At 51.0% G+C, this 57,671-nt stretch carries 47 protein-coding genes, 1 pseudogene and 1 riboswitch (2 of these 49 cut by a window edge); of the genes and pseudogenes, 31 read left to right on the top strand and 17 right to left on the bottom strand.

Going from position 1 to position 57,671, the window contains the following annotated elements:
• The 3 genes in view from TX85_RS19555 to TX85_RS19545 are tightly spaced (at most 42 nt apart) and all read left to right on the top strand, a layout consistent with a single transcriptional unit that may run on beyond the window.
• Positions 1 to 277: the final stretch of a glycosyltransferase family 4 protein gene (locus TX85_RS19555; protein WP_071784226.1), read on the top strand. Its footprint begins 899 nt before the window's first position; the window shows 277 of its 1,176 coding nt (coding positions 900-1,176); its start codon lies off the left edge, out of view; its stop codon occupies positions 275 to 277.
• The gene (locus TX85_RS19550; protein WP_044481431.1) at positions 274 to 1,602 is read left to right on the top strand and encodes a UDP-glucose dehydrogenase family protein; all 1,329 of its coding nucleotides are present in this window, start codon (positions 274 to 276) and stop codon (positions 1,600 to 1,602) included. The genes TX85_RS19555 and TX85_RS19550 overlap by 4 nt, the downstream gene beginning before the upstream one ends.
• 42 nt (positions 1,603 to 1,644) lie before the next feature.
• The gene (locus tag TX85_RS19545; protein ID WP_044481430.1) at positions 1,645 to 2,613 is read left to right on the top strand and encodes a metal-dependent hydrolase; all 969 of its coding nucleotides are present in this window, start codon (positions 1,645 to 1,647) and stop codon (positions 2,611 to 2,613) included.
• 1 nt (position 2,614) lies between these two features.
• Here the strand turns inward: TX85_RS19545 and TX85_RS19540 are convergent, their stop codons facing one another.
• Positions 2,615 to 3,088 carry a DinB family protein gene (locus tag TX85_RS19540; protein ID WP_044481429.1) on the bottom strand — a complete coding sequence of 158 codons (474 nt, stop codon included), beginning with the start codon at positions 3,086 to 3,088 and terminating at the stop codon, positions 2,615 to 2,617.
• A 129-nt stretch (positions 3,089 to 3,217) separates the two neighbouring features.
• Between TX85_RS19540 and TX85_RS19535 the strand changes: the two genes are divergently transcribed.
• Complete coding sequence (locus TX85_RS19535) at positions 3,218 to 3,919, top strand: aspartate/glutamate racemase family protein (RefSeq protein ID WP_044481428.1); 702 nt, start codon at positions 3,218 to 3,220, stop codon at positions 3,917 to 3,919.
• A 23-nt stretch (positions 3,920 to 3,942) separates the two neighbouring features.
• Here the strand turns inward: TX85_RS19535 and TX85_RS19530 are convergent, their stop codons facing one another.
• A complete protein-coding gene (locus tag TX85_RS19530; protein WP_044481427.1) occupies positions 3,943 to 5,295 on the bottom strand; it encodes an MATE family efflux transporter in 1,353 nt (450 codons plus the stop codon).
• Positions 5,296 to 5,429: 134 nt separating this feature from the next.
• Between TX85_RS19530 and TX85_RS19525 the strand changes: the two genes are divergently transcribed.
• The 4 genes from TX85_RS19525 to TX85_RS19510 all read left to right on the top strand — a co-directional run bounded on the left by TX85_RS19525 (position 5,430) and on the right by TX85_RS19510 (position 8,946).
• A complete protein-coding gene (locus TX85_RS19525; protein WP_044481425.1) occupies positions 5,430 to 6,125 on the top strand; it encodes a TetR/AcrR family transcriptional regulator in 696 nt (231 codons plus the stop codon).
• Between the two features lie 320 nt (positions 6,126 to 6,445).
• Positions 6,446 to 7,666 (top strand): MFS transporter, encoded by a 1,221-nt coding sequence (locus TX85_RS19520; RefSeq protein ID WP_044481424.1) that lies wholly within the window; start codon positions 6,446 to 6,448, stop codon positions 7,664 to 7,666.
• A gap of 121 nt (positions 7,667 to 7,787) precedes the next feature.
• A complete protein-coding gene (locus TX85_RS19515) occupies positions 7,788 to 8,357 on the top strand; it encodes a YdeI/OmpD-associated family protein (RefSeq protein WP_044481423.1) in 570 nt (189 codons plus the stop codon).
• 136 nt (positions 8,358 to 8,493) lie between these two features.
• The gene (locus TX85_RS19510) at positions 8,494 to 8,946 is read left to right on the top strand and encodes a helix-turn-helix domain-containing protein (RefSeq protein ID WP_044481422.1); all 453 of its coding nucleotides are present in this window, start codon (positions 8,494 to 8,496) and stop codon (positions 8,944 to 8,946) included.
• Positions 8,947 to 9,004: 58 nt separating this feature from the next.
• Here TX85_RS19510 and TX85_RS19505 read toward each other — a convergent pair whose 3' ends face one another.
• From TX85_RS19505 to TX85_RS19490, 4 genes are all read right to left on the bottom strand, one after another.
• Entirely contained in the window at positions 9,005 to 9,508 is a 504-nt protein-coding gene (locus tag TX85_RS19505) for a hypothetical protein (protein ID WP_071784225.1), read from the bottom strand.
• A gap of 96 nt (positions 9,509 to 9,604) precedes the next feature.
• Entirely contained in the window at positions 9,605 to 11,446 is a 1,842-nt protein-coding gene (locus TX85_RS19500) for an ABC transporter substrate-binding protein (RefSeq protein WP_044481421.1), read from the bottom strand.
• A gap of 111 nt (positions 11,447 to 11,557) precedes the next feature.
• Positions 11,558 to 13,066 (bottom strand): ABC transporter permease, encoded by a 1,509-nt coding sequence (locus TX85_RS19495; protein ID WP_044481419.1) that lies wholly within the window; start codon positions 13,064 to 13,066, stop codon positions 11,558 to 11,560.
• Positions 13,067 to 13,080: 14 nt separating this feature from the next.
• A complete protein-coding gene (locus tag TX85_RS19490; protein ID WP_044481418.1) occupies positions 13,081 to 14,526 on the bottom strand; it encodes an ABC transporter permease in 1,446 nt (481 codons plus the stop codon).
• A gap of 173 nt (positions 14,527 to 14,699) precedes the next feature.
• Between TX85_RS19490 and TX85_RS19485 the strand changes: the two genes are divergently transcribed.
• A complete protein-coding gene (locus TX85_RS19485) occupies positions 14,700 to 16,445 on the top strand; it encodes an ABC transporter ATP-binding protein (protein WP_044481416.1) in 1,746 nt (581 codons plus the stop codon).
• A 428-nt stretch (positions 16,446 to 16,873) separates the two neighbouring features.
• On the top strand, positions 16,874 to 17,416 hold the full coding sequence (locus TX85_RS19480) for a DinB family protein (RefSeq protein WP_233500802.1): 543 nt from the start codon (positions 16,874 to 16,876) through the stop codon (positions 17,414 to 17,416).
• A 122-nt stretch (positions 17,417 to 17,538) separates the two neighbouring features.
• Here TX85_RS19480 and TX85_RS19475 read toward each other — a convergent pair whose 3' ends face one another.
• Both TX85_RS19475 and TX85_RS19470 read right to left on the bottom strand, forming a co-directional pair.
• Positions 17,539 to 18,003 (bottom strand): hypothetical protein, encoded by a 465-nt coding sequence (locus TX85_RS19475; protein ID WP_044481414.1) that lies wholly within the window; start codon positions 18,001 to 18,003, stop codon positions 17,539 to 17,541.
• Between the two features lie 41 nt (positions 18,004 to 18,044).
• Positions 18,045 to 18,524, bottom strand: coding sequence for a GyrI-like domain-containing protein (locus TX85_RS19470; RefSeq protein ID WP_044481413.1), 480 nt, complete (start codon positions 18,522 to 18,524; stop codon positions 18,045 to 18,047).
• A gap of 113 nt (positions 18,525 to 18,637) precedes the next feature.
• Here TX85_RS19470 and TX85_RS19465 point away from each other — a divergent pair, with 113 nt between their 5' ends.
• The 6 genes from TX85_RS19465 (at position 18,638) to TX85_RS19440 (ending at position 24,645) form a co-directional block, all read left to right on the top strand.
• Positions 18,638 to 19,633 carry a helix-turn-helix transcriptional regulator gene (locus TX85_RS19465; RefSeq protein WP_044481412.1) on the top strand — a complete coding sequence of 332 codons (996 nt, stop codon included), beginning with the start codon at positions 18,638 to 18,640 and terminating at the stop codon, positions 19,631 to 19,633.
• A gap of 2 nt (positions 19,634 to 19,635) precedes the next feature.
• Entirely contained in the window at positions 19,636 to 20,838 is a 1,203-nt protein-coding gene (locus TX85_RS19460; protein WP_044481410.1) for a macrolide family glycosyltransferase, read from the top strand.
• A gap of 87 nt (positions 20,839 to 20,925) precedes the next feature.
• A complete protein-coding gene (locus TX85_RS19455; protein WP_374705694.1) occupies positions 20,926 to 22,311 on the top strand; it encodes an MATE family efflux transporter in 1,386 nt (461 codons plus the stop codon).
• A gap of 60 nt (positions 22,312 to 22,371) precedes the next feature.
• Positions 22,372 to 23,256: a methyl-accepting chemotaxis protein gene (locus TX85_RS19450; protein WP_044481407.1), complete on the top strand. Its 885-nt coding sequence runs from the start codon at positions 22,372 to 22,374 to the stop codon at positions 23,254 to 23,256.
• Between the two features lie 126 nt (positions 23,257 to 23,382).
• Positions 23,383 to 23,754 (top strand): FlxA-like family protein, encoded by a 372-nt coding sequence (locus tag TX85_RS19445; protein ID WP_044481406.1) that lies wholly within the window; start codon positions 23,383 to 23,385, stop codon positions 23,752 to 23,754.
• Between the two features lie 165 nt (positions 23,755 to 23,919).
• On the top strand, positions 23,920 to 24,645 hold the full coding sequence (locus tag TX85_RS19440; RefSeq protein ID WP_044481405.1) for a 3-ketoacyl-ACP reductase: 726 nt from the start codon (positions 23,920 to 23,922) through the stop codon (positions 24,643 to 24,645).
• Positions 24,646 to 25,087: 442 nt separating this feature from the next.
• Here TX85_RS19440 and TX85_RS19435 read toward each other — a convergent pair whose 3' ends face one another.
• Positions 25,088 to 26,173 (bottom strand): GntR family transcriptional regulator, encoded by a 1,086-nt coding sequence (locus TX85_RS19435; protein ID WP_044481404.1) that lies wholly within the window; start codon positions 26,171 to 26,173, stop codon positions 25,088 to 25,090.
• Positions 26,174 to 26,573: 400 nt separating this feature from the next.
• Between TX85_RS19435 and TX85_RS19430 the strand changes: the two genes are divergently transcribed.
• From TX85_RS19430 to TX85_RS19415, 4 genes are all read left to right on the top strand, one after another.
• Positions 26,574 to 28,193: a xylulokinase gene (locus tag TX85_RS19430; RefSeq protein ID WP_044481402.1), complete on the top strand. Its 1,620-nt coding sequence runs from the start codon at positions 26,574 to 26,576 to the stop codon at positions 28,191 to 28,193.
• A 1-nt stretch (position 28,194) separates the two neighbouring features.
• Positions 28,195 to 28,890 carry an L-ribulose-5-phosphate 4-epimerase gene (locus TX85_RS19425; RefSeq protein ID WP_044481401.1) on the top strand — a complete coding sequence of 232 codons (696 nt, stop codon included), beginning with the start codon at positions 28,195 to 28,197 and terminating at the stop codon, positions 28,888 to 28,890.
• 80 nt (positions 28,891 to 28,970) lie between these two features.
• Positions 28,971 to 30,389, top strand: coding sequence for an L-arabinose isomerase (gene araA / locus TX85_RS19420; protein ID WP_392391854.1), 1,419 nt, complete (start codon positions 28,971 to 28,973; stop codon positions 30,387 to 30,389).
• Between the two features lie 287 nt (positions 30,390 to 30,676).
• Positions 30,677 to 30,755: riboswitch (glycine riboswitch) on the top strand.
• 183 nt (positions 30,756 to 30,938) lie between these two features.
• Positions 30,939 to 32,279 carry an amino acid permease gene (locus TX85_RS19415; protein WP_044481399.1) on the top strand — a complete coding sequence of 447 codons (1,341 nt, stop codon included), beginning with the start codon at positions 30,939 to 30,941 and terminating at the stop codon, positions 32,277 to 32,279.
• 71 nt (positions 32,280 to 32,350) lie between these two features.
• Here the strand turns inward: TX85_RS19415 and TX85_RS19410 are convergent, their stop codons facing one another.
• The 4 genes from TX85_RS19410 to TX85_RS19395 are packed head-to-tail and all read right to left on the bottom strand — an operon-like array spanning position 32,351 to position 36,306.
• Positions 32,351 to 33,154 carry an ABC transporter ATP-binding protein gene (locus TX85_RS19410; RefSeq protein ID WP_044481679.1) on the bottom strand — a complete coding sequence of 268 codons (804 nt, stop codon included), beginning with the start codon at positions 33,152 to 33,154 and terminating at the stop codon, positions 32,351 to 32,353.
• Positions 33,154 to 34,185, bottom strand: coding sequence for a FecCD family ABC transporter permease (locus TX85_RS19405; protein WP_044481398.1), 1,032 nt, complete (start codon positions 34,183 to 34,185; stop codon positions 33,154 to 33,156). The genes TX85_RS19410 and TX85_RS19405 overlap by 1 nt, the downstream gene beginning before the upstream one ends.
• Positions 34,182 to 35,222 (bottom strand): FecCD family ABC transporter permease, encoded by a 1,041-nt coding sequence (locus TX85_RS19400; RefSeq protein ID WP_044481396.1) that lies wholly within the window; start codon positions 35,220 to 35,222, stop codon positions 34,182 to 34,184. Before TX85_RS19400 ends, TX85_RS19405 begins: the two co-directional genes overlap by 4 nt.
• A complete protein-coding gene (locus TX85_RS19395; RefSeq protein ID WP_081671824.1) occupies positions 35,215 to 36,306 on the bottom strand; it encodes an iron-siderophore ABC transporter substrate-binding protein in 1,092 nt (363 codons plus the stop codon). Before TX85_RS19395 ends, TX85_RS19400 begins: the two co-directional genes overlap by 8 nt.
• A 233-nt stretch (positions 36,307 to 36,539) precedes the next feature.
• On the opposite strand from TX85_RS19395, the gene TX85_RS19390 reads away from it, so the two are divergent.
• The 5 genes from TX85_RS19390 to TX85_RS19370 all read left to right on the top strand — a co-directional run bounded on the left by TX85_RS19390 (position 36,540) and on the right by TX85_RS19370 (position 43,221).
• Positions 36,540 to 37,178 (top strand): spore coat protein, encoded by a 639-nt coding sequence (locus TX85_RS19390; protein WP_044481395.1) that lies wholly within the window; start codon positions 36,540 to 36,542, stop codon positions 37,176 to 37,178.
• 180 nt (positions 37,179 to 37,358) lie between these two features.
• Positions 37,359 to 38,774: an aspartate ammonia-lyase gene (gene aspA, locus TX85_RS19385; protein ID WP_044481393.1), complete on the top strand. Its 1,416-nt coding sequence runs from the start codon at positions 37,359 to 37,361 to the stop codon at positions 38,772 to 38,774.
• Positions 38,775 to 38,915: 141 nt separating this feature from the next.
• Positions 38,916 to 39,257 (top strand): DUF1801 domain-containing protein, encoded by a 342-nt coding sequence (locus tag TX85_RS19380; RefSeq protein ID WP_044481391.1) that lies wholly within the window; start codon positions 38,916 to 38,918, stop codon positions 39,255 to 39,257.
• Between the two features lie 131 nt (positions 39,258 to 39,388).
• Positions 39,389 to 41,344 (top strand): elongation factor G, encoded by a 1,956-nt coding sequence (locus TX85_RS19375; RefSeq protein ID WP_044481390.1) that lies wholly within the window; start codon positions 39,389 to 39,391, stop codon positions 41,342 to 41,344.
• 173 nt (positions 41,345 to 41,517) lie between these two features.
• A complete protein-coding gene (locus TX85_RS19370; protein ID WP_044481389.1) occupies positions 41,518 to 43,221 on the top strand; it encodes a histidine kinase N-terminal 7TM domain-containing diguanylate cyclase in 1,704 nt (567 codons plus the stop codon).
• A 327-nt stretch (positions 43,222 to 43,548) separates the two neighbouring features.
• Here TX85_RS19370 and TX85_RS19365 read toward each other — a convergent pair whose 3' ends face one another.
• Together TX85_RS19365 and TX85_RS19360 are read right to left on the bottom strand one after the other, a co-directional pair.
• Positions 43,549 to 44,769, bottom strand: coding sequence for an IS256 family transposase (locus TX85_RS19365; protein WP_044481388.1), 1,221 nt, complete (start codon positions 44,767 to 44,769; stop codon positions 43,549 to 43,551).
• Positions 44,770 to 45,155: 386 nt separating this feature from the next.
• On the bottom strand, positions 45,156 to 45,902 hold the full coding sequence (locus TX85_RS19360) for a glycoside hydrolase family 16 protein (RefSeq protein ID WP_049895085.1): 747 nt from the start codon (positions 45,900 to 45,902) through the stop codon (positions 45,156 to 45,158).
• Positions 45,903 to 46,051: 149 nt separating this feature from the next.
• Here TX85_RS19360 and TX85_RS19355 point away from each other — a divergent pair, with 149 nt between their 5' ends.
• From TX85_RS19355 to TX85_RS19330, 6 genes are all read left to right on the top strand, one after another.
• Complete coding sequence (locus TX85_RS19355; RefSeq protein WP_044481386.1) at positions 46,052 to 46,972, top strand: ABC transporter permease; 921 nt, start codon at positions 46,052 to 46,054, stop codon at positions 46,970 to 46,972.
• An 18-nt stretch (positions 46,973 to 46,990) separates the two neighbouring features.
• Complete coding sequence (locus TX85_RS19350; RefSeq protein ID WP_044481385.1) at positions 46,991 to 47,875, top strand: carbohydrate ABC transporter permease; 885 nt, start codon at positions 46,991 to 46,993, stop codon at positions 47,873 to 47,875.
• A 332-nt stretch (positions 47,876 to 48,207) separates the two neighbouring features.
• Positions 48,208 to 49,872, top strand: coding sequence for an extracellular solute-binding protein (locus TX85_RS19345; protein WP_044481384.1), 1,665 nt, complete (start codon positions 48,208 to 48,210; stop codon positions 49,870 to 49,872).
• A gap of 122 nt (positions 49,873 to 49,994) precedes the next feature.
• The gene (locus TX85_RS25475; RefSeq protein WP_049895084.1) at positions 49,995 to 51,833 is read left to right on the top strand and encodes a sensor histidine kinase; all 1,839 of its coding nucleotides are present in this window, start codon (positions 49,995 to 49,997) and stop codon (positions 51,831 to 51,833) included.
• Positions 51,834 to 51,836: 3 nt separating this feature from the next.
• On the top strand, positions 51,837 to 53,408 hold the full coding sequence (locus tag TX85_RS19335; protein WP_044481383.1) for a response regulator: 1,572 nt from the start codon (positions 51,837 to 51,839) through the stop codon (positions 53,406 to 53,408).
• A gap of 161 nt (positions 53,409 to 53,569) precedes the next feature.
• Positions 53,570 to 56,431: a sugar-binding domain-containing protein gene (locus TX85_RS19330; RefSeq protein WP_233500801.1), complete on the top strand. Its 2,862-nt coding sequence runs from the start codon at positions 53,570 to 53,572 to the stop codon at positions 56,429 to 56,431.
• Between the two features lie 198 nt (positions 56,432 to 56,629).
• Here the strand turns inward: TX85_RS19330 and TX85_RS19325 are convergent.
• Both TX85_RS19325 and hepT read right to left on the bottom strand, forming a co-directional pair.
• A pseudogene (locus TX85_RS19325) lies at positions 56,630 to 56,886 on the bottom strand (IS1182 family transposase); the annotation flags it as partial.
• Positions 56,887 to 57,313: 427 nt separating this feature from the next.
• Positions 57,314 to 57,671, bottom strand: the 3' portion of a protein-coding gene (gene hepT, locus TX85_RS19320) for a type VII toxin-antitoxin system HepT family RNase toxin (protein ID WP_044481380.1). The gene runs 74 nt beyond the window's last position; only the last 358 of its 432 coding nucleotides appear in the window; its start codon lies off the right edge, out of view; the stop codon is at positions 57,314 to 57,316.

Here is a 57,671-nt window from a genome sequence, read left to right as displayed (position 1 = left end):
CAGAGGAGGCGTAACCGAGATTGTTCAGCATGAAAGAACCGGCTTGCACGCTCAAGCGGGAAATGTAGAGAGCTTTCTTGCAGCACTGTCTGACTGGTTCGACGAACCGGACAAATGGCAAAGGTTCGGTACGGAGGCAAGGGAACAAGCGCAAGCCCGTACTTGGGAAAAAGCCATGGGGCCAATATACACCCGCTGCCAGCAGATTGTAAAAACAGAGCAAAATCCGGAAGCAACAAGAAACGGGCAGCTGCGGGAGGAGGGTGAATCCGCTTGAGAATTACAGTCATCGGCACGGGGTACGTCGGGTTGGTTACGGGAGCATCCTTGGCTTATCTTGGACATCGAGTGGTATGTGTGGATGTGAATGAAGAGAAAATCAAGCTGTTAAAATCCGGTCTCATGCCGCTCTGGGAACTGGGGCTTGAGTCTATGATCCGTGACGTGGAGCTTCAGGGACGGCTGGATTACTCGACAGATGTCTCTGCATCCGTGCCTGTAAGCGACGCTGTCTTTTTGACCCTAGGCACTCCTTCATCCGATTCTGGCGAAGTCGATCTTTCCGCCTTGTGGTCGGTCGTACGTTCGATTGCCCCGATGCTGCATGGAGACACACTCTTGATTATTAAAAGTACGGTTCCCGCAGGAACCTGTGAACAAATCGAAGCCTTTCTGCACCAACAATTTTCTAACTCCACATCCATTGCCGTTGCTCATAATCCTGAATTTCTACGGCAGGGCTCTGCTGTCCGGGATTTTCTTGCTCCGGATCGCCTCGTTTTTGGCGCTTCCCGTCCGGAAGCCCATCATCGGCTGGAAGAGATCTACGCGGCCATTCAATCGCCCGTCATCAAATGCGGATTAAGAGAAGCGGAGTTAATCAAATGCGCATCCAATGCGTTTTTAGCGATGAAAATATCTTATGCCAACATGATGTCGGACTTATGTGATGCACTGGGGATTTCGATCAATGCGGTTGCGGAAGGAATGGGCCTTGACCGTCGGATCGGTTCCGAGTTTCTGCGCGCAGGGGCAGGGTATGGCGGCTCTTGCTTCCCCAAGGATCTTCGTGCGCTCATGGCGTTAGCGGCTAAAGAGCACCTGGATATGGAGCTGCTTAGAGCAACCGAGGCGATCAACAGGCAACGTGTCCAGGTCATTCGCAGAAGGCTGGAAGGCGTCCTCGGAACTTTGGGGGATAAGCAGATTACGATCTACGGGTTGGCCTTTAAGCCGAATACTGATGATACGCGGGAAGCTCCTGCGCTTGGGATTTGTTCGATGCTGCAAGAAGCGGGCGCGCGCATCAGGGCATATGACCCGGTTGTCGCTGGCTTGCCGGATCGGCAGGTTGATGTGGACACAGACATGTATGAGGCGGCTGACGGGAGCGATTGCGTGGTCATTGTAACCGATTGGGATCAGTTTAACCGCTTGGATTGGGGCAGATTGAGGCAGGTAATGAGATCGCCTTATATTTTGGATGCCAGGAATATGTTAGACGTCGCGGTAATGACCGAGAACTGTAAAAGATATGGCTTGCACTATCTGTCCCTGGGACGTCCTTCTATAGCACCTGATGTTCCATTAACAATAGGCTGAATAGACGATCATGAGCCAAAATTAAATAATGAGGTGATTGTTATGGATACAGGAAGCCATCTTCTTCTCGGTGTGACATTAGGCGGATTGGCCATGGCCGTATCCGATCCAGTAATCGGAGACCCATCGTCCGCGGTTTACGGCTTATTTGCGGCGGCGATCATCGGCTCGAATGCTCCTGATTTCGATAGTGTCATTCGTATACGAGGTTATGAGTCCTATTTATTGCATCATCGGGGGTTCAGCCATTCCTTGCCCATGCTGGTTGGTTGGCCGGTTTTACTTACTCCCTTGATTGCGTATCTCTTTCAGGCCTGGGATCATATGCTCCTGCTGTTTCTCTGGACCATGGCGGGGGTTGTGTTTCATGTCTTTCTCGATTTCTTCAATGCGTATGGTGTACAATGCTTTCGGCCGATCTCAAGGAAATGGTTCCATGCCGACACCATCCCGATTTTTGATCCGGTCATGTTCGGACTTCATTTAGTAGCTTTGTTGTTATGGCTGCTCGGAGTCATGGAGGCACAGGCGGTATTCCCTCTGGTATACGTTCTAACCTTTCTCTTTATCGGGTACCGTATTCTTGTTCACCGTCTGATGCTGCTAGCGATTCGAAGGCATTATGGCGTCGGCGGGTATTCCTTCTTGATTCCCGGGTGGCTGCCCCACAGATGGGGCTATGTTTACGAAACTGATCAGACTTATATCGCCGGTTCGATCCGCGGCTCCCTGCTTAAGGAAGAAACCCTATTCCAAAAGGGAGAGCAGAACGATGTCGTTCAAGCGGTCATGGGCAGTGACGGAGTTCGCAGCTTCCTTGCCTTTGCGCATCGCGTGCATGTTTCATGCCAGAAGCTTCAGACCGGTTACAAGGTAGAACTGCGGGATGTCCGTTTTCGGCATGGCGAGAAGCTTCCTTTCGGCATGGATATCATCCTGGATGACCATTTGCAGGTGACCGGCAACTCGCTCGGGTGGAAAAAGAAGCTATGGGAGCCTCCGTTTACCTAAGCTATACCGCATCGAGCTTGATCCGTCTTTTTAACGCTTGAATCGCTCCCATATGCAGTCCTTCATGGAAAATGGTGCGAATGAATACCTGCTCAAGGGTATGCATCCCCATCTCTGTGGGAGCGAATTCTTCTTCCAACCGATCCTGGTATCGCTCTTGGATCACCTTCGGCTGTTCCTTTAAAATTTCGATCAGCTTATGGAGTGAGGGGGTCTCCTCCGTAAAATGAGATGGATGGGTTCCGTATCCAAACCACTCGTTAAAGCTCGAGGGAATCGGAGGCTCCTCCTTCGTAAGAACCTGAATCCATAAGTATTGATCCAGGCACACATGTCCCAGGTTCCATCGGATATTATTGTTGAACCCTTCGGGAATTTTCTCCGCCTCTGCTTCCGATAACCCCTCTACCATACTCAGCAGCTCGCCTCGGTAGGTGCGAAGTTGTTCAAACAAGACCTCGTGTCGCTTGTTCATGCAGTTCCTCCTTAAATTAGTGGTATAATTAAAAAATTAGATATATTTTCAGAAAATCCTGCCGTTCAGAGATAGGGGGCAGGATCCGTTTTGAGAAGAACTTAATTTCCCCCTGAAAGGATGTGCCTCATGAAAACAATCGGCCTAATTGGCGGAATGAGCTGGGAGTCATCACTGCTTTACTACCAAATCATTAACCAGCGCGTAAATGAGAAGCTAGGCGGGCATCATTCCGCAAAATGCTACCTGTATTCGGTGGATTTTGATGAGATCAAGCATCTCCAATATCAGGGGAAGTGGGATGAAGCTACAGACATCATGATTGATGCTGCACGCAAGCTGGAATCCGGCGGGGCTGATTGCATCGTCGTCTGCACCAATACGATGCACAAGATGGCAAAGGAAGTGGAGGAGTCGGTTGCAATTCCGCTTCTTCATATTGCAGATGCAACAGCTGGAGAGATGGTTAAGGATGGAGTAAAGAAGGTCGCTCTGCTGGGCACAGCTTTTACAATGGAACAAGATTTCTACAAAGGCCGGCTTATCGATAAGTTCGGACTGGATGTTATAGTCCCAAGCGAAGCAGACCGAGTGATCATCCATGACATCATTTATCAGGAGCTCTGCCTTGGCATCGTTAAGGATGAATCAAGACAGTCCTACCTGCGGATCATTAACGAGCTCAGCCAGCAGGGAGCCGAGGGTGTAATACTGGGGTGCACCGAGATAACCATGCTCGTCTCCCAAGAGCTCTGTGCGGTTCCTCTCTACGATACAACCCGGCTTCACGCGGAGGCCGCTGTTGATTTTGCCTTGGAGGAAGGACGCTAGTATAAGACTTGGAGTTGCTGTCTTTATTGAGCCAGCAGCTCCAAGTCAGGTTGCAATTTTTTTCGCAGCGCATACAGCATGACGGCTCCAACAAGGAACGCGACGGCATCGGCAATGACAAGCGACCACACAACCCCATGGAAGCCGCTGATTCGATTCGCTATATACAGCACCGGGATCAAGGTAATCCCTTGAATGACGGACATAACGAATGCCGCAGTTCCTTGAGCGGTGGCCTGGAATATTCCTATGAACAATGTAGTCATTCCCGTAATGAACAAGGACAAGAAGGTGACATGAAGAATGTAACTGCCCATCTCAATCAACTGCGGGTCGGTTGTAAACAATCCAATCAAATGGTCGGAGACGAAATAGACGATGACCCCGAACGATACGGCTAATACCAAAATAGCTTTAATTGTAAAGCTAATCGTCTGTTTCAAACGCAGTTTATTCGCTGTAAAGGAGAACGCAATCAGCGGTACAATCCCCTCGCATAAGCCCATCAGTATAAATTCGGGAAACTGCAATAAACGGGACGAGATCCCGTAAGCCGCAGTAGCCTGATCACCGTATTCGATAAGATAGTGATTTAAGATGAGAGACATGGCGCCCAAGAAGACACTCATGACAAAGACAGGAACCCCGATTTTGAACACATTGCTCAGAATAGTCTTGTTTGCCTTGAACCATTTTGCAGATACCGTTAAGAACTTGCTCTTATAGCCGATATGGCAGGCGAAGAACACACTCGCAAGGATATTGGAAATGACCGTAGCCGAGGCCACGCCAATCACGCCCCCATGGAAGACGTAAATGACTAATGCATCGAGAATGATATTCACGAGCACACTGAGCATCATACCGGCCATGGATATCATGGCGGCCCCTTCTGAGCGAACGATATTCTCCATCGTAAAGAACAATACAACAAACGGCGATCCGATAAGCATCACGGTGACATAGTCTTTCGTGAATCCGAAGGAATCAGGCGTAGCGCCCAGCCCATGGACGATCGCATCAATTAAGGGGAGGCCGACCGCCATAACGATAAGACCAAGAACGAGGCTGCTATAGAAGGCAAAGGAAGACACATGCTTGACCTCCTCATAATTTTTCTCCCCCAGCAACCGGGAAATGAATGTACCGCTGCCTATCCCAATCAAATTGCCCAGGGCCATAATGATCGCGAATAACGGCAAGGTTAATGCCAGCGCGGTTAACACGGCTGTATTGTTGAGTGTGCCAAGAAAATAGGCGTTCAAGATGGAATAGATCACACTCATTGACGTGCCCAGCATCATGGGGACAGCGAAATGAGATACGGCTTTGGCTATCGGTGCTTTTTCAAAGTAATGGAGGTTTTCTGCATCCACAGGAATCCCTTCTTTCTCTAATTTGTAATCTAACGGTGTTAGATTGAATCTTACAGTGTTAGATGATATCATGATTCTATAGACCTGTAAACAACAAACTTACACTGTTAGATAAATGATAAAAGGTGGATACCATGAAAAAGCAGCAACCTCAAATATCGGAAGATAAGATTCTGGAGGCCTCATGGGAGCTTCTGGGCGAGGAAGGCCTTGAGAAATTTAGCCTGAGGCGACTGGCGGACCGGCTTGGAATCCAGGCGCCCTCACTGTACTGGTACTTCCAGAGCAAGCAGGATCTTTACCAGCGCTTGGCTAATCAAGCATCCAAAATAATTCTGGAGGAGTTCCACGCTGAAGGCGGCTGGAAGGAGCAACTGGCGGAGCTTGCAGTAACCGTAAAAAATGTGCTCAGCCGTTACCCTTGCTCCACACAGCTTATGATGATGACGCTCCCCCACGAGCCGGATATTATCCGGTTTACCAACCGACTGCTGCTCTGCGTGGAGTCGACTCCGCTTGAACAAGAGCAGAAGCTGCAAGTGGTGACCACGCTTGTGAACTATGTCTTCTATTTCGTACTGGACAAGTATCAGCATGAGCGCAATGTTGCCATGATCGTTAAGGAGCACGGAGAAGAGGCGCTTCCGGGTGAGGGGATGATTCGCTTGCTGGACGCTATGGGCGAGGCGGATGCGGGATTATTCCGGAGAATGTTCTCGAAGGGAATCTACGAGCTGATGGGGACGGATGCGGCGTTTGAGTTTGGCTTGAAGCTGATTCTGCTAGGGATTGAACAGGTGATACAGGAGCAGGAGAATGGAGTGTTATAAATGAAGGCTTCTTTAGGCGAAGGCAATTGACAGCGATATCTCTGAATGATAATATACGGCTATCTATTATGAGGAGGGCTGCATACCATGACACACTCCATGCGTTTAAGATAATCAGCGAGAAGAAGACAATTTTCTACGGAGTTGGGCTTTTTTGAGTTGCTTATTTTTACGTGTGAGAGAACATGGGGGTAGTCCGTGCGGGTATTGCTATGCATGGTTAGGCTCTGTTCCGGCATGTAAATGATGCAGACTCAAGTCCATATCGGGGGCTTGGGTCTGTATTTTTATTACCAGAAAAAGATGAGGAGATTTCACTTATGCATAAGCAATGGAAGAGGACGTTCGCCCTGATCTTCAGCGGGCAGATTTTCTCGATTTTAACGTCTGCGATGGTTCAATTTTCGGTGATTTGGCATTTAACGGAGGCTACGGGCTCCGCTTCGGTATTAATGATTGCCGGGCTGGCCGGATTCCTGCCGCAGGCGGTGTTAGGTCCGTTCATCGGCGTCTGGCTTGACCGCTGGAATCGCAAGCTGACCATGATGATTGCGGACACCGTGATTGCGGTATCCAGTCTGGTACTGGGACTCTTTTACTTATGGGGAGAGCCCAGCTTATGGGTAGTGTATGCGGTATTGCTGATCCGCTCGGCAGCTTCTGCCTTTCATGCGCCTTCGTTCCAGGCTGCCATCCCGTTGATGGCGCCGGAGGAACAATTAACCCGGGTGGCGGGCTGGCATCAGCTCGTATTCTCCGCCTCAGGCATACTCGGGCCTGCGCTCGGGATTGCAGTATACTCGGCAACTTCCCTGGGAACCGTTCTGCTTCTGGATGTTCTGGGGGCACTGATCGCGAACGCCATGCTGTTGATGGTTCGCATTGATCAGCCAAAGCCGGAGGTCGTGGAGACCCCTTCGTTCGGTAAGGAATTTGTTCTTGGCTGGAAGACCTTTATATCGGCTAAGCCGATTGTCATCATTACGATTGCCATGGCCGTCTTTAGCGTGGCGTTCATGCCGCTCTCCATGCTGTTTCCCTTGATGACGCTGTCCCATTTTGGCCGGGGCGGCTACAGCGCGAGCTTGATTGAGGCGGTATTCGGTGCTGGAATGATTCTTGGGGGCGGGTTGTTGTCCGTGCTTGCTTCTAAATGGCGGGACTCCACCTATATGAGTATAAGCTTGTTTGTTATCGGAGTAACCTGCGTGTTGTGCGGGCTTATCGGGAGCAGCGCGTTTGCGGCGTTCGTCGGCTTGTCCTTCTTCATGGGAGCAGCAGCGCCTCTGTTCAATGGGCCGTATATGGCAATGATCCAAAAATCATATGACCCTGAGAAGCTGGGGCGTGTGCTCTCCTTCGTAACCAGTATTGGACTCTTATCCTCTCCGATCGGGCTCGCCTTGGCGGGGCCGGTGGTGGACCGTTTTGGCGTTCAAATCTGGTTTTTCTGGACCGGCATTATCGTGGTATTGATTGGCGTCTTTTTGTTCCTGAAATTTAATAAATCAGGCCAAGAGCAGCAGAGCCTGGGTCAATGACATTGGAACATCTAATCTGAAGACTGGCGTCGGTATTCTACCGGCGTCCGTTTATTTTCTTTTATAGAGAAGGTATGATGTAGAAAATTAATTCGTCTAAGAAAGGACCACTACGCTCGCTATGGAAATCGAAAATTTAATTCCCGCAAGGTCAAGAGAGGATCTAAGGAATTGGCTGCAGGACCATTGCAGGACAGCCAAATGTTGCTGGGTTGTGGTGAGCATGACGCCTGCTCCTGATAAGTTGTTATATTTGGACGCCGTCGAGGAAGCCTTGTGCTTCGGGTGGATTGATGGAGTCAAGAAGAAAATTTCTGAAACGGAGCTGGCGCAGAGACTGTCCCCTAGAACTAAAAAAAGCTCATGGACGGAGCTGAACAAGGAACGCGCCCGCCGCCTCGAAAAGCTGGGCCTCATGACGGATGAAGGAAGAAGAGTTCTTCCTGCTATGGATTCCGGCTCATTTCAGATAGACGAGGCAATTGAGCAAAAATTACAGGAAGACGAGCAAATGTATCAGAATTTCAGGGCATTTCCAGAGCTTTATAGAAGAATTCGGATCGATACGATCCAAAGCTACAAGAATCAACCGGAATTATTCAAGAGCAGGCTGGAGAAATTCATAGCAAGCACGAGAGAAAACAAAATGTACGGTCAATGGCATGATCAGGGACGGCTGCTCGATTATTAAGATTTGAAGGACCTATGTTAGCGGAATTCAGGCCGTGCAACCTTAGGTTGCAGGCCCGTGCAACGACGGCGTTCTTTACTTATCGCATCCGGCTAATCATCATAGACATATAAATTGCGGAAAGGCAGTTGCTGCTATGATCTTTGCAGAAAAATTAAAAACGGAGAGAAGCAAGAAAGGCTGGTCCCAAGAGGAGCTGGCGGAGAAGCTGTTTGTGAGCCGGCAGTCGGTTTCGAAATGGGAGAATGGGCAGAACTATCCCAGCATTGAGATCATTATTAAAATTAGCGATCTTTTTGGGGTTACGATTGATGAGCTATTAAAGAGCGACGAAGAGTTGGCAAAAAAGGTGATCAAGGAAAGCAGGCAATTGGCCTATCCGAGGATGAAATTTGCCTTTGATGTCCTGTTCTTGGCAGGCTTTGCTTTGTTGGTCATCAAGCTGGGGGTCCTCCTGTTAAACAAAGTAACACCGCTGGAGATTGCATTACAGGGGAGCTCATACTTTTGGAATTTCGGCTCGTTAATTGGTATGCTGGGCGGCGGAATCGGCTCAGGCATACTGAAGGAGCAATATAAGCAGGATTGATGCTGCAGAAAGAGCAGTAGAGTATGGGTCAATAAACGAAGCACCCCCGCGGTCGGCGTTAAGCGCCGGCTGCGGGGGTGTTTTTAGGAGGAGAGAGGACGATCCGAAAGAGTGAACGAGCATCGCTCTCGGCTTGCTGATCTATCGGATTCGAAGCTTCAGAACCGGGTATGATCGTCCAGCCCAGGGAAAGGACGGAGGCTAGCCGATCAGCCTCTTGCGGTGTCAATCTGGCGGTAACGGCCTCTTGTCCAGGGTCCAGAACGAGTTCTGCCTCAACCTTCAAAGCCAGTTTAATCCAGCTGCTGATGCCGCGAATCGTATTGTACTTGATTTGATAGCCTTCTTTTAACACACGTTTGAATTCGGCTTCGTTGGCTCTGATCCAGGTTGATAAAGACACATAGTCGAACTTGAACGGGCTAGTATCTATCGGCAGTGTTCCCTCATGGATATGATTGAGAATTTGTTCTTCGGTCCATCCGAGAGACAGCAATGATTCCAACGATAGCGCGTCCCATTGCGATAGTCTGATCTTCTCCAGCTGTGATGATGTGCTCATGAGCAGCTTCCCTCCCGACTGAATTTGCAGGAGACTCAAGAGACGCCCCATGGGCGCCTCTCGGGTCTATTTTCAGCATATAGTTAATAACTAAAGTTACTTGCCGGCCTGATAGGCTTGCAGGTGCTCCTTCACTTTGGCCGGGTCGGCAACCAGCTCGAGTCCTGTCTGTACCAGCGGGCTGAGTGTGGAGGTTGCTTTGAACTTGTTGCCGCCATAGTAGGCCAGGAACTCATCCTGATTGATGGAATACAGTACGGCTTTGCGCAGGTCTGCGCTGTCCGCTACCGGACGGTTGCTGGTGTTGAACAGCAGATAACTCACAGCATTGCTCGGGATCGTCTGAAGAGTTAGCTTGCTGTCGCTTTTTATAACATCAAATTTGGTCTCGCTTACTCCGTAATAGAGGTGGATTTCACCACTTCGCAGAGCAGACAGAGCGCTGTCCGCATCCTTGATAAATTTAACCTTAATGGTCTCAATACGCGGCTCGTGCTCGGTTCCCTTCATGTAGCCCGGATTTTTGTAGAAAGTAGCTTCATAATCATTTTTATGGGCTAAAATGTAAGGTCCGCTTGTGTACAGTGTGTTGTTATATTGATTGCCTTCGGTAACGGTGTTCTGATCGCCGTAAGGAATGTCCTTATTCACATCGAATGCGGCCACATCATAGGTATTGATGGCTTTCACCTGTTTTTCGGACACGATACCTGCCGACTGATGCGCCAGATAGTTTAGGACTTGCGGGAAAGGTTCTGTAGTCGTCAGCTTGATCACCTGATATTTGCCTTCTTGATGATTTGCCTCATTCTTATCAGCTACCAGTTGAGTAATTCCTACGTCTAATCCACTCTCCAGAGCACTCTTGACGGTTCCGCTGCCGCCGGAGACCGTTTGACTCTCCAGTGCCGCAATGTCCGTAACCAGCTCTACATTCTGAATATGCTCATGCAGCGTGTAGGTTCTGTGATCAGGCACGGAGTCCTTGTCCTTGGCGCGCAGCAGGGAGAAGATCACATCATTCGCGCCTACCCGTTCACCGGAATCAACGACCTTCTTATCTTGAATCTTGGCAAAGGTAATATCGTCACGAAGAATAAAGTAGTAGTCCGAGTTGCCTTCCCCAATGACATGATTAAGAGACAGAGAGCCTTCCGAAGTGACCTTGTCGTCATCCGTCAGATTCACGATTCTTACATACTGATTGGTATTGATAATATTGATGGAGCCGTCATTCCCCTTGATCGGATCGAGAGAAGTTAAAGTTGGCGTTGATGATTGCAGCAATAGCGGCTCGGTGGAGCGCTTGGATGTATCATTATAGTCCAGCTCTTCCCAAGGCAAGGAGCGGGATTTGGAGATGCGGACACTATCCTGATTGAGCACTTCTTTATTAAAGACCTGAGATTTCAAGGAGCTGAACAAAGGAGCAATATAGGCATTTTCAAAGACTAGCTTCTCCTCGAACTCTTTATAGGTGGCCTGATACTCATCCGAGGTCTGGGTGGACGCCTCGTTAATCAAAGCGTCAATCTCCGGATTGGAGAGAATGCTGTAGTCACCGCCGGTGATGAACAAGGAGCGTACGGCATAATCGGGATTTCCTGTTACGGTCGTCCAGCTGGACAATGCGATATCATAATTTCCGGCGTCTTGCTGGGTTTTGAAGCTGCCGTAGTCTGGCTGAATATTTAATTTGACGTTAAACCCGTTCTTGGATAATTGATCTCGCACGATATTCAGATCGGTCTCCGATGAGCTCATTCCCAGCAGTTCGATATCCACCGGAGTCGTATCCACGGACACTACGGGTTCATTGGCGGACTTATTGCCGGTATTCGAGCTTGCGGCGTCATCTTTGGTGGTTAATGTGCAAGCACTGAGCAATAGAGAGAGACTGAGTAAAAGTGGCGCTGCGAATTTAAGCTTACTTGACATGGTTTTCCCCTCCTGAATGATATACAAGTTTTTATAGTTAACCTACATTCTTCATTCAACGAAAATCCCGCGATCATAGAAGAATATATAGAAGGTTAAGATGGAATAGGGCTAGTTCCGGCTAATCTTAGGGTCGAGCGCATCCCGCAGCCCGTCGCCCAGAAAATTGAAAGAGAGCACAAGAAGAATGATGGCAAGGCCTGGGTAGATGGCAGTAAAAGAATGAGTCTCCAGATAAGCGCTGCCCAGCTTTAGAATATTGCCCCATTCCGGAATGTGCGGTTCTACGCCCAGACCGAGAAAGCTTAAGCTGCTCGTTGAAATGACAGCCGTGCCGATCGTCAAGGTACACTGCACGATCATTGGAGCCGCGGCATTCGGCAGAATGTGCTTGGTTAGGATCACCCAGTCACTGGAGCCGAAGGCTCTGGCCGCCTGGACATATTCCAGTGTAGACACCTGGAGCACATTGGCCCGCATGGTTCGCGCATAGCTTGGAATGGAGCCCACGCTTAATGCGAGAATCAGATTCATGGTTCCCGCGCCGAAGGCAGCAATAATGGCAATGGCCAGCAGGATGCCTGGAATAGCGTACAGGATGTCTAGAGAGCGCATAATCCAGTTGTCCAGCCTTTTCCCGTAATATCCGGATAAGGCGCCGAGCATGCCGCCGATGACCAGCGGAATGGCGGTGGACAGAAATCCGACGAATAATGAAATGCGAGCGCCCAGCACGATGCGGGTATACAAATCACGGCCGAAATTGTCTGTACCCAGCGGGTATTGGGCAGATGGCGATTGCAGAATAGCGCTGTAATTATTGTCGATAGCCAGACTGTAATCAAAGGTCAGTACGCTGGTTATAGATAGCGACAATAGCACGGAGACAAAGAGCAAGCCCAGCATGGCCGCCATGTTATGCGATATTCGCTCCAGCACCTCGCCGAACCTGGAGCCGGCAGAGTAGCCCTTATTCCGCAGCTTTGCAAGAAGCAGGATTCCTGCGAAAAGAGAGAACAAATTGCCGGATACCGCCGCAATACATTGCAAAACGATGATCGTCCACATCAGATAAGGGTTTAATCGCCCCTCGTCCAGACGGGAAGCCAGCAGCAGCGAGATGAGCTGCAGCCCTGCCGCGAGAAGCAGGAGCAGTGCTCCGAAGATGAAGCCATTGGCGACGTACGGCTTGAGCATATTCAGTGCAGTAACCGCAATGACCAGCAGCGTAGCGAGCAGGGCGTAAACAGATAAGGTGTATGCGGTATGCTTCTTCTGCTTGACGAGGTGAAAGGCCGCCGCTGCCGCGAAGACATTGCCTGTAGCAAAGCTAAGCATCATCGGATACCCCAGTAATCTCACATAGGGAGAAATGCTTCCGCTTCGAATCAAGTCCTGACGAATGCGATACCATATGAATGCCTGTAGTAGCGTAAAGCCGCAATAGGCATAGCCGGCATAGGCCAGCAGTTGATTGAATCCATCGCCGCTATAAGCGGAGGCCAGGAGAATTACGGCAAGCCCGGCGGATGCGAGCGCTGCGAAGCTGGCTTGCATATATTCAGAGTGCGACTTAAGCCGGAATTGAATATCGCTTTTTCTCAGAGAATGAACAGCCATAAGGTACACCTGCTTTAATTTTGTTTGATCTTGGAACGAATGCGCGGATCGATAAAGGCGTACAGCAAATCCACAATGACATTGACGATGGATATGGCAATCGCTGTATAGACCACACCGCCCATGATGCTTGGGATGTCGGGAATAAATTGCCGGTCTACAATGTAGCTCCCGATCCCGCTAATGTTGAACACTTTTTCGGTTACCGCCGCTCCGCCGAGCAGACCGCCGAACAGCAGGCCGATCACGGTAACGATTGGGATTAGCGCATTGGTCACCGCATGTCTCCATAACACCCGGTTTCGGGGCAGTCCTTTGGCGCGTGCCGTCATGATGTAGTCTTCATGAATAATCTCGAGCATCGACGAACGAGTCATGCGGGCTACGGAAGCTGTAAAACCTGTACCAAGCACTACGATCGGCATCAGGGCAGACAACCAGTTGCCGGGGCTGTAAGTAGCAGGGAGCCAGGACAGCTTGATGGAGAAGTTAAGAATAAAGATCAGCCCCTGCCAAAAATTCGGAATGGACAAGCCTAGCAAGGCAATGAACATAAAGGTGTAATCAAAGACCGAATTGGGCCGTGTGGCTGAGATAATGCCGATCGGTAAAGCGATGATAATGGCTAAAAGTGTTGATATCACCGTCAAGGTCAAGGTGACGGGAAATTTGTTCGCCATCGCAGTTGTGACGGATTCATTGCCGACAAATGATCGGCCAAGATCGAAGGTAAGGATGCCCTTCAATGAATGCCACAGCTGAATGAAATAAGGCTGATCCAGCCCATGCAGCTGGTTAAAGGCAGCAATTTGCTCTGCGGTGGCCGTCTCTCCCAGCATGGAGGCTGCAGGGTTCATCGGTGAAATATAGAGTATGGTGAACACCAGGAAAGCCACGCCGATAATGACGCCAAGGGCCATGACAAGTCTTTCCAATACATATCTGAGGTAAGGGTTGGCGAATAGGGCCATCAATACATACAGCGGCCATCCAAGAAGAACGGAAAGCACGATCCATTCAGGACGCCCGAGTAGCCGGTGATAGGTGCTGGCCAGATCGGCTGATGGAGCAAGACCATCCTCATGGGTCCGTTCAGCCAGGATTTCTTTAAGCCGAATCTGGGCCAAGCTGCGCGCCTCTTTCTCCAATTCCTCCTGAGGAATCGTCGTTTGAAAGAAGGCATGCTTACGGGCAAGCTGCTCCCGGGCCTTCTGTTCAAGCTGCTCCGGGACTCCTTGGTCCTGCAGCTCCTGCAAGATGAGGCTAGACACTCCGTGGCGGTTTTCCTTCACAAGGCGGATTCGGTGCGCAATCCAGAGAATGATCATAAAGGGCGCTCCAGCTATCCATAACAACAGGCGATAGACGGGTTGTTGCAGCATTTTGCGAAAGGATATGGCTAACATATTGGTAATGTTCGTAGAATTACGGGTTGTTTCTGTGGCGATTTGACCCTTCATTCGCTTCACCTCCCCTCCAAGAAAAATTAAATTGTATAATTCCGATGCGTATAGTATATTTTTAGAGAACGATACATGTCAATTGTTTATTTTCTTGAGAAAATTAAATTAAGGTTGGTTGGCCGTAGGCCATCTATCCGTGGTGAAATTATAGTGAAGCGCAGGTGGGCAGCATGAACGTATTGTTGAGCGTCGATGGATTGTCGGTTTCGTTCTATGGAAGAGATAGCGAGGTTCAAGCGGTGCGGGATGTCAGCTTCGAAGTGCGAGCGGGCGAGACGCTGGGCATTGTAGGTGAATCGGGCAGCGGCAAGAGTGTTACCGCTCGCGCTATTATGGGGCTTCTTCCGTCTCCGCCTGCGATGGTGAAGGAAGGACGCATCATGTTCCGGGGAGAGAGCTTGACGGATAAGTCAGACCGGGAAATGGAGCAGGTCCGCGGGCGCGATATCGGGATGATATTCCAGGACCCGATGTCCTCTTTGAACCCTACGATGCGCGTAGGGCCGCAAATTGAGGAGGGGTTGATTCGCCATCGGAGTTTGAGCAGATCCGAAGCGAGGAAGGAAGCCGTCAAGATGCTGGAAATGGTCGGCATTCGGGATAGTGAGCTTCGTTATAATCAATATCCTCATGAGTTCTCGGGAGGCATGCGGCAACGGGTCATGATTGCCATTGCTATGGCCTGTAATCCGTCTCTGCTTATTGCAGACGAGCCGACGACTTCACTTGATGTGACCATCCAGGCGCAAATTCTGGACGAAATGAAGAAGCTGCAGCAGGAACTGGGGACGGCCATTGTTCTGATCACCCATGATCTGGGTGTAGTGGCCGGCTTCTGTGACCGGGTGATCGTTATGAAAGAGGGGGAGATTGTGGAATCGGGCACAACGGCAGAATTGTTTGCTTCCCCTCAGCATCCTTATACCCGGCGATTGTTGGATGCCTTGCCTAGACTGGACGCACCGAAGGCGGCTCGGCAGGGAGGCAGGCAGCAGCCGGAGGGTGAGCCTCCGTTACTACAGGTGCATGCGTTAAAGCAATATTTTGATATGGGCAGGGGCAGGGTACTGAAAGCGGTAGACAATATCAGCTTTCAACTGAACGCCGGCGAGACGCTGGGCATTGTAGGCGAATCGGGAAGCGGCAAGTCGACGATGGGGCGAAGCATTCTTCGTCTGAATGAATGGACGGGCGGAGAGGTGCTGTTCAAGGGGATTCCCTTGAACTATCTTAACCGTTCGGAAATGAAGACCATGCGCAGACATATGGGAATCATCTTTCAGGACCCCTATGCATCGCTCAACCCGCGCATGCGCATTGCCGACATTATTGGAGAGTCGCTCAATGTGCACGGGATGGCGAAGGGCAAACGGGAGCGGCAGCGCCGGGTAGAGGAACTGCTCGAACTCGTCGGACTTGAGCCTTCCCACGCCATGCGTTACCCGCACGAGTTCTCCGGCGGACAACGGCAACGGATCGGAATCGCCCGGACATTGGCGGTAGAACCGGAACTTATCGTGTGCGATGAGCCCCTGTCAGCGCTCGACGTATCGATTCAGGCCCAGATCGTCAAGCTGCTGGAGGATCTGCAGCAGCGGCTGGGGCTGACGTATCTGTTCATTGCTCATGATTTGGCTGTGGTCAAGCAAATCAGCGACCGGGTAGCGGTCATGTACAAGGGAAGAATGGTCGAGTTGGCGGACAGCGAGGAGCTATATGCCAATCCGCTGCACGAATATACTCGTTCCTTATTGTCTGCAGTGCCTGTGCCTAATCCTGGTGTGAGGCTTTCAGATACAAAGGAGTCAATTCGAGTGCTGGATCAAGAGGACCCTTACAATTTGAATCAATCTCATTTTGTCGAAGTCAGCCAAGGTCATTGGCTTGCGGTCCCTGCAACAGGCTATATAAGTTGAACTAGAAAAATGCACAGAAAGGGCATAAGTGTGAAGTGTGCTGAAGAAGCGTAAGCGTTCGCCTTTGTGAGTGGATTTCTACCGTATAATATCTTCGTTCAATTAAAGAAATCCGCGAACAACAGCGATCGTAAGCACACTTCACACGTTGCCTCCAGTGTACAATCTTTAGTTCAACTTATATAGTTATATGGATTTGATAACACCTCTTCACCCGCTATTAAGCTGTGGTATATTATACTAAACTTGTATAATCATGATCACAGAGTTCAAGTGGGAAGAGGTGTTTTTACGTTTGACCCACTTGCATCTGGATGGTTCATGAAATACTACGCTACGAAGACGACTTCGACTGAACTTCGCTGACAGCAGTTGTCAGTGAATAGGGTATATGCTAGGAATGCGGCTGCGGTTCTAGTAGTCGAATGGTGAATAAAGGAAAGGGTGAATCCAAGATGAATCAAGACCCGAAAAGGCAATACGAATACCATGTCTGGGCGAACGACCAGCTATTTGCCCACCTAAAGCAGCTTCCGGAGGAAGTGTTCCATGCAGAGGTGACGAGTGTGTTCCCGTCCGTAGCCCAAACGCTGGGGCATATGTATATGTTTGAACGGCTTTATATGGCCGTGCTCTCAGAACTTCCGAATGAGGAGATTTTTCCGAAAATCCCGGGTTGGACTGAGGAGACGCAAGGGAAGAGCGTCGAAGATATGCAGCAATTGTTTGCTGATGTTACGGAACAGTTCCGTGATTTGCTGACGCGCACACCAGATTTGAATAGGGCGATGACCATCACACATCCGAGACACGGTTCTCTTGATACCCTTTTCTCTGATATCCTGCAGCACGTGGTCAATCACGGGACCTATCACCGGGGGAATATAACAGCAATGCTGAGACAGCAGGGTTATGCCGGGGTGCCGACGGACTATCTCTTTTATCTGATAGAGCAGCAACGGGATGCCTAGGAGATCATGTAAAAGCCCCCTCATTCAACGGATTGGATTGGCTCCATTGTAATCAGGGGGCGGATCATATGCATTGATTTAAGTTAAGACGGAACAAATGTAGAACTGCTCGGCGTCGGGGTTCAGTATTCTCCCTTAATCACAAAGAACGAGCCGCGAATGGTGCCGGCCAGCTTGGACTTCTGCCGGGCGAACTTGAACCTTCCTTCCAATTCCTTAGGCACTTCCATTCCCTCGGACAGCTTGAACCCAACTGCGTGTTTCTTGGGATCATCCACCGTATACAGCACATTGACTCCAAGACCGTCCTCGTAAAAGACAAAGGCCCATGCGATATTTTCCACTTGAAAACGGGATGTCTCGAGCGGCTTGGCAGCAAACTCGATCCCGCGCTCTTCCCTGAGAATCCGGCTCACATAATCCAGTGTGTCCTGGCTCTCGCTGGCGGGAACCACCGTAAATTCATGCTTATATTTGTTCATGAAGTAACGGGCTTCATTGGCCCGCAAGCCAGCCAGAGCCTCAGCGACAGGCGAAGACTCCAGACCAACCGTCGATACTTGCTTGAAATCAACTGTATAGGACATGCTATCCCTCCTTTATTTCCGAACCACTATTTTCCGAACCACTATTTCTGCACCACCGGGATCCACAATTCTCCGAGGATCAGGCCATTCTTCTGCTCCATCTCCACCGTTGTGTTCGGTCCGCCCACATAGGCAAAATGCTCTGCCGCCGGCAGCACCTGGCCAAAGGCGATCCCGGTAAGCTGGTTGCTCAGCTCCTCTGAGGTTGCCGCTTCTCCTTTTACTACCAAATACGGCCCTTGGGGGAACTGGATCACCCGGGTAGCCTCCGGCAGTACCTTTTCAGTCAGGACGCCTGCATAATGCATCATTTTGTTGTTCACCGCTTCGTTTACGGCAAAGATATAGTCATTCTCAGCGACAGACTTCAGCGTATCCAGTCTCCCGTCTTCTCGAACAGCTTGCCAAAAGTCAGATTTTTCTTTATTAATACCGGCATAGTCTGTGTAATTGCTCTTTAGCTCTGTTCCAATCCCTAATACCGTAAAGCTGTCCTTCTCTTCGAGTGTATAATTTGCCATGTTCAAAACCTGCCTTCGCTTTAAATTTTGTTAGAGTGATTTGGTCTTTTCACTTGATGAGCTTATAATAACTTTAAACCATGTCAAAAAGTGAAACTGTTTAGAGAGGTCCTATGAAAAAGGTTGAGCGAATCAATATTATCATGCGGTATATCAACAATCGCGCCCACTTTACCATCTCTGAAATTATGCGAGAGTTCCATATTTCCCGTTCTACCGCAATTCGCGATATCCGGGAGATTGAAGCGATGGGCATGCCGCTGGTAGCCGAAGTGGGGAGGGATGGCGGCTACTTTGTCATGAGCAATTCGGTCCTGCCGACCGTACGGTTTACCGATAACGAGATCAAGGCTCTTTTTATAGCCTTTATGGCAACAAGAAATCAGCAGCTTCCTTACCTGAAAAGCCGCCAGTCCCTCGCAGAGAAATTATTGGGCCTGATCTCGGAGAATCAGCAGGATGACCTGGTGCTGTTAAATCAGCTCCTGCTCTTTGAAGGGACTAATCCGAACAACCCCGACCTGCTGGACCTGTCCGATCTTCCTCACCCGATGCTCGAAACCCTGATTCAGCTTCTGTTATCGGATAGATATTTATCCATCACCATTGAAGAAGATCATGGAATACGGACCTATCCGATTTACCTCCTTCATCTTTATCGGGAGAAGAGCTTTTGGCTGATTGAGGGCTTTGATCTCCATGAAGAGAAAAAGCGGCTATACCCCGTCGACAATCTCGTCGATGTGCAGCCCTACACGGCAAAAATGAAATTAAGCGGGAAAAAAATTGAGGAAAAAGCGAGCAAGCAGGATGAGGCGGTCAACCTGGTGCTTGAGCTTGGCCCCAAGGCTATTGCCCAGTTCCGCAAGTATCACCCTTTAAAATATACGATTTCCTATACGAGCCCTTATCAAACCTCGGCGGTTCTTAAGGCGTTTATTCAGGTTCGGATGGCGGAGGAGCTGAGCGAAATAACCGATTGGCTGCTTTTCCTGGGGGAGGATCTCAAGATCAGGGAAATACCGGAGGAGATTCTGGCAAGGCTCAAGGAAAGGCTGCTCTTATACTGTCCGTCTGTTGGAGATACTAACAAGACCAAGGAGGGATAAGCATGGCACGCGTACTATTTATTAATGGCGGTTCGGAGGGGCATATCAATCCAACGATCGGCGTCGTACAGGAGCTTGTTTCGCGCGGAGAAGAGGTCGTGTATTTTTGCATCGAAGCTTTTCGGGAGCGATTGGAGAAGGCGGGGGCCTCGGTACGCACCTTTGACGATCAAAAGTTTATTAAGGCCTTTATCTCAGGGGGAAGAGATTACTTGCTCCAGCGAATCAACGGTCTTTTGCTGACGGCCGATATTGTGATACCTGGCGTCCTTGGACAGATCAAAGGGGAACGCTTCGATTACATCATTCATGATTCCATGTTTGGCTGCGGCCGCATCCTGGCTCAGATTCTCAACCTGCCGGCAATCAGCTCGTGTACGACTTTTGCATTGACAGAAGCCGGCTTCGATCAGATGCTGGAGCCCTTTTTTAAGGATACCTCTGCCGAGGCGGCAAAGCCGATCATCGATCAGTTCCATAGCCTGACGGCAGGATTAAAGGAAGCATATGGGGTGGAGATCCGTTCTCCCTACGAGGTGTACTGTAATCCAGCACCGCTTATCCTTGTCTATACGACAAGGACGTTTCAGCCGGATAGAGGAGCTTTCGGTCAAAGCTTTAAATTTGTTGGACCATCAATCGCTTCGCGGCCCATGCAACCGGAATTCGACCTTTCCGCCATGCAAGGTAAAGCGTCTGTTTACATTTCATTGGGAACAGTCTTCAACCAGGCGATTGATTTTTATAGGCTATGTCTTGAGGCATTTGGAGACACGGATTATACGGTGGTCATGGCTGTTGGAGATAAGATCAAGATTTCCGATCTGGGGACCATCCCCGATAACTTCATCGTCAGCAGCTATGTTCCACAAATGGAAGTGTTGCAATATACGAAATTATTCATCACCCATGGCGGCATGAACAGTGCTCATGAAGGCCTCTATTATGGGGTTCCGCTTCTCGTCATCCCGCAAAGCGCAGATCAGCCCCTCATTGCAGAGCAAGTAGTCAGGCTGGGAGCAGGGATCGCATTGCGAATGCAAAGCCTGACGGCTGCTGAACTGCTTCAGGCGGCAAACCAGGTGTTAGCTCAATCCTCGTTCAGAGAATCCGCCGAACGGGTTGGAGCGTCCTTCCGGCAGTCGGGCGGCTATCGCCAGGCGGTGGATGAAATTTTGAAATTTAAAGCTCAAATTCTGGTCTAAATATCCCCATAGACGAATGTTCTCGCGGGCGCTACACTAGGGAGGTAATAGAGAATAGACATAGGTAGGAGCCTGGAGAACGTGACACTGACAACAAATCAAATTCCATCATGGAAGAAGCTTAGCCTGTTTGCCGTGACTTGGCCGATATTAATTGATTCCGTATTGCGGATGATGCTTGGCACGGTGGATGTATTCATGCTCAGCCGCATCTCTGACAAGGCGACAGGCGCAGTAGGCTTGGCCAATGAAATTATTTATTTTTGCATTCTGATGTTCGGATTCGTGGGAATCGGGACCAGCGTGGCGGTATCCCAATACATTGGTGCAGGGCGGGAGAAGGAAGCAAGCCGGATTGCGGCATTGGCCATCTCGATGAACCTGATCTTTGGGATTCTTGTCAGTATTCTGCTTGTTTTCTTTGGAGAGCCTCTGTTGGTACTGATGAAGCTGGATCCGGAGCAAATCGGGATTGCCAGCCACTATCTGAAGATTATCGGCGGCTTTATCTGGATCGAAGCCCTGTCTTATGCGCTCTCTTCCGTCATCCGCGCAAGCGGGCAGACGAAGAGCGTGATGTTTGTGACGCTAGGCGTCAACCTGATCCATGTGACCGGGAACTATTTGCTCATCTTCGGGAATTTCGGATTCCCGGAATGGGGCGTGACAGGTGCAGCGGTATCGACGGTAGTCAGTCGCTTGCTTGGCGTTTTTGTCCTGTTCATCCTGTTGTATCGCAAGACCTCTGCCCGAATTCGCATAAAAGACTATGTAAATTGGAACGGATCTTATGTGAAGCAGATTCTGAGTGTAGGCTTGCCTGCAGCAGGAGAGCATCTCTCTTGGCAGTCGCAGTATTTGATGATTATCAGCTTTGTCAACATCATTGGGATCACAGCGCTCAACACGCATGTATATGTGATGAACGTATCGAACTATTTCATGGCGCTGGGGATGGCAATTGGCATAGGAACAGAGATTATCGTCGGTCAGATGGTCGGAGCAGGGGAGATGAAGGAAGCCTATCGACGCCTGATAAAGAGCGTCAGGATCAGCTTCGTATTGACCATTGCAATCGTCGGCACGGCAGTGATATTCCGGCGCGAGCTGATCGGCATGTTCACTGAGGACCCTGCAATCATTACCCTTGGAGCAACGATTTTCTTGCTGTCCATTGTACTGGAGCCTGGACGGACGTTCAATACGGTCGTCATTAATTCACTGCGGGCTGCCGGAGATGCGCGTTTTCCCGTCTTGATGGGTGTAATCTCGATGTGGGGAGTCTCTGTACCGCTGGCTTATCTGCTGGGTGTCCATCTCGGGTATGGACTGATTGGCATCTGGATCGCATTTGTTGTGGATGAGTGGCTGCGCGGAACTATTATGCTGCTCCGCTGGAGAAGCCGGGCTTGGGAGAAGAAAGCGCTCGTGAAGCCGGCAGAGACCGTTCCGGGCACCGGGATCGGAGCGTAGGAGCTGATTTTCATTGACAGCAGGATGCTCTCTTTATTTTTCTTAGGAGGTTGAAGCGTTATGGATGAAGCAATGATAAGAGCGTTAAATCAAAATCTGGCAATTATTCGATTTGGAATAGATCGAAAGGTGGCATACGTCAACGAGGTTTTTGCTAACACGATGGGATATTCTGTTGAAGAGCTGCAGAACATGCAGCATAGCGACTTCTGTTTTGACTCATTTAGCAAGTCGTCCGCGTATGAAGAGTTCTGGTCCTCGTTGTTGTCTGGACAGACATTTCAGGATAAGGTTGAACGAAAGAATGCCCATGGCGAGACAGTGTGGCTTGAGTCTACCTATATGCCGATCTATGATGAGCAGCATGCTAATGTAATCGGTGTGTCGAAGGTGGCTACCGATATTACGAAGCGTCAGCACAGCCTGTCTACAGTAGTGGAGGAGTTGAGCTCAACCTCTCTGGAGTTGAACCGCCGGGCGGAGTCGGGCGTCGAGCGCAGCCGGGAGCTTCTGTATAGCGTAGACCGGATCGCGGAGGCGTCGGAGAATAATACAGCTACCCTTGAAGAATTGCAGGGACAGGCCGAGGCGATCCAAGGGATCGTGCAAACCATTCGCGATATCGCCTCGCAAACCAACCTTCTTGCGCTGAATGCAGCCATCGAGGCAGCCCATGCTGGCGAGTACGGCAGAGGCTTTAATATCGTAGCTGAAGAAGTACGGAAGCTGTCCAACGAGGTATCGGAATCCATTGCTCAGATTCAGAGCACTGTTGTCGGTATCGCGAAGGAGATATTCGGGATTTCTGAAGGGATTACCCGTATTCAGTCATCTATCGAAGAGAGCCAGCAGCAGATTCGCGTGACAATGAAGGATTTCGATGATATTGCCAGCTTCTCCAAGAAGCTGGAGGATCAGGCGAAGAATGTAGCGGAGAACATTTAGGAAGCGTCGTAAATGAAATCTGGGATTAGACAAGCATTAAGCAAACTTTCAGCCTAGTTTAATCTTCCTGTTGGCAAAAAGGAATATAGTGGAGGTATCCAATCCATCCAGCAGGGGGAATTTATGATGTCTATATCTTCTATTTCCGGAGGCAGTGGAGCTTCCTATAGCAGATTAACCAGCTTTTCAAGCAGTACAGACAGCCAGGTCAAAGCGCTGGAGAAGCAGAAGGCGCAGATCGAGAGCCGGATTAACAGGCTGGACTCCAGTAATGAAGACAAGCAGACCAAGCAGACGCAAGAGCAGCAGCTTCAACAGCAGCTCAAGCAAATCGAGGCTCAAATCGCCAAGCTGCAGCAAAGCGCCGAGACAGCATCCTCGTCAGACAGCAGCGGCGCTTCCCGGCAGACTTCCAGCAGCACAAGCTCCGTGCTTGGCTCTGCGGCTTCGAACACAGCCACGATGAACGAAGAAGGCCGCCTTGACATCCGTATCTGAGCCTCAAATCAAGACTAAAGGATCCCGCTCTGCGAAGAGCAGGCAGGATCCTTTATTGCTTTTAGGCGGCATATCCGAGGGAGTAAGTTATATGCAAGCAGGATACTTCTTCTCCATGCGTTTATAATAGGAATAGAATTCTTCAATTTGAGAGGAGCTTGAAACATGGGACAAAGCTTGAAAGGAAAGGTTGCCATCATTACCGGGGCTGCAAGAGGAATCGGTAAAGCAGCGGCAGCAGCGTTGGCGAAGGAAGGCGTGCATGTTGGTCTGCTGGCAAGAACGGAGGCAACACTGAAGGAGGTAGCTGCCGAGCTTCAAGAACTGGGAGTAAAGGCGGCTTATGCTGCTGTGGATGTATCCTCCCAAGAGCAAGTAGAGGCTGGTATCGCGGCGATCACCAAGGAGCTCGGCACCGCAGATATCCTGATTAACAATGCAGGAGTCGCCACCTTCGGCACGGTCATGGAGATGGATCCGGAAGAATGGAAGCGAATGATCGACATCAATTTATTGGGGACCTACTACGTCACTCGTGCTGTGCTGCCGCAATTAATTGAAAAGAACGGCGGCGATATCATCAACATATCCTCCACGAACGGATTGAACGGCGCTGCAACCGCCAGTGCCTACAGTGCCTCGAAGTTTGCAGTGATAGGGTTCACGGAATCCCTTGCCCAGGAGGTCCGCCGCAACAATATTCGTGTATCAGCGTTGACGCCCAGCACGGTTGCAACCGATCTGGCTCTGGACTTGAATCTGATCAAGGAAAATAATGACGCCAAGTTCATTCAAGCAGAGGACCTCGCGGAGTTCATCGTCAGTCAATTGAAGCTGCACCCTCGTGTGTACATCAAATCGGCGGGCTTCCTTGCTACGAATCCGTTCTAAGCAGTAGCGGGGTTGTCTATTAATAAGCTCCTAAAAAAGCTGTGCGGAAAACACAAGGTTTTCCGCACAGCTTATTATGTTTATCTTATATTCATCGCTTGTGCAGGGAACAGCCGGGAGGGGGGGCGGCTGCTATTTAGTGCTGTTCAGCACAAAAATCGGCCGTCAGACCCCTGCTCCTCGCGAATGAGCCGCCATTAGCGTCAGAGCCTCACACTTGGCTCCCACCAGCAATTTTAATGCTTTTTAGCACTATAATCGCCGCATGAACACCCACATCCGCGATTTTAGTGCCTTTCTGCACTTATTTCCACAACGCGAACAGATCCGCTCTGCTGAAGTGTGTTTCCATGTACTACGTGCGGTGTAATCCGCCGGTTTTTACAAATCCGTTTTCACGCCATATGCTCATGTACATTTGGGACAACCCTTGTCCATTATCTTAATTCAGCTCCTGCACCGTTTCTCCTTCGATCAAGACAGGCTGATAGTAGGTGTTGTTCTTCAAATCCCGCTTCCCCTGCAGCTTCTTGATAATCCAATCTGCAGCATCGCGCCCCATCTGCTCCTGGGGATGCGTCAAGGTCGTCAGCCTAATGTTGGCGTTCTTGGCAATGTAGGAGTTGTCCTGCCCAATCACGGACAAATCCTGCGGCACCGACAGCTCCAGCTGCCGGCATACCTGAATCACTTCCAGTCCGACCTCGTCATTGTAGCAGACGATAGCCGTAAGCTGCTCGCGGTGCTCGGTAAGAAATGTCCGCAGGCGGGATGACAGGTCCGGCTTCGTCTCGGTATCGAACGAGAGTACCTGTGCCGGGTCGAACCGCAGCTTCGCTTCACCAAGAGCCTTGATATATCCCTTCATCCGATATTTGCCCTGCAAATCGTCCATTTTCGCAATAATGCCGATCTGGGTATGGCCCTTGGCAATCAACTCACGGGTCGCCAGATAGCTCGATTGAACGTCATCCAGGCACATGAAAGGCACGTCCAGCTCCTCATAATACGCGTTGATCATGATCAGCGGAACCTCCTGCTCCTTAAACGCCAGATAGTAGGCGATGTTTGGGTTGTAGAAGTTGCTCTTCGTCGGCTCGATGATCAGCCCGTCTACCCCGAAGGACAGCATCATCTCCAGCGCCTTTTTCTCCTGCTCGACATCATTATTCGTACTGGCGAGCAGAAGGGAATAGCTGTCTTCGTTCAGCCGCCCTTCAATACCGCGAATAATAGAAGGGAAGATGTAGTCAGAAATATAGGTCGTAATGACGCCGATCGTCCTCTTGCCGGTCGTGCCTGCTGATCGGGTGCGGTATTGGTGGCTCACATAGGTCCCGGAGCCTTTCTCGCTTCTCAGGAAGCCTTCGTTAGCCAGCTCAAGAATGGCTTTGCGCACCGTCTGTCGGCTCACCTTGTACTTGTCCTGCAATGCTAATTCCGTCGGAATTTGCTCGCCTACGCTGTAGACGCCCGATAATATATCGCTCTTAATCTCCTCAAGGATCATCTGATACTTTGGCTTCATCTGGTTCACTTCTTTCCTGCTTGTCCTGGTACGAATTTATAGAAAATAACAAATTGTACGTACACATTATAATCGAACATTACTCCTATTATAATCGATTGTCCATCATCTTGGAAGGTTGAACCGCTTATGCTGACCGAAGTAGAGAGGATAAGGCCATACCAACAAATAAAGGCTGAGAAAAGTCGGAGAATGTCGCAAACGGCAAGCGGGCTATTTTTCACCCGATCACAGAATCGCAACTCTATCCATGGAAATATCCCGGGTTTATTTGTAAGCATATCTATTCATTCATATTGACAAATGTACGAACAAAAAACTATACTAGGGCTGATAATAAGGAAAGCGCCTTCTTTTTAATACTACTTAATAATGATCTATAGAGAGGAGTTACGTGCTGATGGACCATGACCTTAACCTCAAGCAGGCGATAACGGCAGGCGAGACCTCGCTTGGTATCGAGCTGGGGTCGACCCGGATCAAGGCTGTATTGATCAACCGCCAATTCGAGACGATTGCCTCCGGCAGCTATGAATGGGAGAACCAGCTGGTGGATGGATACTGGACGTACAACCTGACCGACATTACGAAGAGTCTTCAAGCAGCTTATCGCGAATTAAGCCAAGAGGTGGAGCAGCAATACGGAGTCAGGCTTACCCGAATCGGTTCCATCGGGTTTTCGGCCATGATGCATGGATACATGGCCTTTGACAGCACTGGTGAATTGCTGGTTCCGTTCCGGACCTGGCGTAATTCGACGACCGGCGAGGCGGCCCGGCAATTAACGGCTGTGTTCCAATTCAACATTCCTGAGCGCTGGAGCATTGCCCATTTGTATCAAGCGATTCTGAACGGGGAGCAGCACGTGCCAAGGATTGATTATATAACGACTTTGGCGGGGTATATTCACTGGCTGCTGACCGGCGCCAAAGCCTTGGGGATCGGCGATGCCTCGGGCATGTTCCCGATCGATGAGACGACGCAAGATTACAATGAGAAGATGGTGCAGCAATTTGAAGAGCTGGTGGCAGACAAGGGGTATCCGTGGAAGCTGCGGCACATTCTTCCCAAGGTATATACTGCTGGCGTTGAGGCAGGCAGCTTGAGTCTTGAAGGGGCCAGAATTCTGGATCCATCCGGGAACTTGGAGGCCGGAATTCCGCTGTGCCCGCCCGAGGGCGACGCCGGAACCGGGATGGTGGCGACCAATAGCGTGAAGAAGCGTACCGGCAATATCTCGGTCGGCACCTCTGTCTTTGCCATGATCGTATTGGAGAAGGAGCTGACCGCCGTCTATCCGGAAATCGACATGGTGACAACCCCGGATGGCAGCCCGGTCGGCATGGTGCACGCCAATAACTGCTCCAGCGAGATTAATGCCTGGCTGGGACTTTTTCAGGAATTCTATACCGCCATGGGGCAGAAGGCAGATAAGAATCAATTGTACAGCGTCTTGTTCAACCAAGCGCTGGCAGCGGATCCGGACGGCGGCGGGTTGCTCAGCTATGGCTATTTTTCCGGAGAAAATATTACCGGCATGGAGAAGGGACGTCCGCTGTTCGTCCGCTCGCCGGAGAGCCGGTTCAATCTGGCTAATTTTATGCGGATTCATCTGTTCTCGGCCTTTGCGGCCTTGAAGCTGGGAATGGATATCCTGACGAAGCGGGAGCACGTCGCCATCGACAGTATTCTGGCCCATGGCGGCTTGTTCAAGACCCCGGTGGTCGGCCAGCGGATTGTAGCGGCAGCGCTGAACGTTCCGGTATCCGTTATGGACACGGCAGGCGAGGGCGGTGCCTGGGGCATGGCGATCCTGGCTTCATATATGACGAACAAGGACACACAAGAGCCGCTGGACCGCTTCCTTGCAGAGCAGGTGTTCAAGAACGCGCAAGGGCAGGAGATCAAACCGGATCTATCCGACGTTAATGGCTTCGACGTGTTTATGGAGCGCTATAGCAAAGGACTGCCTATCGAGCAGGCAGCCATTGACTACTTTGTAGAGAACGGGAGGGATTGAGATGCTCGAGAGATTAAAGGAAGAGGTCTACGAGGCGAATCTGGAACTGCCGAAACATGGACTGGTCAAATACACCTGGGGCAATGTAAGCGCGGTGGACCGCGAGAGCGGCTTGTTCGTCATCAAGCCCAGCGGGGTGAGCTATGACAAGATGAAGCCGAGCGACATGGTGGTTGTTGATCTGGACGGGAATGTGGTCGAGGGAGAGCTTAGACCCTCATCTGACACGCCAACCCATGCTGTGCTTTACAAGCATTACAAGGAAATAGGCGGCATCGTGCATACCCATTCCACCTGGGCGACGATCTGGGCTCAGGCCGGGCTGGACGTTCCTGTGATGGGCACGACCCATGCCGATACCTTCTACGGGGCGGTACCGTGCACCCGCTTTTTGACGCAGGAGGAGGTTGACCGCGGCTATGAAATCGAGACCGGGCGACTGATCATCGAGACGTTCGAGCAGCGGGGTCTGGATATCATGGCGATTCCCGGCGTGCTGCTCAAGGGGCATGCGCCATTCACCTGGGGTAAGGACGCCAACTCAGCCGTAGTCAACAGTGTGGTGCTGGAGGAAGTCGCGAAGATGAACCTGTTTGCGCGCGAATTGAACCATTTTGCCGAGGAATTGCCGCAGCGCATTCTGGATAAGCACTATTTGCGCAAGCACGGGAAGGATGCATATTACGGGCAGAAATAGTTGGATTCACAATAAACAGAGGACTTCTCGGCGCTGAAAAGCCGACTTTTGAACTCCCAATAAAAGAGAGGATGAGTAAAATGACAGCAGCGAAGCAATTTTGGTTTGTAGTGGGATCGCAGCATTTGTACGGAGAAGAAGCCTTGGCCGAAGTGAAGGCCCACGCACAGAAGATGACCGATGCCTTGAACGGAAGCGGGGTGCTCCCGTATCCGCTGGTGCTGCAGGACCTGGCAGTAAGCGCGGATAAGATTACCTCCATCATGAAGGAAGTGAACTACCGGGACGAGGTGGCGGGAGTGATCACCTGGATGCACACCTTCTCCCCGGCAAAAATGTGGATTCGCGGAACGAAGCTTCTGCAGAAGCCGCTGCTTCATCTGGCTACACAGTATAACGAGAGTATTCCCTGGTCCACCATTGACATGGACTTTATGAACCTGAACCAGGCCGCCCATGGCGACCGGGAGTATGGCTTCATCAATGCCCGGCTCAACAAGCAGAACAAGATTGTGGTCGGCTATTGGGAGCGTCCGGAGGTTCAGCGGCAAATTGCAGACTGGATGGACGTGGCGGTCGCTTACAACGAGAGCTTCCAGATCAAAGTAGCGCGCTTTGGAGACAACATGCGCAATGTCGGCGTGACGGAAGGCGACAAGGTGGAGGCTCAGATTCAATTTGGCTGGACCGTAGACTACTATGGCATCGGTGATCTTGTGCAGTACGTAGAGGCTGTTACCGAGCAAGAGGTAAACGCACTGTTCGCTGAATATGCCGAGCTGTACGACTTCGATTACGGCGATTACAGCAAGGAAGTCTGGGAAGCCAGCGTGAAGGTGCAGGCCGGCTATGAAATTGCCATCAAGCGCTTTTTGGACAATGGCGGATACAATGCCTTTACCTCTAACTTCGAGGACTTGCACGGCATGAAGCAGCTGCCCGGACTCGCCGTACAGCGCCTGATGGCTCAAGGCTACGGCTTCGCCGGTGAAGGGGACTGGAAGACGGCAGCGCTGGATCGCCTGCTCAAGGTGATGAGCCATAACCAGAATACCGGCTTCATGGAGGATTACACCTATGAGCTGTCCGCAGGACAGGAAGCGATCCTGCAATCCCATATGCTCGAGGTCGATCCAAGCCTGGCGGGCAGCAAGCCAAAGATTGTCGTATCCCCGCTTGGCATCGGCGACCGCGAAGATCCGGCCCGCCTCGTGTTCGACGGCAAGGCAGGAGAAGGCGTCGTTGTGTCGATGGCGGATTTCGGCACGCACTACAAGCTGCTGATCAACGAGGTAGAAGCATTCGAGCCGACGGTTCCCGCTCCGAAGCTGCCGGTAGCCCGCGTGTTGTGGAAGGTGAAGCCGAACTTCCAGGACGGGGTGAAGGCCTGGATCGAGAACGGCGGCGGCCATCATACGGTTGTATCGCTGAACCTGACGACGGATCAAATTCTGACGTACGCCAAGCTGGTGAACCTGGAATACGTGGTAATCAAGTAGGCAGGTGTTTTCACTTCAAGCCGGGGCTGTTCCAAAGTAAACTTTGAAATACCCTCAGCAATAAAATAGGATGAGATTTGAAAGAAACCAAGGAATTGAGTGGTCTGTTTTCGCTTAGTTCCTTGGTTTTTGATGGGTGACCGTGTTTTTTGGTGTGAAATTCCGGTCTCTACCTGAGCCAGACTTGTGAAAAAAAGATCATTGACAAACGATGTCATATACGGCTAGCATAGTATCAATAATTCAATACGCAGCGTGCTTTGATTGCTATGGATCACACTATAGCAGGAGCAGCTTCTGGAGAGACCGCGAATGTCGCGGCGCCGAAGGGTTCACAATCTCAGGCAAAAGGACAGAAGAGTAGAAACGAATGAAATCTGCCATACCGCAGTTGACCTTCTTTATTTGGGGATGCGGCAGGACAGAGAGGATTCGTATTACTTTTTGTGCCCGGAGATTGGAGTGAAATGATCCAATCTCTTTTTTTGTTGGTTGACATTGTCGCCCCTCACTGCAGAGAGCGAAACAATCTTAAGGGGGAGCTTAGTTATGGCACAGCAGGAATTAAAACGGGAGTTAGAGAACCGCCATGTACAACTCATTGCTATTGGCGGGACGATTGGAACAGGATTGTTCCTGGGGTCCGGGAAGGCCATTCAACAGGCCGGTCCGTCCATCGTCCTTACGTATCTTATTGTGGGGATCGCGGTATTCTTTGTGATGAGAGCGTTGGGAGAGCTGTTGCTGTCGAAGGCAGGCTACCAGTCGTTTACCGATATAGCTCAGGACTACCTGGGAGAACGGGTGGCCTTTATCACCGGCTGGACCTATTGGTTCTGCTGGATCATGACCGCGATGGCCGACGTCATTGCCGTAGGCATTTACGTGAAATATTGGTTCGATATCCCGCAATGGGTGCCGGAGTTGATCTGTCTGATCGTGCTGCTCGGACTGAACTTGTTAACGGTCAAAAATTTCGGGGAGCTGGAGTTCTGGTTTGCCCTGATTAAAGTCATTACCATCCTTGCCCTGATCGGACTGGGCATCGTGCTGCTGGTCATCGGGTTCAAGACCGAGGCGGGAGCCGTGTCTGTAACGAATCTATGGAACCATGGAGGCATCTTCCCGAATGGGGTTGTCGGATTCCTCTTATCCTTCCAGATGGTCGTCTTTGCATTCGTCGGCGTGGAGCTGGTAGGGGTATCTGCGGCGGAAACCTCCAATCCGGAGAAAAATATCCCGTCCGCCATCAACAAAATTCCGATGCGGATCTTGTTCTTCTATGTGGGAGCGATTCTAGCCTTGCTGTGCATCAATCCCTGGACCCAGCTTACCGCAGGGGAGAGCCCGTTCGTGCGCACCTTCGCCCTGGTCGGGGTTCCGGTTGCTGCCGGGATCATTAACTTCGTCGTGCTGACCTCGGCGGCTTCTGCCTGCAATAGCGGGATGTTCTCGACCAGCCGGATTCTCTACAATTTGGGGAACAAGAATCAGGCGCCGAAGTCCTTTGGCAAGCTGAACAAGAATCACGTGCCGCGCAACGGCCTGCTTATCTCGACGCTCATTCTGTCGGGAGGAGCGCTCTTAAGCAAGCTTATCCCGGAGCAAGCCTTTGGCGTAGTGACGACCATCAGTGCGATTTGCTTCATTTGGGTGTGGGGTGTGGTGCTCATCAGCCATATCCGGTACAAAAAGAAACAGCCTCAGCTTCATGCGGCCTCGAAATTTAAGGCGCCGTGGACACCGTTCATCAACTATGCGGTCCTCGTTCTGTTCGCCATGATTCTTATTATTATGCTGATCGCTGACGAGACGCGTCCGGCCTTGCTGCTTACGCCGTTATGGTTTGTGCTGCTGCTTGCGCTCTCCTATATCAAACGAGCCCGATAAAACGGGAAAACCCGGTATCAGAGTGAAGATCAAAATCTCCCTGACACCGGGTTTTCTATATTCAAGCCCCTCTACCGGATGGCGTGATGCCTTCCCCTTGGAACCACCATAGGCGAACCGCACAGCGGGTCTTGAATGACAGTGCAATTCAGACCGAAGATATCTTTGACCATTGTGCTCGTAATGACCTCTGAAGGCGTTCCTTCCGCGACCAGCTTTCCTTCATGCATCGCAAAGATATGGTCCGCGTACCGCGCCGACAGATTGATATCATGAAGCACCATCATGATCGTCGTGCCGTGCTTGCGGTTTAAATCGGTGAGCAGATCAAGAATCTCGACCTGATAGGTAATATCTAAGAAGGTCGTCGGTTCGTCCAGGAACAGGATATCTGTCTGTTGCGCCAGTGCCATCGCGATCCAGACGCGTTGTCTCTGGCCGCCGGACAGCTCATCGATATCATGGTTGGCGAACTCGGTGATATTCATAATTTCCATCGCTTCGGCGACGGCCTCGTAATCCTTTTTGGACCATCCGCTAAACATGGATTGATGCGGGAATCTTCCGCGTCCGACCAGGTCTGCGACGGAGATGCCCTCTGGGACAATCGGAGACTGCGGGAGCATCCCGATGATACGAGCCAGCTTCTTCGGCGGAATCTTGCTGATTGGCTTGCCGTCGACAGTAACCTGGCCGGAGATCGGCTTGATCAGCCTTGCCAGCGTCTTGAGCAGCGTCGATTTGCCGCAGCCGTTCGCTCCGATGATGACACTGATTTTGTTGCTGGGGATCACAAGATCGATCCCGTGGATGACCGTCTTATGGTCATAGCCGGCAACCAGTTGCTCGGCTTGAAACAGATGTGTGGCTGTCATCATAACTCTCCCTTCCGATTCATTTGGATGAGCAGGAAGATCAGGTAAGGCGCTCCGAGCAATCCTGTAATAATCCCGACAGGATATCTGACCTCGAAGAGGAATTGCCCGATCAGATCCGCGCCCAGAACCAGATTAGCGCCAACAAGGCCGGCTGGCACCACATTGGAATGCCCGGCCCCGACTAATCGGGTTGCGATCGGTCCTGCAAGGAAGGAGACGAAGGCAATCGGTCCGGTCGTTGCGGTAGCGATAGCAACCATGGCGACAGCGCTGACAATCAGCACGATTCTTGTCTTGTCCGTATTCAGGCCAAGCGATGAAGCGGATTGCTCTCCGAGCTCCAGCAAGCTCAGATGCTTGCTGAGGGCAATCAGAATCGGTGCGAGCACGATTACCGTGATCAAGAGCGGAGGCAGCTCCTTCATTTGGGAGCCGTTCAGGCTGCCCGTAAGCCATCTGAGAGCAGTAGGGATATCTTGCTGTGCACTGATCAGGATCAGATAGGACACCACGGCATCCAGCATAGCCTGCATCCCGATACCGATCAGAATCAGCCGTCCAATGGAGAAGGATCTTCCCCGGGACAACAAATACATAATAAGGACCGTAATCAATCCGGCCACCACGGACGCGACCGATACTACGGCATTGGTGGAATGCAGAATGGTGATACAAAAGACAGCAGCCGCACTGGAACCGGACGTAATCCCGATAATGTTCGGATTCGCAAGCGGGTTGCGCAGCATGGTCTGGAAGACGATCCCGGCCATTCCGAAGGCCATGCCGGAGAACAATCCGGCCAGCATTCTCGGCAAGCGGATCGTATTGACGGCGAAGGACACGCCCTTGACCTGCTCTCCGAACAGGGCCCGGACAATCTCCTTGACCGGATAGATGGTATTCCCTAAGAGGAGCATGGCGCAGCAGAGCAGCACGGCCAGCAAGGCAAGGCTGCATGTGACAAGGACCCAGCGGCGACGGCGTTGACGCCGGCCTGACATAATGAATGCTATCGTATCATTTCTCATAATGAACGCACTTTCGATCTAATCGCTAGGAATATTAGAAGCGGAGCTCCTACAAAGGCTGTAACCACACCGACCTCCAGCTCGCCCGGGCTGCCGAGCAGTCTGCCTAAAATGTCCGATATCGTAAGGATTATCGCGCCTGAAAGGGCGGACATCGGGATGACAACACGCAGATCCGGTCCCAGTACCAGTCGCATGACATGCGTCGCCAGCAATCCGATAAAGCCAATCGGACCAGCTAAGGCTGTAACAGCGCCGCATAGAATCACGCCGGCCAGCGCCGAGATCAGCCGCAGCACACCCGTACGCACGCCCATCCCTGTCGCCACATCATCCCCCAGCGCAAGCGCATTCAGCGCCGGGGCTGTTAGGATCGCCGTGACCACGCCGATGACCAGGAACGGAGCAAGCGTCAGCACGACGCTCCAGCTGCCTGAGCCGACACTGCCCACTTGCCAGAAGCGAAATTGATCCATGACATAGGAGCGCGGAATCAGGATGGCAGAGACAACAGAAGACAGGGCAGCACTAGTGGCTGCACCTGCCAAAACAAGCTTAATGGGCGTGGCGCCGCCACGTCCCATTGAGCCGATACCGAAGACAAACACAGCCGTTATTGCAGCCCCGATCAGCGCCAGCCAAATATATTGGTGAGCGGCACTGATGTTCAGGAAGGCAATTCCGCTGACGACGAACACCGACGCGCCCGTATTGACGCCCAGAATACTGGGATCCGCAATCGGGTTACGGGTGACGGACTGCATCAACGAGCCGGATACCCCGAGTGCCGCTCCACAGCATAAGGCGAATACAGTACGGGCAACCCGCTTACGGACGATATTCGCGCCGTAGGACTCGGCATCCGGGTGGAAGAGGCCGTCAAGTAATTCTTGAAGCCTCACCACCCGGGAGCCTAGCACCAGAGAGGCTATCGCGCAGAGCACAAGCAGCGCCAGGCAGACGAATAGCACTCTCTTGAAGTTCTTCGGTACAGATGAAATTAATTTTTGCTCTGAAATATCTGAAAAATTATTCATTTACTTTGTCAGCGGCTGCTCCAATAAGCTTCAAATATTCATCAATCGTGTAGGCAATCGAAAGCGGGTTTGGTGTTCCGGCAGCAACCAGCGGCGTATCACTGTCAATAAAGGCTACAGAGCCTCTTTGAATGGCAGGGATTTTGCCAAGCAGGGAATCTGCTTGCAGCGCCTTCAGCAGTTCATCATTGCCATAGCCAACGATCAGGTCCGCATCGTTCAAGGCTTCTGCATTTTCAGCACTCAGCTTCAAGGAATAGCTTGTAGGGTCGGTAATTTGGGAGGTGATGCTCTCCGGATATTCCAGACCCAGCTCATACAAGAAGGAGACGCGGGAATCGATTGGTGTGTAAATATGTAGCTGAGACATATCCTGGGCAGAGAAGTTCACCCATACCACCTTTTTACCGCTGATTTGAGGGTATGCACTTAATTTATCAGCTACCAGGTTCTCAGTATCCTTAATCAACTGCTCGCCTTCCGCCTTCATTCCTGCACCTTCGGCATTCAGCAGCACTTGCTCCCGCCAGGTCGTCGTCCAAGGAGATGTCGGGTAAGCAACTACCGGAGCGATTTCACTCAGAAGATCATAGTCTTCCTGGGTGATACCGGAGTATGCAGCCAGAATCACGTCTGGATTCGCATCGGAGATCGCTTCGAAATCAAGTCCGTCCGTATCCTGAAAGACGTTTGGATCGGTTACGCCAAGCTCTTGCAATTTTTCAGCTGTCCAAGGGAGAAGTCCGCTGTCATCCTGTACCCCGAAATTTGCAGCGGAGAAGCCTACAGGCACAACGCCCATCGCGAGAAGGACGTCATGATTGGCCCATTGGATAGTGACAATACGTTCAGGCTTGCTTTCAATTATAGTTTCGCCAAGCGCATGCTTGATGACAATCGGATATGCTCCGTCAGATTCTTGAGCAGCAGGTTCATCTGTTGCTGGAGTCTGTGTGTTCTCCGCGTTATTTTGCGCCGCAGGCGTAGTTGAATTGTTGGTCTGACTAGAGCATCCGACCAATGCCACTACAAGGATAAGGGCAAAGATCAGGGTGAATAATGAGGTTTTGCGATGTGTTCTCATAATCATTTCCTTTCCAGAGTGATGAAATTGATAATCGTTCTCAATCATTTTAGCGTCTATGTGTTAAAGTGTCAAAGGAATTCTTTCGCGGGTACTCTCTAAGAGATCTACGCGTTCGGCCCTGCGAATTTTGGACAAATTCGCAATCTATTGAGCTGCATGTATAGTTTGGAACGGGCTGTACAAACTAGGTCGGGATGTATAATCAACCAATTTTGAAGGAGGCCATTCACATGCAATCCCAACAGCCCCAAAATCACCAGAACCTTCATACAGGTACAGTTCCGCCGCAATTGAATCACGGTGGACATGAAATGTTCGACGTTCATGAGGTTCTGGCAGGTGCAATCAACACGATAAATACCTACACCATGTTAAGCGGACACGTTAAGGATCCCGAGCTTCGCGACATTCTGCAGCGGCAGAAGCAATTCATGGCAACGGAGTATAACACTACGCTGGAGTGCTTCAAGACAGGACAAGATCCGGCTGTACCGACGCAAAGCTACAGCATGAAGCAGGGGAACGATTTTACTTACGGGATGAAGCCAAGCCAGCCGCAGAAGCCGATACAATCGGTCGCGGAAATTAACGACGGAACGATTGCCTTAAATATGCTGAATGCTGTGAAAAGCGGGGCTATGATCAAGACAAGCGCGGCGATGGAAGCGACTAACCCGGTTGTTCGACGCGTGCTGGCCGACTCGCTTCCGAATTGCATCGAGATGGCTTATGAAATCTCGCTTTATCAGAATAAGCATGGCTATTATCAAGTGCCGCAACTGGCAGAGCAGGATATGCAGCTCATGCAGAACAGTTACGCCCCTTGCCCGACCCAGCCGCAAATGCCGGGAACGCAAGGGCTTCATTAAAGCCTGCCGCAGCGCTTCCTCTTGAGGAGGCGCCTTTTTTTGTCATGGGGACAAAATACATAGGTGTTGATTTACAAGGGGATTTTTGTGGTCGATTGGGAATTTGGAGGTATCGCGGTTTTAAAAGGTTAAAATATAATATATAATGAAAGCGATTTCAGTTCGAGGAGGAGTTGCGGAATGGGTGCCATGCGGATCGAACAGGACTTTCTAGGCTCGAAAGAGATTCCCGGCCATGCATATTACGGAATTCAGACGCTCAGGGCCGTTGAAAATTTCCAGGTTACCGGTTATCGAATTCATGAAGAACTGATCAGGGTGTTTGCGATGGTCAAGAAGGCGGCTGCGCTGGCGAATATGGAGACGAAGCGTCTTGACCCGGTCATTGGCGAGCCCATCGTTCAAGCAGCGGAGGAGCTTATTCAAGGGAAGTGGCAGGATCAGATCATCGTCGACCCGATCCAGGGCGGAGCGGGAACCTCCATGAACATGAACGTAAACGAGGTTATTGCCAATCGGGCGATTGAACTGATGGGAGGGGAGAAGGGCAACTATGCTCTTTGCAGTCCCAATACCCACGTTAACATGTCGCAATCCACCAATGATGCCTTTCCAACTGCGATTCATATTGCCGTCTTGAAGCAGCTGGAGAAGCTGCTCACCGTGATGGAGGATATGCACAATGTGATTCACCGGAAGGGACAGGAGTTCAGTCACGTCATCAAAATGGGAAGAACTCATCTGCAGGATGCCGTGCCGATTCGGCTTGGACAAGAATTCGAAGCATACAGCCGAGTCGTGGCAAGAGACATGAAGCGGATCATGCAGTCTCGCATGCATTTATATGAGTTGAATATAGGGGCTACCGCCGTAGGGACCGGATTGAATGCCGATCTGCGGTATATGACCTCTGTGGTTCAGCAGCTTAAGGCTTTAAGCGGCTTACCGCTGAAACAGGCCGAGCACCTGGTGGACGCCACGCAAAATACGGACGCATATACCGAGGTATCCGCCGCGCTCAAAGTCAGCATGATCAACATGTCCAAGATCGCCAATGACCTGCGCCTGATGGCTTCCGGTCCGAGAGCGGGACTTGGCGAGATCACATTGCCCGCCCGTCAGCCCGGCTCCTCGATCATGCCCGGTAAGGTGAATCCGGTCATGCCGGAGATGATTAACCAGATTGCCTTTCAGGTCATCGGCAATGACCATACCATCTGTCTGGCGTCTGAGGCGGGACAGCTGGAGCTCAATGTAATGGAGCCCGTCCTTGTATTTAACCTGCTGCAATCCATCAGTATGATGATCCAGGGCTTTCGTTCATTTACAAATTATTGTCTCAAGGGCATCGAGGCTAATGAAGACAAGCTGCGGGAGTATGTTGAGCAGAGCGTAGGGATTATGACAGCGGTCAATCCGTATATCGGATATGAGACCGCCGCAAGGATCGCCCAAGAGGCCATCGCCACCGGAGCCTCGATCCGCGATCTCTGCCTGAAATATAACGTGTTGACCAGTGAACAGCTGGACTTGATTCTGGACCCGTTCGAGATGACGCATCCCGGCATAGCCGGAGCGGATATATTGAAGAAATGATGGGAATATCAAGCGGCGGATTGGGGTGATGCTTCTAATGCGTCTAACACTTTGGTTCGCGGTATCATTTCCAAGTCGAAATTAAAGGAAAAAGGATATGAAGCGTTTAAAATATAACGAAAATATAAGGAGATGTATAGGATGAATCAAGAAGTCATCGAATTTATTGATGCGGTGAAGGAACCTTGGCAACAGCAATTGTGCACATTGCTCAGAGAGATTGTTATTTCGGCCATTCCCGATGTCCAGGAGCGAATCCAATATAAGAAGCCCCATTTTCTAAAGAACGGAAAGTATGCGGCGGTTATTTCCACATCAAAGGATGCCGTCAGCTTCACCCTATTTAATACGGCGAATATGACTCTGCCGGAAGGCTTCGAAGGCCCGCCGGAGCGTAAAACACTCAAACTGAAGACGGGCCAGGAAGCGGATCGGGATCTCCTGTCCTCGCTGGTGAGTCGAGCTGCATCAGAGCTCGGCTAATCGAGGAGGGGAGAGGATGTCAGGCACACTTTTAACTGCGACTTTATAAGGATGTACCCGCATTACTTATGATAGACTAGGACTGTTCTTTAAATTTTGCAGAAGCTTACGAAAGCGGGATAACGGAACAGATGAAACGACTAACGATAGGCTTGTTTGCCCATGTGGATGCAGGAAAGACAACTTTTGCGGAGCAGCTGCTCTATCATACGAACAGTATCCGGTCACGGGGGCGGGTGGATCATCAGGATGCTTATCTGGACAGCCATGAGATTGAGCGGGCGAGGGGCATTACGGTGTTCGCCGATCAGGCGATTATGGAATATAAAGGCGATAAATACCATTTGATCGATACGCCGGGACACGTCGACTTCTCTCCGGAGATGGAACGGGCGCTGCAAATTATCGATTATGCGATTGTGATTGTCAGTGCGGTGGAGGGGGTTCAGGGCCATACGGAGACTGTGTGGCAACTGCTGCGCAAGCATGACATCCCGACCTTCTTCTTCATCAATAAGGCTGACCGGGTCGGGGCAGATATCTCGCAGGTGGAGGAGGATATCCGCCAGCAGCTTACAGGGGACATCGGCAGTCTCACGGACGGCATCGCGGATGGCAGGGTCGCTGAGCCGCTGAGAGAGAGGATGGCGGAGCGGGACGAGTCAATGTTAGAAGCTTTTCTGGAGGGAAGAGACGATCCTGATTTTTGGCTTGAAGGCTTACGGAGAATGATCCGAGATGGCCTTCTGTTTCCGTATGCCTGCGGTTCAGCGCTCCAGGATTCAGGGATTGTGGAGTTCCTTGAGCAGCTTCATTTGCTTACGGTTGCCGAATACGACGGGGACGCTCCCTTCGGAGGCCGAATCTACAAGATCAAGCACGATGAGTCCGGCGTACGGCAGACGTTCATCAAGGCGGTAAGCGGTCGGCTGCGGGTTCGTGACCTGCTGGCCTATGCGAGCGGTGAACAGCAATATGAAGAGAAGGTTACTCGCATGCTGTGGGTGAACGGAGCTAGAACCCAGGCGGTAGAACAGGCGGAGGCCGGCGATTTATTTGCCGTTCTTGGCCTGTCTGCGGCCGAGGTCGGGCAAGGACTGGGACAGCTTGAAGATAAGCTGGTATACGATGCGGAGCCGACCCTGCAGGCGAAGGTGGAATTCCCTGCCTCGCTTCACGTCCAGCAGGTGCTGGGAGCATTCCGCCTCTTGAATGCGGAGGACCCTTCATTAAATGTTGTCTGGAACGAGAGTCTGCAGGAGATTCATCTTCGCGTGATGGGCTTGATTCAACTCGAAGTGCTGGAGCAGCTTGTGAAGGAACGTTTCGGGTTTGCCGTCACGTTCGGCCAGCCGGAAATTCTGTACAAGGAGACGATTCAGTCTTCAGTTACAGGGTATGGCCATTTTGAGCCGCTCAGGCATTATGCAGAGGTGCATTTGTTGCTGGAGCCCGGAGAGAGGGGCAGCGGTCTCGAGTTCACCAGCGTGTGTCATCCGGACGATCTAGGCTACAGTTACCAGAATCTGATCCAGACCCATCTGTATGAACGGGAGCATCACGGACTGCTGACCGGCATGCCGGTGACAGATTTGAAGATTACGCTTCTCCGGGGCGCTGCGCACAAGGAGCATACCCATGGCGGCGACTTTCGCGAGGCAACGTTTCGCGCACTGCGCCAAGGATTGGAGAAGGCAGAGAATGTGCTGCTGGAACCGTATTATGATTTCAAAATCAAGGTAAGCATCGACGAAATGGGCAGGGTACTCTCCGATATCCAGCGGGCAGCAGGTGTCTTTGAACCGCCTCAAACATCAGGCAGTCAAGCGGTCATCACCGGCAGGGTACCCGTCTCCACCTTCATGAGCTACAGCACGGAATTCGCTTCATTTACACATGGGCGGGGCAGCATCCGCTGTGTGTTTGGCGGCTATGACCGGTGCCATAATTCGGAGGAAGTGATCGAACGGCTGGGCTACCGGAAGGAGGCCGACCCGCTATATACCTCCTCCTCGATTTTCTGTGCCAAAGGGGCGGGCTATTCCGTGCCCTGGGCGGAGGCAGAAGCCAAGATGCACCTTTTGTAAAGCAGGGCAACTTTTGGGATTTTATGGGCATAAAGGCTCCATATTTTTGTGAATAGCAGAATAAAATGGGTTTTTATGACTACTCACACTTGTTTCTCTGTGATAAGATGTGATTAATTTTACAGTTTTAGCAGTGGTAGTCGCCTTTCTGGAATCAAAAAAGGAGTTTAAATATGAGCCCTAAAGGATGGTTTGACCTCGCTCTATTCATCCTGCTGTTCGTGCTGTTCATCTATGTCTTTATTTCCGTCCGAGTTACGAGCTTACATAAGGTGTACTTCTTGTTTCATAGCTTGATGATGCTGTGGCCGTTCAGTCAGTTTGCCATGAACTGGACGGAAAACCCCGATCTGCAGCGGCTGTTCGTCACGATATCCTTCGTTGCCATATCCTTGGTGGGGGGAGGGTGGTTCCTGCTTACCTTCTTCCTGACACGAACGGAAGCGCAATTAAGCCAGTCCCAGACCGTCATGATCCTGGCCCCGGCCGTTATTGCAGCCGCAGGCGTGGTTCTGAATATCGGCGGCGATTTTGCGCTCCCGGTCGAGGGAGACTACGTCCATCGGACGTATGGTCTCTGGTTCTGGGTTGTCACTGTAGTGCTGTTAAGCTACTTTTTTGCCGCCCTCTTGAACTTGTTTCGGGCAATACGCTCCCCTCATACATCGCCAGAGGTCAGAAAACAGGTCAAGATCACCCTTTGGGGAATCTATGTCCTAACCGGATTTGCGTGTCTGGATAGCTTTCTGAACGTTGTGCTCGACAAATGGCTTCCAATTATCCCTGGATTGACTTCCTTAGGGATTTTTCTGTCCTGCCTATTTTTTGTTTATGTTATTAAGAAGCTTAATGTGTTTGACCTCGTATCGATCGCCCAAGAGGATATCATCAATAGGATTCCTTACGGCATCCTGGTGCTGGATGAACAAGGGTTGATCATGAAGGTCAACAAGGCCTTATCCTTGACTCGGGATCTTCGGGTTGGGGCTCGCTTTGAGCTGGCCTCCTTTCTGGAGACGGTAAAGGTGACTGGAGATGTTGAGACATTTTTGGAGCAGTACAAGCAGAAGGAATACCAGTCCTTCCGGATCGAGATCGAAGTGGAGAGCCGGACAGAACGTCATTTTATCCTCCAGGTTTCACCGATCTTGGACAGCTATCAGTCGTTCTTCGGATCGTTACTGACCTTCCAGGACGTCACGCAAGAGCGCTTCCTGGTGCATGAGCTGAATCGGCAGAATGAAATGCTTCAGGAACGCAATCAATCGCTGGATCATATTCGTTCCGCGCTGTCCGAGGCCAATCGAAAGCTGGAGGAGCTGGTCTTGACCGACAGCTTGACGGACTGTTATAACCGGCGGTATTTGACACAGCAGCTAACACATGAGGTAAGCACCAACACCCGGTATCGAATCCCCTTCTCGCTGATTCTGTTCGATATTGATCATTTCAAGACCGTGAATGACCGCTACGGGCATGTCATTGGAGACGAGGTACTCTTACGGACATCGCAAGTCGTCAAGCAGGCGATTCGCAGCACAGACATTCTGGCCCGATATGGCGGAGAGGAGTTCATGATCTATCTCCCGCATACCGAGCAGCAGCTGGCTTTGCAGTTGGCAGAACGGGTAAGGCTGTCAGTAGAGCTGAATCAGGTGCCTGTGGAGCTGGGACAAGCGTTGGAGGAGGTCTCGGTCACCATCAGTATGGGTGTTGTTGCAATCGATGTTTTTAGCGAGGAGGATCCGGCCGAGAGTCCGGAGGAGTATCTGGTTCAGCTTTTCTCCGCCGTAGATAAAGCTCTGTATCAGGCCAAGGAGAAGGGACGCAATCGGGTCGAGCTCGGACAATACGTCAACGTTGCGCCCTTGATATAGCTGATCCGATGATAGGGCATGATTGTCGGGAGGCTGTCTACCTGGCCTCCCGACAATTATGGACCAGGCTGTTTTATCAACACTTATTTAGCTCGATAGGAGCTAGTATCGTCGCAAGAGCTCCGCGATTGGCAATTTTAGTGCCATTATGCACTAAAATCGTCGCAAGAGCTCCGCGCTCGGAAATTTAGTGCCATTGTGCACTAAAATCCGTCGCAAGAGCTCCACGGTTGGCAATTTTAGTGCCATTGTGCACTAAAATCGTCGCAAGAGCTCCACGGTTGGGTCAAGTCCATTATTGTGTGTAAAATCCTCGTCAGAGATTGTCTAGCCGATCCGAACTACTTTTGAATCTCCTTTTTTCCTGTTCTTGCGCCATTCTAGAAACTCAGTCATTTCGAGATACTTTTTGCCCATAGACCACTTTTCATCTTGTTCCATTAGCAACGCCCCAAGAAGACGGAGCACCGACTCACGGTTTGGAAATATACGAATAACACGCTCTCTGCGCCGAATTTCGGCGTTTAAACGTTCTACCGCATTGGTTGTACGAGTACGCTTTCTATACTCAGGAGGAAGCACTAAAACGGCTGTAGCATCGTCAAATCCAGCCTCCAAGATCTCCATGGCTTTGGAGGCTTTTTCTTGAAACAAATCTACTGTCTGGGCAAGCAAGGTGCGTGCAGTTTGTGGATCAGCTGCCTCAAAGATGGAGCGTACATGAGCTTTAACTTCGCTCCTTAGAGGCTTCGGGGTAGCGTCTAAGATATTGCGCATAAAGTGTGTTTGGCATCGTTGCCAGGTAATCCCCTGTAGGTGCTGCCCAATGGCTTTTACAAGGCCCCCATGGCTGTCACTGGTGATGATCTCAACACCGCGTAGCCCACGATGCTTGAGTTGGGTAAAGAATTCACCCCAGCTTGCTTCTGATTCCGTGTCACCAACCATCATGCCAATAATTTCTCGGTAACCTTCCAGGTTGATCCCTGTGGCGATCATAACGCCTCTTGAGCGAACCCGGCCATCTTCGCGCACCTTGGTGTAGAGTGCATCTACGATGACAAATGGGTACTCCTCCTTCAAAGGTCGATGATTCCAAGCGGTAACGATAGGATCCAACTGCTTGCACAGATCACTCACGGTCGACTTAGAAAACTCAGCACCGCATAATTCCTCTGTCACCTGGGTGATCTTACGAGTGGATACACCATTGATGACCATCTCCATCAGTGCAAGCACAAGAGCTTGTTCACTTCGTTGATAGCGAGAAAAGAGCTCCGTGGAAAACTTACCGTCTCTGAAACGTGGCACATAAAGCGTCAGATTACCTACGCGAGTGGTCAGGGTATGTGGATAAGTTCCATTGCGGTAACCAAGCCGTCCCTCCGTTCTCTCATACTTTTCTGCTGCTAATTGATCCGATGCTTGTGCCTTCAATACTTGATTTAATACAGATTCCAACAAAGCGGATACCCCCGCATCCTGTGAACTACCTAAAAACAACTGATGCAAAAGCTTGGAATCTAGGTTAATCTGGTATTGAGTCATATCAAAATCCCCTCCAAAGAATGTTGTCTCCGACAACCTCATTCTAAACGAGGATTTTGACTATGGCTCCTTTTATTTTTGAAGCCTAGCTTTTTACACAATTATATGGACTCTACTCACGGTTGGCAATTTTAGTGCCATTGTGCACTAAAATCCGTCGCAAGGGCTCCACGGTTGGCAATTTTAGTGCCATTGTGCACTAAAATCCGCCACAAAGGCCCCGCGCCTTGCAATTTTAGTGCTTATCAGCACTAATTCTCACACGCACTTGCCGCACCTCCCCGCATCGCACGGTGCAGCTCAATACAAGAGGGCGTCCCTGATCATCTGCTTCGATGATTTCGAGACACCCTCTTGTACATTCCCTTACTATTGGTGCACCCAGATTATTGGTACACCCAAATCCCGGAGATCGTCATCACGGCAGGCAGTGCTTCCTCATCCACCGGAACAGGATCGTAAAAGCCGCCTACAGCCAGATTAAGCAGAAGATAGAACGGCACGTCGAACGGCGTGACTCCCGGCTCCATGCGGCGCTCTGCAAAGCAGTGGCCGTCTGCCAGCCAGCGAATCGATTCTTCACTCCATTCCAGCGTATAATCATGAAATTCCTGAATTGTGCCAGACTCCAGCTGATGGGAGAACTCGTCCGTAACCTTATGGTCCCAATCCGATCCAAAATGAAGCGTTCCGAATACCTGCTGCGGCAGCCGGCCTTTGGCCTCGATCATATCGATCTCCCCGGAGGCCGGCCAGTTGCCGTATTTCTTGTCTTGCGGCAGCAGCCAGATCGCCGGCCACATGCCTTGTCCTATCGGGAGTCTGGCACGCACGACCAGCTTCCCATAGCAGAAGGAGAAGATATCCCGAGTATCGATGCGGGCAGAGGTGTAGGCGAATTTACGCCCATCCACCGTCTCGACGGCTTCACGTCTTGCACACAAATTCAAGCCCTCTTCATTCAGATACAAATTTCCGGGATTCCCCGTATAAAATTGCTGTTCCCCGTTTCCCCAGCCCGGGAAGATCGCATTGCCCTGGTCATCCAGCAGATCATTGCCCAGACGAACATTCCATGAGTCCAGGCCGGCACTGCTATGTAAATAGTCCTGATGCCAGATCAGCTTATCCATCCTTATGTACACTCCCTTCTTCATACTCCCAGCATAGCGGATTTACATGCCCGGTCAAACGAATCCAAAAAAATGGGATAGGGTCAAAAATCCTGGCCTTTTTTTCCTATGCGCATTTTCTTACGATGATAGAGAAGGAGGCACAGCCTATGAATTCAGAGAAAAATGGACTCGTCAAAAGCTTTCTGCGGCAGTGGCAATTACAAAGCATGGTCATTCCGGGCATCGTCTGGATGTTCATCTTCTGCTATATTCCAATGATCTGGCTGATCATTGCTTTTATGGACTATAACATTGCGAAACCGTTGCTGGAATCGCCCTTTGTGGGGTTGAAGCATTTTCATGACTTTGCTACCGATGACCGCTTTTGGCGTTCTATTCGCAACACGCTCGGGATGAGCTCGATCAAGCTGGTGCTCGGATTTCCGATTCCGATTTTATTCGCTTTGTTACTCAACGAAATACGCAGCCTGCGTTTCAAGCGCACGGTGCAGACGATCTCGTATCTGCCGCACTTTATTGCCTGGACGATCTTCGGCGGCATCATGCTGAACTGGCTTGGTGAGGGCGGGGTAATCAATCAGTTAATGATGGGGCTGGGACTTCAGGATCGGGAGATTCTGTTCAACAGTGATGCGAAATACTTCTGGTGGATTACCTTCTTCTCCGACACGCTTAAGGAGACGGGGTGGAGCGCCATTATTTACATAGCTGCTATCTCCGGCATTGATCCCGGATTGTATGAAGCGGCGGAGCTGGATGGAGCCAACCGCTGGCAGCGGATGTGGCACATTACCGTACAGAGCATCCGGCCGACCATCGCGATTTTGTTCATTCTGGCCGTCAGCGGATTGCTTGGCAGTAACTTTGAGCAGATTTTTATGCTGAAAAACAACATGAACATGAAGATGGCGGAGAGCATCGACCTCTATATCTACAACATGGGCTTGGTATCCGGGCGCTACTCCTTCTCAACAGCCGCCTTGTTTGCCCGTTCGATTGTAGCGCTGGGGCTACTGTTCCTGGCGAACTTCTCATCCAAAAAATTAAATGGCGAGGGCATTTTCTAAGAAAGGGGGCAGATACCTATGGGCAAATACAGAGGCTTGAGACGCATCGGAATATTCGATATCTGCAATACCCTGCTTATGCTGGCGGTGTGCTTCGTTACGCTCTACCCGATGTACTTCGTATTTATTAACTCACTCAATGCACCGGAGCAAGCCATCCTGGGAACGGTCAACTGGTACCCGAAGGCCGTCTCGCTGGACAGCTACCGTGTCGTATTCGATGACGACAACCTGATGAACGGGTTCCTGATTACGACGCTCCGAACGGTGATCGGAACGGTTGTGCACGTGCTCTTTACCGCGATTGTAGCCTACGGGATGAGCAAGACCAACCTGATTGGCCGCAAAATTTATATGAAAATCGCACTGATCACGATGCTGTTCTCCGGCGGTCTCATTCCTACATTTATTTTGATGACCAAGCTGGGGCTGTATGATAACTTCCTTGTTTTCATCATCCCGGCCATGTATACCTTCTTCGATATGGTTATCTTTATGAGCTTCTTCCGCACCATCCCCGAAGGGCTGGAGGAATCGGCCAAGGTGGACGGGGCTTCCGATTACGGTGTTTTCTTCCGGATTGTTCTGCCGAACAGTATGGCGGTTATCGCCACAATTGCCCTGTTTGCAGCCGTCTATCACTGGAACGACTACTATCAAGGCGTCTTGTACATCCGGTCGCAGGATAAGCTTCCGCTCCAGACGATGCTGTACAAGATCATTGCAGAGAACTCGATGTCGTTCATGCAGCAGCAAGCCATGGCCCAGTTTGGTGCCAAGCTGCCGGGCAACTCGATCAAGTTCGCCTCTATGATGGTGGCTACGCTTCCGATCCTGGCCTTCTACCCCTTCATCCAGCGTTACCTGGTCAAGGGCGTCATGATTGGAGCTATTAAGGGGTAAGCCTCAGCCGTCTGATAGGGTATGCTCAAATCGTGCGCGCTCAACGCTCAAGAGATGACTTTTTGAACTACCTTACAGGCGGATGATTGAAATAATGCACCAGATTCTAAGCTGTATAAGTTGAACTAGAAAAATACACAGAAAGGGCATAAGTGTGAAGTGTGCTGAAGAAGCGTTAGCGTTCGCCTTTGTGAACGGATTTCTACTCTATGATGCTTAGTCCAGTCAAAGAAATCCGTGAACAACAGCGATCGTAAGAACACTTCACACGTTGCCTCCCGTGTACAATCTTTAGTTCAACTTATATAGATACAAGAAAGGATGATGAGGAAATGAAAGGCAATCTGAAGCAAAGCATGGCCATCATGATGGCTATGGTCCTCATGCTGGGCCTGGCGGCATGCGGCTCCGGCAGCAATAACAGCGCCAAATCGACGAACACCCCTGCAAACAATACACAGACGACGGATACACCGGCAGTCACGCTGAATCCGGATGAGCCAGCCTGGAAGCTGGATACCAGTCCGGTGGATCTGACCTGGTTCGTAGGCGCTTCCTGGTATGGACGCACTTGGGGAGAGAGCTTGAACTCTAAGTATATCTCGGAGAAGACCGGTGTAAACGTAAAGATTGAAGTACCCTCCGGTGAGGCAAATGAACAGGTTACTCTGATGATGACCTCCGGAAAGCTGCCGGACCTCATTAGCATGGGCTCTTGGGAAACCGCTGTCAAAAAGCTGTGGGAAGGCGACCATGTGTATGCGCTGAACGAGTTAGCCGATCAATATGATCCGTACTTCTACAAGGTAGCTGGTGACGGTACGCTTAAATGGTATAAGCAAGAGAATGGCAATACCTATGGCATTCCGAACGATTCCTACAGCCCGAATCTGATGCATGAGACGGGTATGACGGCAGCGAATCAGACCTTCCTGGTGCGTAAGGATTTGTACGAAGACATGGGCAGTCCGGATCTGACGACTCCGGAGGGCTTCCTGGGCGCACTGCAGCTCTTGAAGGATCAATATTCCGAGTACAAGGGACAGCCGATGAGTCCGTTCTTCGCACAAGGGAATGTGCCTTACGGGATGACGGAATATTTGCAGAACCTGCTTGCCGTACCGCATGAGAAAGACGGCAAAGTCTATGACCGTATTACAGACCCGGACTATGTCACTTGGCTGAAGACCTTCCGTACAGCTTACGAGCGCGGACTGATTAATGTAGATTTCCTTGTAGACTCCGATACGCAAGTGGAAGAGAAGACGAATAATGCCCGTTACTTCATGATGGTTCGTGAATGGACGGGAATGACGGCTGTCAACCCGATGCTGGCGGCCAGCGACAATCCGGATTCCTACTATATTGCTGTAGATGGCCCGCAGAACAGCAATGGAGATCCAGCCAAGCTGTTCCCTGGCAACATGGATGGCTGGATGGTTACGATGATCAGCAAATCCTGTGAGAACCCTGAGCGTGCAATTCGCTTCCTGACTTACCTTGCGAGCGAAGAAGGACAGAAGGACCTGTTCCTGGGCCAAGAAGGGGAGACTTGGGAGACCGTTGACGGCAAGCCGCAGCTCAAGGCGGAGATGCAGCAATTGCTTGAAACCGACATTGAGAAGCTGGAAAAAGAAATCGGCATTATGGATACGTACTGGATGATGCGCAACCCGGTTATCGTGAACCAATGGAGACCGGAGAAAGCACCTGTGATCAAGCAAATGGAGGACTTTGCGAATGCGCAAGCCGACATTGACGGCGGGATCTACAAGGGCCTTGACCCATTGGGCGACTCGGATGCAGCTGTATCCTTCGCTCGGATTTCGCAGAACTGGGAGGAAGTGCTGCCTGAGTTGATTACCGCGAAGGATGAGGCGGCCTTTGACAAGATTTTTGAGAACTTCCAAGCCCGTCGCGATAGCTACGGCTTCGAGCAGGTCATGGAATTCCGTCAGGCTGAGCTGGATGCGCGGAAAGCGAAGATGGCTGAATAAGAAATAGGATAGCAATACCGGGCTGCCGGTCACCTTATAGGTGACCGGTATCCCTGCTTTTCTTAATATCTGCCGGCCCGTTTGTAATATATGGTATATTACAAACGTAGGGAGGCAATGGGATGATGGTCTTGCTGAATAAGATGAGAAAGATTTACCGCAATTCCCGCATTACACAAAAGCTGTTCCTGGCCTTTAGCATCCTGATCGCGGTTCCTGCCATTATCGTCTCCTTTCTGTTCATCCGGATTCAGGAGAATCAGCTCTACAAGGATGCGATGGCGAACGGCAGCAGCCATGTGACCAAAATCAACGAAAAGCTGCGAAGTAAAATGAACATCATTGAAAACGCTTCCTCCACAGCGCTCACACAGAAGGCATTTATTGACTATATCCATTCCAATATGCGCTCGGATGGCTTGGGGCTTGTAAAATTCAGACAGAATCAATATGAACAAATGCATAATATCATTCAAAGCAACGAGATGATCAGTCAGCTAAGCTTCTATGTGGACAATCCGAATCTGCATGAGATTTGGCCGGAGATCTATCAGTATGACAGGTTCTCTCCGCAGGATTATTGGGAGACCCTTCGGGATGAGGGCGGGTCGGCATACCGGATCTTTGCGCTCCAGGATGGAGAGCATACGCTATCTTACTATCGATTGGTCCGGCTTCAGGGCGGGCAGCAAAAGCGGCCTACCATCATGGAGATTCGCACCTCGCACCGCGCATTTTTCAGCGATTTATTGGAAGAGACCGAGGGGGATTTCTTTTCCGTGGTGATGGAAGGAACAAGTCCCTCGCGTTATGTATATAATCCGCAGCATGCTTTCGCCCAGACAGCCGGAGAGAATCTGGATGATATCCTTGCCAGTGTTCACCGGTATCTGGACCCGCTTGATCAGGACAATCCGATCCAGGTCAAAGCCGGAGACCACCTCTATTACGCGGTATACCGCTATATCTCTCCGCTGGACGCCTATGTGGTGGATATCGCCTCTCATCAGGTGTTGATGGAGGGTCCGCGCAGCTGGTACGTGCTTGTCGTAACGATTACGCTATGCGTGCTGCTGCTTATGATGGTGCTGGTCTCGCAGATGACCCATCGCTTGTTCCGCCGATTGGACAGCGTGCTGTCGTCGATGAGGCAGGTGCGCAAGGGGCAGCTTGACGCGAAGATCGACACCGGTTTAGAAGCCGATGAGACCGGCGATGAGATTGATGAAGTCGCGGTGACCTACAACAAGATGCTGGATGAGATTCAGAGCCTGATGACTCAGGTGGTGGATAAGCAGTTGATTGCCAAGAACGCACAGCTTCATTCGCTTCATTCGCAGATCAACTCGCACTTTCTGTATAACGCACTGGAAGCGATCCGGATGAAGGCGGAGGTTCAGCAGCAGGCTTCGATTGCAGATGCGGTTGTATCGCTCGGAGCGCTGCTTCGCTACAGCATGAAGTGGAACGGGGATACCGTCGCGCTCCGGGAGGAGCTGGACAATATCCAGAGCTATGTTCAATTCATAAACTTCATGGAGGGCAGCAGCTTTGCTCTGACGGCGGAGTTCCCCCAAGAGGTGCTGCGGTATGCGATTCCTAAAATGTGCATGCAGCCGATCGTCGAGAATATCATTCATCATGCGGCGCCTCAGAGGAAGAATGTGCGCATTCAGATTACGGTATGGGTAGAACAGAATCATTTGCTATTTATTGAGATTTTTGACGACGGGATCGGTGTCGATCCGGAAACCTTGGATGCGCTGCAAGCGGCCTTGAAGGGGGATTCGGATACGCCGATTGTTGCCAGCAAGAACGGTTTGGGGCTGGAAAATGTTCATAAACGCTTGCAGCTTCACTATGGCAAGGGCTGCGGTCTTTGGATTGACAGCGTGCAGGGTTCCTATACCTGTGTCACGATCCGATTGCCATGGGAAAACGTGAATCTGGGGGGATGGTAGAGAATGATGATGAATATTTTGATTGTGGACGATCAAAAGAATATTCGCGACGGACTACAGGCAATGCTGCACCAGTTCCCTATGCAGATGGATCATATTTTCTGCGCCGCGAATGGAATTGAAGCGCTGCAGATTTTGCGGGCGCAGAGCATCCAGCTTGTGATTACAGATATTCGGATGCCGGATATGGATGGTCTGACACTCATGAGTCGAACCAAGGAGGAGCGCATCAGCGTCGATTATCTGATCATCAGCGGATATAGCGACTTTGCCTATGCCCAGAAGGCCATCGCTTTGGGTGCCAAGGGCTATCTGCTGAAGCCGGTCAAGCGTGAGGACCTGCAGTCAGCAGTAGAGCATGTCATGCAAGAGGTTCGAACCCGTCAGGCGCTTTCGCAAAATATGAAGCATTTGTCCCGTCGTGCCCGGGAGACCGATCGCAAGGAGCTGCGCATGTTCATGCAGGGAGCAGCCTCCGATGAGGCCTGGATTCAACAGACCGAGCAGCATCATTCAGAGCTGTGGCGCAATTATCGCCTGTGCCTGCTGCGGGAGGATCTTCTGATTAACAAACCGGGTGCTGTCAGCTCCCACAGCATGGAATCGATCGCCTATGAGGCCTATGGCAAGAGCGGGTGCGTCTGTCTTCAATACCGGCCTCAATTGATTCTGGCCGTGGACGCCTCGATCAGCACAGAAGTGCTGCCTGCGATGCTGAAGGAGAAGCAGATGGGAGCCATTATGGTCATGACCGATCCCCAGCAGGGACTGGCCGGGCTCCCTAACAGCTATGAGCAGGTGATGGAGCTGTATCATCATAGCTACCTGTTTCCGGACCGGCATTGCCTCCTGCCGGCACATATTGCCGGTCTGGAGCAGCAATGGGAGCTCCCCCATGAAGAGATTTATATGCTATTTCACTTAATTGGTACGCAAAATAGCGGGAAAATGACCGAGGGCATCTCCCGGCTATTCCACAAGGATGTGCTGCAGCGTTACCACATTCGCTATACCCAGCAGCTATGCCGCGCGATGGTACAAATGCTGGAGGAATATGAGCGTGTGATTCGTCCTTATATGGGAGAAGAAGCCCTGGACATGGAATGCCTGCGGAATTTGTTCGACTATCCGGGCATTCGGGATTACATTCAGGCTCTGCAGCAGCAGATGCTTCGGCTGAACCAGTTCTATTATGAATTTAAGTGCAGCTATCGCAACACCCAGGACTTAAATGAGGCAATCCGGTATATCCATGAAAATTACCACAAGCCGCTGGATCTGGCGATGGTCTCCAACCATGTGTCGTTGAACTACGCCTACTTTTCGAATCTGTTCAAGAAGAACATCGGCAAGGGGTTTGCGGAATATCTGCGCGATGTCCGTCTGGATAAGGCCCGGAAGCTGCTGGCGGAGACCGAGCACAAGATTATCGAGGTATCTGCGATGGTGGGCTATGAGAGCTACAAGAGCTTTACTCGGGCGTTCCGTGAGGTCATGGGCATGCAGCCGACCGAATACCGGCAACGGATGCGGAGACGGCCAGGGGAGAAAAAGAGCCAGGACACGGCTTTATAATCAGGAAGAAACTGAAACAGTCAGTCGCTGATCGCATTCAGCGGGGCTGTTTTTTTGTCCCGTGCGGTCCTGTGCGAAAGGGGAGCGATTATGGACAGGAGTGATCATTTACCGTCAGGATATAGTAGTGAACGCGCGTTTATGGTACGATAAACCCACCAATGAATAACGAGAGGATGAGAGCTGTGCTGGAAAAGCTCAATTTAGCCGGAGACTGGAGACTGGAACTCGATAAAGAGAAGAAGCAACAGCCGCCGCAGTCCCCTTATCAAGATACGATCAACCTGCCGAACACCACCTCCCACGCTGGAAAGGGACAGAAGAATACCGAGGCGCTGATTAGTAGTCTGACTGATGAATACGCTTTCGAGGGCTACGCCTGGTTTGAACGTGAAGTTGAGATTCCTGCCTCCCTCAGCGGCAAGAGCTGTTTCTTGTTCCTGGAGCGGACTCGCGTGACCAAGGTGTGGGTGGATGGACAGGAGATCGGAAGTCAGAACAGTCTGAATACGCCGCACCTTTATGATCTGTCGGATGTAGTGAGCCCGGGCAAGCACACACTGACCATTCGCGTGGATAATACCGATTACCCGACGAAAGGCGGTCATCTGACCTCACCGGATACGCAGACTAACTGGAACGGGATTACCGGCCGGATGGAGCTGCAATTTTTCGGCGAGGCCTTTCTGGATCAGGTGCAAGTGTATCCAAACTTTGCGGATCGTTCTTTCACCGTTACCTCCCGGGTTGTGGGGAACTGTGCGGATGCGGTTCTGTCTGCTACAGCGGTGAGCTATAACGGAGAACAGTCCCATTCGGCTGCTCAGCAGGATTATGTTATTACCTCCAGCCAACTGTCCGTGACCTATAAGCTCGGAGAAGATGCTTTGCTGTGGAGTGAGGACAACCCTTATCTGTACAAGCTAACCCTTCGTATGAGAACTCAAAGCGGTGAACTTCTGGATGAGCAAGAGCTGTCCACCGGGCTGCACGAATTCAAGGCGGCTGGAGACAAGTTCACGATTAATGGAAGGAAGACCTTTTTACGGGGCAAGCATGACGGGCTTATTTTCCCGCTGACCGGGTATGCTCCGACAGATGTGGAGGAATGGGTGCGGATTTTGGGCATATCGAAGTCCTATGGGATCAACCACTATCGTTTCCACACCTGCTGCCCGCCAGAGGCGGCATTTATTGCTGCGGATCTGCTGGGGATTTATATGGAGCCTGAGCTGCCGTTCTGGGGGACGATTACAGATGAAAGCCATGAACAGCATAATCAGGAGGAGCAGGATTATTTGATCCGCGAGGGCTTTGCGATGCTGCAAGCCTTCGGCAATCATCCGTCCTTTGTGATGATGTCGCTGGGGAACGAGCTGTGGGGCAGTCATGAACGCTTGAACTCGATTTTAAAAGACTACAAGGCATTCGATGATCGTCACTTGTATACCCAGGGATCGAATAACTTTCAGTTTGTGCCGGTGATTCTGGAGCAGGAGGACTTCTTCTGCGGGGTACGCTTCTCCAGAGACCGGCTGTTCCGCGGGTCTTATGCGATGTGCGACGCCCCGTTGGGTCATGTGCAGACAGACCGTCCGGGCACGATGATGGATTATGATGAGCGAATTGTGCCAACGGCAGGTGGAGATGTGAGTGCGTCGACTGAGGCTGGAGACGGTACGATTCAAATCCAGTACGGCACCGAAGCCCGGACCGTGAAGGCGGATGCAGCCGGTGAGGGCGAGCTTATTCCGCATATTCCGGTGGTCTCGCACGAAATCGGACAATATGCGGTCTACCCGAATTTTGAGGAGATTCATAAGTATACCGGGCCTCTGAAGGCGAAGAATTTTGAGGTGTTCCGAGAACGGCTGGAAGCGAAGGGAATGGGGCATTTGGCTCGGAAGTTCTTCGAGTCCTCTGGTCAGCTATCGGTCGCGTGTTATAAGGAAGAGTTGGAGGCGGCGCTGCGTTCTTCACGGATGGCGGGCTTCCAAATTCTCGATCTGCAGGATTTCCCGGGACAGGGCACGGCGCTTGTCGGTGTGCTTGATGCATTTATGGATTCGAAGGGCCTGGTTACTCCTGAGGAGTGGCGCACCTTCTGCTCGGATGCCGTGCTGCTCGCCCGGTTCGAGAAATACAATTACGAAGCCGGGGAGCCCTTTCGGGCGCGGGTCCAGCTTAGCTATTATCGGGCTGAGTCGTTAGCTGGCCGCAAGCTGGTCTGGGAAATAAGGGATGGGCAGCAGAAGTGCGTTGCTGGCGGGGAAATGGAAGTGCCGGCGACACCGGAAGAGAATCTGGTTGAAATCGGCAATATCCAACTGGTGATGCCTGCTGCAGCAGAAATGAAGAAGGTAGTACTGTCGCTTTCCATTCCGGGCACGGATATCTGGAAGAAATATGACCTCTGGATTTATCCAAATCGGGTAAGCGTGGAGCTGGCGAATGCACCGGGAGCTCATCTGTTCGAGGAGCCTTCGGCGGAAATGATCAGCTTGCTTGAGAAGGGGGAAAGCATCCTGCTGCTCCCAAGACCGGATGCATTATCCGGAACAATTGAAGGGCTCTATAGCACAGACTTCTGGTGTTACCCGATGTTCCGCTCCATTTCGGAGAGTATGAACAGACCGGTGCCGGTGGGCACAATGGGACTGCTCATTCAAAACGAGCACCCGGCTCTGAAGCATTTCCCGAGTGAGGAGCATTCCACGTATTCGTGGTGGAGCACGGTTACCTACTCCCATTCGATCATTCTGGATCAGCTTCCACAGGAGCTTACGCCGATCGTCCAGACCATCGACAACTTCGAACGCAATCACAAGCTGGGTCTGCTCTCGGAGTTCCGCGTCCTGAACGGGCGGGTGCTGATGGGAGCGCTGGATTACGGCAAAATACTGAAGACACCGGAAGGCAGGCAACTGTTTTATAGCCTCACGCAGTATATGAATACGGAGGCGTTCAATCCTGCCGTAGAGCTCAGCCTGCAAGAGCTGCAAGGCATGTTCAAGCAGAACTGAGGCGAGCAGCGGCTTGGCGGAAGCGTCTGTCTGATAAGCGGGAACAGGCATGGGAAATAAAAAGGAGGGTGTCCCCAAAGAAAACTTTGGAACACCCTCAGCAACAAAATAGGGGAGTATTAATATAAGCCAAGGGACAAAGCGGTCTATCTTCGCTTAACTCCTTGGCTCTTGGCGTCCACCGCTGCTTTCTTGAGCAGATTGTGGGCAACCATAGCCCGCATCGGCGATGATGGTGCCCGGAAGCCCTGACTGTGATTTTACTTTTTCAAGATGCGGAATGAGGCAGCGCGTACCGGTCGGTCGCTGGTGCAGACTGTAGCCGATATTGAATTGATTCTCGGTGCCGACCTGAACATTATAGCCTGGCTTTAGTTGGCCGTTTTGCATGTGGTCTCCTTCATTCGCATAAAGGCAGCGTCATGATCCGTCTTGCTGTAGCTGTTTCTCCTCCCTATAGTCGCTGTCGGATATTTCAAACTCCCAACGGACATTTTAGACTCTTAGCAGACTTGTTCTCATGATTTGAAGTGTTAACGGACATTTCGGGCGCTTAGGGTGCTCAAACGACTCTGGTTCACTCGATTCTACTCTCTAAGCAGCCAAAATGTCCGTTACAATTCTGGCTCATCCAAAGGCGGACCGTAAGCAGCCAAAATGTCCGTTAGACCAAGGACTTCCTTCCCTTAGATCAAATGTACCGCATTGCCTATATTGGTAAACAGAGTTGATCCTTGCTATACCGAATGTGCAAAGAAACCGTCTCCTTTCGGTTTATGGTTGGGTGGTGCCTCCATTTTCCAGAGAGAGGTTTCTTTTTGTTTGACGAAATGAAAAAAGGTGCCCCTCAGTCATCTTATGATGACTTTTGGAACACCCTCTTCAAATACTTGTTTCAGAGGAGCGATCGTCCGAATGTTTGATTCTTTCTGCAAAGGAAATGAAATCCACCAAATGCTTCTCAATGATTGTCCGGATAATCTCAACTTGTATACTTTGATAATCATGTACTGCAATATTGCGGAAACCGACCATAGCCTTCAGATTGTGGGAGAGGGCTTCGTCAATAACTCCATTCTTAAAGAGTAGATCGAAAGCATCACGACTGCTTTGCGGAATTCCCCATTTATTTTCCGATACAAGATGCATTGCCAAATCGATGCACGCCTCGCAGGCACGTTGCAGATTTAGAATAATGGAGTCCTGCTTGGTAAAGTTCAAGAGATTCTCCAAATTTCCC

It is taken from the genome of Paenibacillus antibioticophila (assembly GCF_000455265.1).
Classification (GTDB): Bacteria; Bacillota; Bacilli; order Paenibacillales; family Paenibacillaceae; genus Fontibacillus; species Fontibacillus antibioticophila.
This window is presented reverse-complemented; position numbering and strand designations above follow the sequence as displayed.

Bases quoted from the DNA above. Each gene is read 5' to 3' on its own strand.
- TX85_RS19545 (WP_044481430.1), top strand. From the start codon at position 1,645: ATGGATACAGGAAGCCATCTTCTTCTCGGTGTGACATTAGGCGGATTG.
- TX85_RS19540 (WP_044481429.1), bottom strand. From the start codon at position 3,088: ATGAACAAGCGACACGAGGTCTTGTTTGAACAACTTCGCACCTACCGA.
- TX85_RS19535 (WP_044481428.1), top strand. From the start codon at position 3,218: ATGAAAACAATCGGCCTAATTGGCGGAATGAGCTGGGAGTCATCACTG.
- TX85_RS19525 (WP_044481425.1), top strand. From the start codon at position 5,430: ATGAAAAAGCAGCAACCTCAAATATCGGAAGATAAGATTCTGGAGGCC.
- TX85_RS19520 (WP_044481424.1), top strand. From the start codon at position 6,446: ATGCATAAGCAATGGAAGAGGACGTTCGCCCTGATCTTCAGCGGGCAG.
- TX85_RS19515 (WP_044481423.1), top strand. From the start codon at position 7,788: ATGGAAATCGAAAATTTAATTCCCGCAAGGTCAAGAGAGGATCTAAGG.
- TX85_RS19510 (WP_044481422.1), top strand. From the start codon at position 8,494: ATGATCTTTGCAGAAAAATTAAAAACGGAGAGAAGCAAGAAAGGCTGG.
- TX85_RS19505 (WP_071784225.1), bottom strand. From the start codon at position 9,508: ATGAGCACATCATCACAGCTGGAGAAGATCAGACTATCGCAATGGGAC.
- TX85_RS19500 (WP_044481421.1), bottom strand. From the start codon at position 11,446: ATGTCAAGTAAGCTTAAATTCGCAGCGCCACTTTTACTCAGTCTCTCT.
- TX85_RS19495 (WP_044481419.1), bottom strand. From the start codon at position 13,066: ATGGCTGTTCATTCTCTGAGAAAAAGCGATATTCAATTCCGGCTTAAG.
- TX85_RS19490 (WP_044481418.1), bottom strand. From the start codon at position 14,526: ATGAAGGGTCAAATCGCCACAGAAACAACCCGTAATTCTACGAACATT.
- TX85_RS19485 (WP_044481416.1), top strand. From the start codon at position 14,700: ATGAACGTATTGTTGAGCGTCGATGGATTGTCGGTTTCGTTCTATGGA.
- TX85_RS19475 (WP_044481414.1), bottom strand. From the start codon at position 18,003: ATGTCCTATACAGTTGATTTCAAGCAAGTATCGACGGTTGGTCTGGAG.
- TX85_RS19470 (WP_044481413.1), bottom strand. From the start codon at position 18,524: ATGGCAAATTATACACTCGAAGAGAAGGACAGCTTTACGGTATTAGGG.
- TX85_RS19465 (WP_044481412.1), top strand. From the start codon at position 18,638: ATGAAAAAGGTTGAGCGAATCAATATTATCATGCGGTATATCAACAAT.
- TX85_RS19460 (WP_044481410.1), top strand. From the start codon at position 19,636: ATGGCACGCGTACTATTTATTAATGGCGGTTCGGAGGGGCATATCAAT.
- TX85_RS19450 (WP_044481407.1), top strand. From the start codon at position 22,372: ATGGATGAAGCAATGATAAGAGCGTTAAATCAAAATCTGGCAATTATT.
- TX85_RS19445 (WP_044481406.1), top strand. From the start codon at position 23,383: ATGTCTATATCTTCTATTTCCGGAGGCAGTGGAGCTTCCTATAGCAGA.
- TX85_RS19440 (WP_044481405.1), top strand. From the start codon at position 23,920: ATGGGACAAAGCTTGAAAGGAAAGGTTGCCATCATTACCGGGGCTGCA.
- TX85_RS19435 (WP_044481404.1), bottom strand. From the start codon at position 26,173: ATGAAGCCAAAGTATCAGATGATCCTTGAGGAGATTAAGAGCGATATA.
- TX85_RS19430 (WP_044481402.1), top strand. From the start codon at position 26,574: ATGGACCATGACCTTAACCTCAAGCAGGCGATAACGGCAGGCGAGACC.
- TX85_RS19425 (WP_044481401.1), top strand. From the start codon at position 28,195: ATGCTCGAGAGATTAAAGGAAGAGGTCTACGAGGCGAATCTGGAACTG.
- araA (WP_392391854.1), top strand. From the start codon at position 28,971: ATGACAGCAGCGAAGCAATTTTGGTTTGTAGTGGGATCGCAGCATTTG.
- TX85_RS19415 (WP_044481399.1), top strand. From the start codon at position 30,939: ATGGCACAGCAGGAATTAAAACGGGAGTTAGAGAACCGCCATGTACAA.
- TX85_RS19410 (WP_044481679.1), bottom strand. From the start codon at position 33,154: ATGACAGCCACACATCTGTTTCAAGCCGAGCAACTGGTTGCCGGCTAT.
- TX85_RS19405 (WP_044481398.1), bottom strand. From the start codon at position 34,185: ATGAGAAATGATACGATAGCATTCATTATGTCAGGCCGGCGTCAACGC.
- TX85_RS19400 (WP_044481396.1), bottom strand. From the start codon at position 35,222: ATGAATAATTTTTCAGATATTTCAGAGCAAAAATTAATTTCATCTGTA.
- TX85_RS19395 (WP_081671824.1), bottom strand. From the start codon at position 36,306: ATGAGAACACATCGCAAAACCTCATTATTCACCCTGATCTTTGCCCTT.
- TX85_RS19390 (WP_044481395.1), top strand. From the start codon at position 36,540: ATGCAATCCCAACAGCCCCAAAATCACCAGAACCTTCATACAGGTACA.
- aspA (WP_044481393.1), top strand. From the start codon at position 37,359: ATGGGTGCCATGCGGATCGAACAGGACTTTCTAGGCTCGAAAGAGATT.
- TX85_RS19380 (WP_044481391.1), top strand. From the start codon at position 38,916: ATGAATCAAGAAGTCATCGAATTTATTGATGCGGTGAAGGAACCTTGG.
- TX85_RS19375 (WP_044481390.1), top strand. From the start codon at position 39,389: ATGAAACGACTAACGATAGGCTTGTTTGCCCATGTGGATGCAGGAAAG.
- TX85_RS19370 (WP_044481389.1), top strand. From the start codon at position 41,518: ATGAGCCCTAAAGGATGGTTTGACCTCGCTCTATTCATCCTGCTGTTC.
- TX85_RS19365 (WP_044481388.1), bottom strand. From the start codon at position 44,769: ATGACTCAATACCAGATTAACCTAGATTCCAAGCTTTTGCATCAGTTG.
- TX85_RS19360 (WP_049895085.1), bottom strand. From the start codon at position 45,902: ATGGATAAGCTGATCTGGCATCAGGACTATTTACATAGCAGTGCCGGC.
- TX85_RS19355 (WP_044481386.1), top strand. From the start codon at position 46,052: ATGAATTCAGAGAAAAATGGACTCGTCAAAAGCTTTCTGCGGCAGTGG.
- TX85_RS19350 (WP_044481385.1), top strand. From the start codon at position 46,991: ATGGGCAAATACAGAGGCTTGAGACGCATCGGAATATTCGATATCTGC.
- TX85_RS19345 (WP_044481384.1), top strand. From the start codon at position 48,208: ATGAAAGGCAATCTGAAGCAAAGCATGGCCATCATGATGGCTATGGTC.
- TX85_RS25475 (WP_049895084.1), top strand. From the start codon at position 49,995: ATGATGGTCTTGCTGAATAAGATGAGAAAGATTTACCGCAATTCCCGC.
- TX85_RS19335 (WP_044481383.1), top strand. From the start codon at position 51,837: ATGATGATGAATATTTTGATTGTGGACGATCAAAAGAATATTCGCGAC.
- TX85_RS19330 (WP_233500801.1), top strand. From the start codon at position 53,570: ATGAATAACGAGAGGATGAGAGCTGTGCTGGAAAAGCTCAATTTAGCC.